Annotated in this window: 56 protein-coding genes and 1 tRNA gene (2 of these 57 cut by a window edge); 20 read left to right on the forward strand and 37 right to left on the reverse strand. The window is 57.6% G+C overall.

Translation table 11 applies throughout. The features are described 5' to 3' along the window. From purB to ACR0JG_RS13085, 4 genes are all read left to right on the forward strand, one after another. Positions 1-1,007, forward strand: partial view of an adenylosuccinate lyase gene (gene purB, locus ACR0JG_RS13070; RefSeq protein ID WP_480570273.1) — the 3' portion only. It extends 298 nt beyond the left edge of the window; only the last 1,007 of its 1,305 coding nucleotides appear in the window; its start codon lies beyond the left edge, outside the window; its stop codon occupies positions 1,005-1,007. A 380-nt stretch (positions 1,008-1,387) separates the two neighbouring features. Further along, complete coding sequence (locus ACR0JG_RS13075; protein WP_480561339.1) at positions 1,388-1,930, forward strand: hypothetical protein; 543 nt, start codon at positions 1,388-1,390, stop codon at positions 1,928-1,930. Positions 1,931-2,014: 84 nt separating this feature from the next. Next, positions 2,015-3,091 (forward strand): flagellar motor switch protein FliG, encoded by a 1,077-nt coding sequence (locus ACR0JG_RS13080; protein ID WP_480571122.1) that lies wholly within the window; start codon positions 2,015-2,017, stop codon positions 3,089-3,091. A gap of 85 nt (positions 3,092-3,176) precedes the next feature. After that, the gene (locus ACR0JG_RS13085) at positions 3,177-4,100 is read left to right on the forward strand and encodes a lysophospholipid acyltransferase family protein (protein WP_480571125.1); all 924 of its coding nucleotides are present in this window, start codon (positions 3,177-3,179) and stop codon (positions 4,098-4,100) included. Here the strand turns inward: ACR0JG_RS13085 and ACR0JG_RS13090 are convergent, their stop codons facing one another. Next, positions 4,101-4,802 (reverse strand): DUF1223 domain-containing protein, encoded by a 702-nt coding sequence (locus ACR0JG_RS13090; RefSeq protein WP_480570276.1) that lies wholly within the window; start codon positions 4,800-4,802, stop codon positions 4,101-4,103. 226 nt (positions 4,803-5,028) lie between these two features. Between ACR0JG_RS13090 and acnA the strand changes: the two genes are divergently transcribed. The 3 genes from acnA to ACR0JG_RS13105 all read left to right on the forward strand — a co-directional run bounded on the left by acnA (position 5,029) and on the right by ACR0JG_RS13105 (position 10,156). After that, positions 5,029-7,719 carry an aconitate hydratase AcnA gene (acnA, locus tag ACR0JG_RS13095; RefSeq protein ID WP_170512889.1) on the forward strand — a complete coding sequence of 897 codons (2,691 nt, stop codon included), beginning with the start codon at positions 5,029-5,031 and terminating at the stop codon, positions 7,717-7,719. 117 nt (positions 7,720-7,836) lie between these two features. Further along, complete coding sequence (locus ACR0JG_RS13100) at positions 7,837-9,339, forward strand: BCCT family transporter (RefSeq protein WP_480570279.1); 1,503 nt, start codon at positions 7,837-7,839, stop codon at positions 9,337-9,339. 115 nt (positions 9,340-9,454) lie between these two features. Beyond that, positions 9,455-10,156, forward strand: a complete 702-nt coding sequence (locus tag ACR0JG_RS13105) for an SDR family NAD(P)-dependent oxidoreductase (RefSeq protein WP_480570282.1) — start codon at positions 9,455-9,457, stop codon at positions 10,154-10,156. Here the strand turns inward: ACR0JG_RS13105 and ACR0JG_RS13110 are convergent. From ACR0JG_RS13110 to yajC, 10 genes are all read right to left on the reverse strand, one after another. After that, positions 10,151-10,693, reverse strand: coding sequence for a DsbE family thiol:disulfide interchange protein (locus ACR0JG_RS13110; RefSeq protein WP_170396396.1), 543 nt, complete (start codon positions 10,691-10,693; stop codon positions 10,151-10,153). The two genes, ACR0JG_RS13105 and ACR0JG_RS13110, sit on opposite strands and share 6 nt — an antisense overlap. Further along, positions 10,686-10,844, reverse strand: a complete 159-nt coding sequence (gene ccmD / locus ACR0JG_RS13115; protein ID WP_170422269.1) for a heme exporter protein CcmD — start codon at positions 10,842-10,844, stop codon at positions 10,686-10,688. The genes ACR0JG_RS13110 and ccmD overlap by 8 nt, the downstream gene beginning before the upstream one ends. Next, positions 10,841-11,614, reverse strand: a complete 774-nt coding sequence (locus tag ACR0JG_RS13120; RefSeq protein ID WP_480570285.1) for a heme ABC transporter permease — start codon at positions 11,612-11,614, stop codon at positions 10,841-10,843. The genes ccmD and ACR0JG_RS13120 overlap by 4 nt, the downstream gene beginning before the upstream one ends. A 61-nt stretch (positions 11,615-11,675) precedes the next feature. After that, complete coding sequence (ccmB, locus tag ACR0JG_RS13125; RefSeq protein WP_170396393.1) at positions 11,676-12,332, reverse strand: heme exporter protein CcmB; 657 nt, start codon at positions 12,330-12,332, stop codon at positions 11,676-11,678. Beyond that, positions 12,329-12,943 carry a heme ABC exporter ATP-binding protein CcmA gene (ccmA, locus tag ACR0JG_RS13130; protein WP_170403218.1) on the reverse strand — a complete coding sequence of 205 codons (615 nt, stop codon included), beginning with the start codon at positions 12,941-12,943 and terminating at the stop codon, positions 12,329-12,331. The genes ccmB and ccmA overlap by 4 nt, the downstream gene beginning before the upstream one ends. Before the next feature lie 130 nt (positions 12,944-13,073). Further along, positions 13,074-13,427: an Mth938-like domain-containing protein gene (locus ACR0JG_RS13135; protein WP_480570288.1), complete on the reverse strand. Its 354-nt coding sequence runs from the start codon at positions 13,425-13,427 to the stop codon at positions 13,074-13,076. A 10-nt stretch (positions 13,428-13,437) separates the two neighbouring features. Continuing rightward, complete coding sequence (locus tag ACR0JG_RS13140; RefSeq protein WP_480570291.1) at positions 13,438-14,184, reverse strand: TSUP family transporter; 747 nt, start codon at positions 14,182-14,184, stop codon at positions 13,438-13,440. Further along, the gene (gene secF / locus ACR0JG_RS13145; protein WP_170396385.1) at positions 14,177-15,145 is read right to left on the reverse strand and encodes a protein translocase subunit SecF; all 969 of its coding nucleotides are present in this window, start codon (positions 15,143-15,145) and stop codon (positions 14,177-14,179) included. Before secF ends, ACR0JG_RS13140 begins: the two co-directional genes overlap by 8 nt. Position 15,146: 1 nt before the next feature. After that, a complete protein-coding gene (secD, locus tag ACR0JG_RS13150; RefSeq protein WP_170403231.1) occupies positions 15,147-16,808 on the reverse strand; it encodes a protein translocase subunit SecD in 1,662 nt (553 codons plus the stop codon). Positions 16,809-16,841: 33 nt separating this feature from the next. Next, positions 16,842-17,129 carry a preprotein translocase subunit YajC gene (gene yajC, locus ACR0JG_RS13155; RefSeq protein ID WP_155151194.1) on the reverse strand — a complete coding sequence of 96 codons (288 nt, stop codon included), beginning with the start codon at positions 17,127-17,129 and terminating at the stop codon, positions 16,842-16,844. A 192-nt stretch (positions 17,130-17,321) separates the two neighbouring features. On the opposite strand from yajC, the gene ACR0JG_RS13160 reads away from it, so the two are divergent. Continuing rightward, on the forward strand, positions 17,322-18,986 hold the full coding sequence (locus ACR0JG_RS13160) for a mechanosensitive ion channel family protein (protein ID WP_480570294.1): 1,665 nt from the start codon (positions 17,322-17,324) through the stop codon (positions 18,984-18,986). A 72-nt stretch (positions 18,987-19,058) separates the two neighbouring features. Continuing rightward, positions 19,059-20,351: a serine--tRNA ligase gene (gene serS / locus ACR0JG_RS13165; RefSeq protein ID WP_480570297.1), complete on the forward strand. Its 1,293-nt coding sequence runs from the start codon at positions 19,059-19,061 to the stop codon at positions 20,349-20,351. A gap of 52 nt (positions 20,352-20,403) precedes the next feature. On the opposite strand, the gene ACR0JG_RS13170 is transcribed toward serS, so the two are convergent. From ACR0JG_RS13170 to ACR0JG_RS13190, 5 genes are all read right to left on the reverse strand, one after another. Continuing rightward, positions 20,404-20,988 (reverse strand): helix-hairpin-helix domain-containing protein, encoded by a 585-nt coding sequence (locus tag ACR0JG_RS13170; RefSeq protein ID WP_480570300.1) that lies wholly within the window; start codon positions 20,986-20,988, stop codon positions 20,404-20,406. An 88-nt stretch (positions 20,989-21,076) separates the two neighbouring features. After that, entirely contained in the window at positions 21,077-22,063 is a 987-nt protein-coding gene (locus ACR0JG_RS13175; RefSeq protein ID WP_170396376.1) for a fatty acid desaturase, read from the reverse strand. A gap of 164 nt (positions 22,064-22,227) precedes the next feature. Continuing rightward, positions 22,228-23,691 (reverse strand): ribosome biogenesis GTPase Der, encoded by a 1,464-nt coding sequence (der, locus tag ACR0JG_RS13180; RefSeq protein WP_480570304.1) that lies wholly within the window; start codon positions 23,689-23,691, stop codon positions 22,228-22,230. A 49-nt stretch (positions 23,692-23,740) separates the two neighbouring features. Further along, positions 23,741-25,063, reverse strand: a complete 1,323-nt coding sequence (locus ACR0JG_RS13185; protein ID WP_480570307.1) for an outer membrane protein assembly factor BamB family protein — start codon at positions 25,061-25,063, stop codon at positions 23,741-23,743. A 40-nt stretch (positions 25,064-25,103) separates the two neighbouring features. Next, complete coding sequence (locus ACR0JG_RS13190) at positions 25,104-25,775, reverse strand: hypothetical protein (protein WP_170693679.1); 672 nt, start codon at positions 25,773-25,775, stop codon at positions 25,104-25,106. A 226-nt stretch (positions 25,776-26,001) separates the two neighbouring features. Here ACR0JG_RS13190 and ACR0JG_RS13195 point away from each other — a divergent pair, with 226 nt between their 5' ends. Next, positions 26,002-27,225 (forward strand): efflux RND transporter periplasmic adaptor subunit, encoded by a 1,224-nt coding sequence (locus ACR0JG_RS13195; protein ID WP_480570310.1) that lies wholly within the window; start codon positions 26,002-26,004, stop codon positions 27,223-27,225. Then, complete coding sequence (locus tag ACR0JG_RS13200; RefSeq protein ID WP_480570313.1) at positions 27,222-31,037, forward strand: efflux RND transporter permease subunit; 3,816 nt, start codon at positions 27,222-27,224, stop codon at positions 31,035-31,037. The genes ACR0JG_RS13195 and ACR0JG_RS13200 overlap by 4 nt, the downstream gene beginning before the upstream one ends. A 46-nt stretch (positions 31,038-31,083) precedes the next feature. On the opposite strand, the gene ACR0JG_RS13205 is transcribed toward ACR0JG_RS13200, so the two are convergent. The 3 genes from ACR0JG_RS13205 to ACR0JG_RS13215 form a co-directional block, all read right to left on the reverse strand. Further along, complete coding sequence (locus ACR0JG_RS13205; protein WP_170511927.1) at positions 31,084-31,407, reverse strand: hypothetical protein; 324 nt, start codon at positions 31,405-31,407, stop codon at positions 31,084-31,086. 136 nt (positions 31,408-31,543) lie between these two features. Continuing rightward, on the reverse strand, positions 31,544-33,355 hold the full coding sequence (locus ACR0JG_RS13210; protein WP_170403258.1) for an ABCB family ABC transporter ATP-binding protein/permease: 1,812 nt from the start codon (positions 33,353-33,355) through the stop codon (positions 31,544-31,546). Between the two features lie 59 nt (positions 33,356-33,414). Next, positions 33,415-34,755: a LysM peptidoglycan-binding domain-containing protein gene (locus ACR0JG_RS13215; protein WP_480570316.1), complete on the reverse strand. Its 1,341-nt coding sequence runs from the start codon at positions 34,753-34,755 to the stop codon at positions 33,415-33,417. Between the two features lie 126 nt (positions 34,756-34,881). On the opposite strand from ACR0JG_RS13215, the gene ACR0JG_RS13220 reads away from it, so the two are divergent. Beyond that, positions 34,882-35,433 carry a TIGR00730 family Rossman fold protein gene (locus ACR0JG_RS13220; RefSeq protein WP_170396357.1) on the forward strand — a complete coding sequence of 184 codons (552 nt, stop codon included), beginning with the start codon at positions 34,882-34,884 and terminating at the stop codon, positions 35,431-35,433. Positions 35,434-35,482: 49 nt separating this feature from the next. On the opposite strand, the gene ACR0JG_RS13225 is transcribed toward ACR0JG_RS13220, so the two are convergent. After that, positions 35,483-35,935: a baeRF12 domain-containing protein gene (locus tag ACR0JG_RS13225; RefSeq protein WP_170396355.1), complete on the reverse strand. Its 453-nt coding sequence runs from the start codon at positions 35,933-35,935 to the stop codon at positions 35,483-35,485. Between the two features lie 284 nt (positions 35,936-36,219). Then, complete coding sequence (locus ACR0JG_RS13230; protein WP_170403267.1) at positions 36,220-36,819, reverse strand: superoxide dismutase; 600 nt, start codon at positions 36,817-36,819, stop codon at positions 36,220-36,222. Between the two features lie 101 nt (positions 36,820-36,920). Here ACR0JG_RS13230 and ACR0JG_RS13235 point away from each other — a divergent pair, with 101 nt between their 5' ends. Next, positions 36,921-37,688: an FkbM family methyltransferase gene (locus tag ACR0JG_RS13235; protein ID WP_170635259.1), complete on the forward strand. Its 768-nt coding sequence runs from the start codon at positions 36,921-36,923 to the stop codon at positions 37,686-37,688. 109 nt (positions 37,689-37,797) lie between these two features. On the opposite strand, the gene ACR0JG_RS13240 is transcribed toward ACR0JG_RS13235, so the two are convergent. From ACR0JG_RS13240 to ACR0JG_RS13255, 4 genes are all read right to left on the reverse strand, one after another. Beyond that, positions 37,798-38,364, reverse strand: coding sequence for a sarcosine oxidase subunit gamma family protein (locus ACR0JG_RS13240; protein WP_170635260.1), 567 nt, complete (start codon positions 38,362-38,364; stop codon positions 37,798-37,800). Next, positions 38,357-41,371, reverse strand: a complete 3,015-nt coding sequence (locus ACR0JG_RS13245; RefSeq protein ID WP_480570320.1) for a sarcosine oxidase subunit alpha family protein — start codon at positions 41,369-41,371, stop codon at positions 38,357-38,359. The genes ACR0JG_RS13240 and ACR0JG_RS13245 overlap by 8 nt, the downstream gene beginning before the upstream one ends. Before the next feature lie 43 nt (positions 41,372-41,414). Further along, complete coding sequence (locus ACR0JG_RS13250; RefSeq protein ID WP_170396347.1) at positions 41,415-41,744, reverse strand: sarcosine oxidase subunit delta; 330 nt, start codon at positions 41,742-41,744, stop codon at positions 41,415-41,417. Between the two features lie 88 nt (positions 41,745-41,832). Beyond that, positions 41,833-43,077, reverse strand: a complete 1,245-nt coding sequence (locus ACR0JG_RS13255; RefSeq protein ID WP_170396345.1) for a sarcosine oxidase subunit beta family protein — start codon at positions 43,075-43,077, stop codon at positions 41,833-41,835. Between the two features lie 178 nt (positions 43,078-43,255). Here ACR0JG_RS13255 and ccmI point away from each other — a divergent pair, with 178 nt between their 5' ends. The 3 genes from ccmI to ACR0JG_RS13270 are packed head-to-tail and all read left to right on the forward strand — an operon-like array spanning position 43,256 to position 45,188. Beyond that, on the forward strand, positions 43,256-44,476 hold the full coding sequence (gene ccmI, locus ACR0JG_RS13260) for a c-type cytochrome biogenesis protein CcmI (RefSeq protein ID WP_480561328.1): 1,221 nt from the start codon (positions 43,256-43,258) through the stop codon (positions 44,474-44,476). Beyond that, positions 44,473-44,937, forward strand: coding sequence for a Holliday junction resolvase RuvX (gene ruvX, locus ACR0JG_RS13265; RefSeq protein ID WP_170403288.1), 465 nt, complete (start codon positions 44,473-44,475; stop codon positions 44,935-44,937). The genes ccmI and ruvX overlap by 4 nt, the downstream gene beginning before the upstream one ends. Before the next feature lie 17 nt (positions 44,938-44,954). After that, the gene (locus ACR0JG_RS13270) at positions 44,955-45,188 is read left to right on the forward strand and encodes a DUF1289 domain-containing protein (protein ID WP_170663723.1); all 234 of its coding nucleotides are present in this window, start codon (positions 44,955-44,957) and stop codon (positions 45,186-45,188) included. Between the two features lie 490 nt (positions 45,189-45,678). Here the strand turns inward: ACR0JG_RS13270 and ACR0JG_RS13275 are convergent, their stop codons facing one another. The 6 genes from ACR0JG_RS13275 to ACR0JG_RS13300 form a co-directional block, all read right to left on the reverse strand. Then, positions 45,679-46,407 carry a SpoIIAA family protein gene (locus tag ACR0JG_RS13275; RefSeq protein WP_170396335.1) on the reverse strand — a complete coding sequence of 243 codons (729 nt, stop codon included), beginning with the start codon at positions 46,405-46,407 and terminating at the stop codon, positions 45,679-45,681. A 36-nt stretch (positions 46,408-46,443) separates the two neighbouring features. Further along, positions 46,444-47,229: a hypothetical protein gene (locus ACR0JG_RS13280; RefSeq protein WP_170612435.1), complete on the reverse strand. Its 786-nt coding sequence runs from the start codon at positions 47,227-47,229 to the stop codon at positions 46,444-46,446. Beyond that, positions 47,223-48,047: a sulfite exporter TauE/SafE family protein gene (locus ACR0JG_RS13285; RefSeq protein ID WP_480570323.1), complete on the reverse strand. Its 825-nt coding sequence runs from the start codon at positions 48,045-48,047 to the stop codon at positions 47,223-47,225. Before ACR0JG_RS13285 ends, ACR0JG_RS13280 begins: the two co-directional genes overlap by 7 nt. 28 nt (positions 48,048-48,075) lie before the next feature. Beyond that, complete coding sequence (gene dusA / locus ACR0JG_RS13290; RefSeq protein ID WP_480570326.1) at positions 48,076-49,095, reverse strand: tRNA dihydrouridine(20/20a) synthase DusA; 1,020 nt, start codon at positions 49,093-49,095, stop codon at positions 48,076-48,078. Between the two features lie 92 nt (positions 49,096-49,187). Beyond that, positions 49,188-49,264, reverse strand: a tRNA-His gene (locus tag ACR0JG_RS13295). 47 nt (positions 49,265-49,311) lie between these two features. Beyond that, complete coding sequence (locus ACR0JG_RS13300; RefSeq protein WP_480570329.1) at positions 49,312-49,794, reverse strand: N-acetyltransferase family protein; 483 nt, start codon at positions 49,792-49,794, stop codon at positions 49,312-49,314. A 78-nt stretch (positions 49,795-49,872) separates the two neighbouring features. Between ACR0JG_RS13300 and ACR0JG_RS13305 the strand changes: the two genes are divergently transcribed. Further along, positions 49,873-50,061, forward strand: a complete 189-nt coding sequence (locus ACR0JG_RS13305; protein ID WP_170396325.1) for a DUF6324 family protein — start codon at positions 49,873-49,875, stop codon at positions 50,059-50,061. Here ACR0JG_RS13305 and ACR0JG_RS13310 read toward each other — a convergent pair. Then, positions 50,058-50,489 carry an MmcB family DNA repair protein gene (locus tag ACR0JG_RS13310; protein WP_170396323.1) on the reverse strand — a complete coding sequence of 144 codons (432 nt, stop codon included), beginning with the start codon at positions 50,487-50,489 and terminating at the stop codon, positions 50,058-50,060. The genes ACR0JG_RS13305 and ACR0JG_RS13310 overlap by 4 nt on opposite strands. A 105-nt stretch (positions 50,490-50,594) precedes the next feature. Between ACR0JG_RS13310 and ACR0JG_RS13315 the strand changes: the two genes are divergently transcribed. Together ACR0JG_RS13315 and ACR0JG_RS13320 are read left to right on the forward strand one after the other, a co-directional pair. Continuing rightward, positions 50,595-50,915 (forward strand): metalloregulator ArsR/SmtB family transcription factor, encoded by a 321-nt coding sequence (locus tag ACR0JG_RS13315; protein ID WP_170396321.1) that lies wholly within the window; start codon positions 50,595-50,597, stop codon positions 50,913-50,915. Beyond that, positions 50,912-51,337, forward strand: a complete 426-nt coding sequence (locus ACR0JG_RS13320; protein WP_480570332.1) for an SRPBCC family protein — start codon at positions 50,912-50,914, stop codon at positions 51,335-51,337. Before ACR0JG_RS13315 ends, ACR0JG_RS13320 begins: the two co-directional genes overlap by 4 nt. 215 nt (positions 51,338-51,552) lie before the next feature. Here ACR0JG_RS13320 and ACR0JG_RS13325 read toward each other — a convergent pair whose 3' ends face one another. Genes ACR0JG_RS13325 through ribB form a run of 4 tightly spaced genes read right to left on the reverse strand, consistent with a single transcriptional unit; the run spans position 51,553 to position 54,072 of the window. Continuing rightward, entirely contained in the window at positions 51,553-51,858 is a 306-nt protein-coding gene (locus ACR0JG_RS13325) for a hypothetical protein (RefSeq protein ID WP_480570335.1), read from the reverse strand. A 59-nt stretch (positions 51,859-51,917) separates the two neighbouring features. After that, positions 51,918-52,400: a transcription antitermination factor NusB gene (gene nusB / locus ACR0JG_RS13330; protein ID WP_170396315.1), complete on the reverse strand. Its 483-nt coding sequence runs from the start codon at positions 52,398-52,400 to the stop codon at positions 51,918-51,920. Then, positions 52,397-52,948, reverse strand: coding sequence for a 6,7-dimethyl-8-ribityllumazine synthase (locus ACR0JG_RS13335; RefSeq protein ID WP_170396313.1), 552 nt, complete (start codon positions 52,946-52,948; stop codon positions 52,397-52,399). The genes nusB and ACR0JG_RS13335 overlap by 4 nt, the downstream gene beginning before the upstream one ends. A 2-nt stretch (positions 52,949-52,950) precedes the next feature. Continuing rightward, positions 52,951-54,072 (reverse strand): 3,4-dihydroxy-2-butanone-4-phosphate synthase, encoded by a 1,122-nt coding sequence (ribB, locus tag ACR0JG_RS13340; protein ID WP_480570338.1) that lies wholly within the window; start codon positions 54,070-54,072, stop codon positions 52,951-52,953. Between the two features lie 413 nt (positions 54,073-54,485). Here ribB and ACR0JG_RS13345 point away from each other — a divergent pair, with 413 nt between their 5' ends. After that, the gene (locus tag ACR0JG_RS13345) at positions 54,486-55,460 is read left to right on the forward strand and encodes a phosphatase PAP2 family protein (protein WP_480570342.1); all 975 of its coding nucleotides are present in this window, start codon (positions 54,486-54,488) and stop codon (positions 55,458-55,460) included. A gap of 3 nt (positions 55,461-55,463) precedes the next feature. Here the strand turns inward: ACR0JG_RS13345 and ACR0JG_RS13350 are convergent, their stop codons facing one another. Continuing rightward, positions 55,464-55,764, reverse strand: partial view of a riboflavin synthase gene (locus ACR0JG_RS13350; protein WP_480570345.1) — the 3' portion only. The gene runs 287 nt beyond the window's last position; only the last 301 of its 588 coding nucleotides appear in the window; the start codon falls outside the window, past its right edge — the gene reads right to left on this strand; it ends in the stop codon at positions 55,464-55,466.

The raw sequence follows: 55,764 nt of genomic DNA on the forward strand, positions 1-55,764 counted from the left end.
TGCTGGACACTTGCTTCAATGTGCAACTGACCCGCGCCGCCGACCTGCTGATTGCAGACCTCGAAGGTCTGTTGGCTGCCCTGAAACGCCGCGCGATCGAGCACAAAGACACCGTTCGCATCGGTCGCAGCCACGGTATCCATGCCGAACCCACCACGATGGGCCTGACCTTTGCCCGCTTCTATGCCGAGATGGACCGCAACTTGTCCCGGATGCGCGATGCCCGCGCGGAAATCGCCACCGGAGCGATCAGCGGCGCGGTCGGGACGTTTGCGAATATCGACCCGCAGGTTGAAGAGCATGTCTGCGACAAGCTGGGTCTGGTGCCTGAACCGATCAGCACACAGGTCATTCCCCGCGACCGTCACGCAGCATTCTTCGCCACACTGGGTGTTATCGCCAGCAGCATCGAAAACATCGCTATCGAAATCCGCCACATGCAGCGTACCGAAGTGCTGGAGGGGGCCGAGTTCTTCTCGATGGGGCAGAAAGGCTCATCCGCGATGCCGCACAAGAAGAACCCGGTGCTGACCGAGAACCTGACCGGTCTTGCGCGCATGGTGCGTGCTGCCGTGATCCCGGCGATGGAGAACGTGGCGCTGTGGCACGAGCGCGATATCTCGCATTCCTCGGTCGAACGCATGATCGGGCCGGATGCCACTATCACGCTGGACTTTGCACTCGCGCGATTGACCGGTGTAATCGACAAGATGCTGATCTTCCCCGAGAACATGATCGAGAACATGAACAAGTTCCCTGGTCTTGTCATGAGCCAACGAGTGCTGTTGGCGTTGACCCAAGCCGGTGTAAGCCGCGAGGATGCCTATGCCATGGTTCAGCGCAACGCGCTGAAAGTCTGGGAGCATCGCACCGACTTCAAAGAGGAACTGTTGGCCGACGCCGATGTCACCGCCGCGCTGAGCCCGAAAGAAATCGAAGAGAAATTCGATCTCGGCTACCATACCAAACATGTAGATACGATTTTCGCCCGCGTATTCGGCGAATAATTCAAACTCAAACAGTGCTAAAAACTTGGCCCGGCTTGCTCAATGCAGCCGGGCCTTGTGTCTTTGCCAGATTGGCAAAAATCGGTTAATCTGTTGGCACAGTTTCCGCGAAAGGAAAACTCGATGCTACGAACTGCTCTATGCGCAATTGCTCTTATCTGTGCGGGCACCGCCGGATTTGCCTGTAACGGTAACACCAAGCAAACCCAGTCCTGTGCTGAAGGCACAAGTTGGGACAGCGAAAGCCAAAGCTGCATGAAAATCGTCAATAGCTGACATTTTTATTTCCTGCTTGTGAATAAAAGCGATCAGTCAATCGTTAGCTTTTTTGAAGATCAAGCTATGATTGTAACAAGTCTCTTTGACAACGGAGTAGGAAAATGCGTCTTGTACTAGCCTCGGCCATCGCTCTTCAGGCCTTTACCTTCGCGCCCATGGCCATTGCTGCGGGTGGTGGGGACAGCAGCCCGCCCAAGCCCACCAACACCACAAAGAAATGCCTGTTTGGCCGCGTCTATGACGAGGCAGCCGGGCGCTGCGTCAAACCCAACAAGACAAATTTCACCGAAGACCAACTGTATGATGCCTTGCGCGAGTTGGCTTACGACGGGCAGTACGAAAATGCTCAGGGCATTCTGCGTATCATGGATCAAGATGATGATCGGGTGCAGACCTATTGGGGGTTCACCTATCGCAAGATGGGTGAGCTGAAACTGGCTGACGCGTTTTACCAGAAAGCAATTGAATCCAACCCCGACAACATCCTCGCCCGCAGCTACATGGGTCAGGGATTTGTTACCCAGGGCAAGACCGAGTTGGCCATCGCACAATGGCGCGAGATCAAGGCGCGTGGTGGCGAAGGCACATGGGCTGAGACATCGCTGCGCGAAGCGATCAGAACAGGGCTGACATATAGCTACTGAGTTTCAGGGTTTCTTTACCCGACTCTCTATATTCTGCCTGCAACGCGAATGAGGCATTGCAGGCAGATGCAGGACACGAACCTAATGGTGCAGATGACGCCGGGCACGCAAACCCCGGTCGTTGAACAAGACGATGATGCGCCACGTGTTGTGCCGCGCGCCCTCAGCAACCGAGAGAAAGCCGCGGTTGTGGTTCGGCTGCTGCTGAACGAGGGGGCGGATATCCCGTTGGAAGAGCTTCCCGATTCACTGCAGGAACAACTTACCCACCAACTTGGACAGATGGGGTTGGTTGACCGGGTAACGCTGGCCGCCGTCGCGCAGGAATTTGCCGATGCGCTGGATGGCGTAGGGCTTGCATTTCCCCATGGGCTTGCCGGTGCTTTGGACGCGGTGAACGGCAAGATCGCCCCCGCCACCGCCGCCCGGCTGCGCAAGGTAGCTGGCGTGAGGCAGATCGGTGACCCATGGCAGCGTTTGCGCGAAGTACCCTCAGAAGATCTGGCCGAAATGGCCAAAGCTGAAAGCACCGAAGTCGCCGCCGTCATGCTGTCGAAACTCGAAACCGCAAAGGCCGCCCAGTTGTTGGGCCACCTGCCTGGCCCCACAGCGCGACGGATAACCTATGCTGTATCGAAAACCGCCAACGTGACGCCCGAGGCGGTTGAGCGGATCGGATGGTCCTTGGCCGCTCAGCTGGATCAACGCCCCGAGCCCGCCTTTCGGGATGGGCCGGGTGAGCGTGTGGGCGCAATCCTCAACCAGTCGGCTGCTACGACGCGTGATGGCTTACTGACCGCGCTGGATGAGGAAGACGCCGATTTTGCCAATACAGTCCGGCAATCGATCTTTATCTTTTCGCACGTGCCCTCCCGCATCCAGCCCCGCGATATTCCTGCGATCCTGCGTGGCCTGGACCAGCCTGTTCTTGTCACCGCACTTGCCGGGGCCAGTACCGACGAAGACCTCGCTACGGTCGAGTTCTTTTTGGCAAACATGTCCTCTCGCATGGCAGACAATTTGCGTGAAGAAATGACCGAACGAGGCAAGGTCAAACAATCCGATACCGAGGATGCGATGTCACAGATCGTCGCCGCCATTCGCGCCCTTCTGGACGAAGGCGCGATTACACTTGTTGAAACGGATGAGGCTGAAGACTAATCTGACCCGGCGCGCCTACTTGTGATCGCACGATGAGGACTGTATGTCTGAGCGCGCAATTCACAACACTCAGGTGTCCTTCCCCATGCCCGTCGAAAAGTCGGAACTGAGCCGATTTGAGCTTGGAAAATACTACGTCGCCAACCTGTTTCTGACCGGCGTAATCCGCGGCATGCGCCTGCTGCCATATGAGCGCCGCATCGGAGCGATGGGCGCGATTGTGCGCTGGCTTGCCCCCATTGTCGGGTTTCGAACCCGCGTGCGCCGCAACCTGAAACTCACCTGCCCAGATCTGCCCGAGGCCGAGGTCAAACGCATCTGCCGCGCCGTGCCTGACAATGCCGGGCGCGCGATCATGGAGCATTTTTCAGCCGACGGTTTCATCGAGCGACAAAGCAAGGCCAAGGTATCAGGTTCTGGGGTCGAAGCATTTGATGACGCCGTGGCGGAAGGGCGTCCAGTGATGATGATCACTGCGCATTTCGGGCACTATCTGGCCGCGCGGGTCGCGCTGCAGGCGCGCAGCGGTAAACCCATCGGCAGCCTCTATCGCCGCATGGCAAATCCATATTTCAACGACATGTATGTCGAGGCATTCTATCAGACCGGGTCGCCCATGTTCGAACAGGGCCGCCGAGGTATGGTCGAAATGGTCCGTTCACTGAAAAGCGGAGGCATCATTGCCATTGTATCCGACCTGCATGCGCATGGTGGTGAGGAGCTGACCTTTTTCGGCAAACCCGCCGTCACCTCGGTGCTGAACGCGGAACTTGCGATCAAATACAAGGCTGTGCTGATCCCCTGCTATGCAGTGCGCCAACCCAACGGGATCGATTTTGAGATCGTCCTGCACGACCCGGTCCCGCATACTGATGCCAAAACCATGACCCAGTTCACCAATGACGACCTGGAAGTGATGGTGCGTCAGCACATGGGACAATGGTTCTGGATTCATCGGCGCTGGAAGTCCTGGAGGGGACTGGGGGTCCAGCCAAAGGATATGCCCTGATCACTTAACCCGCGCTGCGGCCACGATCGGACCATGGCCACTGCGCTGGATCAGTACAACGGCAGGCAATTCCGATGACAATGTTGCGGTGAAACCCTGCGGTGTTTGGCCATCCCAGCGACCGGCAATCTGCCAATTCTCGACCACGTTTGCATAATCCAGATCATGTCCGGCCAATTCGCCACGCCGGATCGAGGTGCGACGCATCGGCGAATACTGCACAATCCGAACATCATAGGTTTCGTCGTCTGGTAACTCGATCGGAACGACATTCATGGATACTTCGTTCGCGATACGCGTGGCACTGACCTCGGCCTCCGGCGGCGCAGTCAGGTGTGCATCGATTAGCCGGTTCAGTTCAATTGACTTGGCCCCAACCACATCCTGCTGCCCATTCACAACCATCTGCGGCGTATAGATCATCGTCCGCCCGCCTTCACGTGCATAGGCGCGCTGTCGATCGGTATGGTCGGGATTGGCGTATTCATCTTTCCAGCCAATGTAGTCCCAATAATCCACATGCAACGCCAGACCGATTACATCATACCGCTTGGCCAATTCATGCATGATCCGGTCTGCTGGCGGGCAGGACGAGCACCCCTGCGAGGTGAACAGTTCGACCACCACCGGGTCATCCTGCGCCTGAGCCGGGGCAGCAAGAAAGAGTGAAACAAACGCGGTCGCAGCGACTGATCTGAGCATGTTTTCTCTCGATAGAGGAAGATTGCCTGAAAGGTTTAAGTCGGAACCGAATAAACTGCCAATCAAGGTTTCTTGAGACCTCAGACACAAGCTTTCGACAAAATGTGTGCAATGGTATACAAAAAACCACCCAAACTGCCCGTTGCACCTTGAAACAACTGGTGCGGTAATGCAGATAACCCTTAGCGAAGCCCGTATTCCAAGTCATTTGAGAGGGAGGCCACAGATGCCCATCAAGGTCGGACAGGACACCGCCAAGACACGCCGCAGCCTGAACGTGAATGGCAAATCCATTTCCTATTATTCGATTCCAGCCGCGCAAGAAGCAGGCTTAGGCGATTTTTCGAATCTGCCTGCCGCGCTGAAAGTGGTTCTGGAAAACATGCTGCGGTTCGAAGATGACGGGTTCTCGGTTTCCGTCGATGACATCAAAGCCTTTGCCGAATGGGGTGCCAACGGTGGCAAGAACCCACGTGAGATTGCCTATCGCCCTGCCCGGGTTCTGATGCAAGACTTTACCGGAGTTCCGGCCGTGGTGGATCTGGCAGCGATGCGCGACGGCATCAAGGGCCTTGGTGGGGACGCGCAAAAGATCAACCCGCTGAACCCGGTCGATCTGGTCATCGACCACTCGGTCATGATTGATGAGTTCGGCAACCCACGCGCGTTTCAGATGAACGTGGACCGCGAATATGAGCGCAACATGGAACGCTATCAGTTCCTGAAATGGGGTCAGAACGCGTTCAACAATTTCCGCGTCGTGCCTCCCGGCACCGGTATCTGCCACCAAGTAAACCTGGAATATCTGGCGCAGACCGTCTGGACGGACACGGACCAAAGCGGCGAAGAAGTCGCTTATCCCGATACACTTGTTGGTACTGACAGCCACACCACCATGGTCAACGGCATGGCCGTTCTGGGCTGGGGCGTTGGCGGGATCGAGGCCGAGGCAGCGATGCTGGGTCAACCGATCTCGATGCTGATCCCCGAGGTTGTGGGCTTTGAACTGACCGGTTCGATGGTCGAAGGCACAACGGGAACTGACCTTGTCCTGAAAGTCGTCGAGATGCTGCGCGAGAAAGGCGTGGTTGGTAAATTCGTTGAATTCTACGGCGAAGGTCTGGACCGCTTGCCCTTGGCCGATCGCGCAACCATCGCCAACATGGCCCCCGAATACGGCGCGACCTGTGGTTTCTTCCCGATTGACGGCGAGACCTTGCGCTATATGCGCAATACTGGACGCGACGAAGACCGCATCGCATTGGTCGAGGCCTACGCCAAGGAAAACGGCTTCTGGCGCGATGCCGATTACGCGCCGATCTACACCGACACTCTGTCGCTGGATATGGGCACAATTGTTCCTGCGATCTCGGGCCCGAAACGGCCGCAGGATTATGTCGCACTAACCGACGCCAAGGCCGCATTCACCAAGGAAATGGCCGAGACCTTCAAACGCCCGATGGGCAAACAAATAGAGGTCAAAGGCGAAAACTACGGCATGGAATCGGGCAAAGTCGTGATCGCCTCGATCACCTCCTGCACCAACACGTCGAACCCGTATGTAATGATCGGCGCGGGCCTCGTCGCACGCAAAGCCGCCGCGCTGGGATTGGATCGCAAACCGTGGGTAAAGACCTCATTGGCGCCCGGCTCGCAGGTTGTGTCCGCCTACTTGGAGGCTGCGGGTCTGCAGGAAGATCTGGACAAGATCGGCTTCAACCTTGTTGGCTATGGCTGCACCACCTGTATTGGCAACTCGGGTCCGATCCAAAGGGAAATCAGCGAAGCGATTGCCGAAGGCGATCTTGTTGCCACTTCGGTTCTTTCAGGCAACCGCAACTTCGAAGGCCGCATCTCGCCCGACGTGCGCGCCAACTATCTGGCTTCACCGCCGCTGGTAGTGGTTTATGCCTTGGCTGGTACGTTGGACATCGACCTGACCTCGGAACCGATTGGACAGGATCAGGCTGGCAACGATGTCTACATGAAAGACATCTGGCCGACCCAAAGCGAAATCGCCGAATTGGTTGAGGCAACCGTGACCCGCGAGGCGTTCCAGTCGAAATATGCCGATGTCTTCAAAGGCGACGAGAAATGGCAGGAGGTCGAGGTTCCGCAACAGGAAACCTATGATTGGCCACCGACGTCAACCTACATTCAAAACCCTCCCTATTTCCAAGGCATGGGGCCTGAGCCGGGCACGATCTCGAATATCGATGGTGCAAAGGTTCTGCTGATCCTGGGTGACATGATCACCACCGACCATATCTCGCCCGCCGGTTCGTTTGCGACAACGACACCTGCCGGGAAGTATCTGACCGATCGTCAGGTTCAGCCGCGCGAATTCAACTCGTATGGCTCACGCCGTGGCAACCACGAGATCATGATGCGCGGCACCTTCGCTAATATCCGCGTCAAGAACGAGATGCTGGATGGCGTCGAAGGCGGTTATACAAAAGGCCCGGATGGTGAACAAACCTCGGTCTACGAAGCATCGATGGCCTATCAGGAGCAAGGCACCCCGCTGGTCGTCTTTGGCGGCGAACAGTACGGTGCAGGTTCGTCACGCGACTGGGCGGCCAAGGGTACAGCTCTGCTTGGCGTCAAGGCAGTGATCGCCGAGAGTTTTGAGCGCATCCACCGTTCAAACCTGGTAGGCATGGGCGTCATACCGTTCGAATTCACCGATGGTGATACCCGCAAGACACTGGGTCTGAAGGGTGATGAGACCGTATCGATCCACGGGTTGGATTCGGTTGAGCCCCTGCAGGAAGTGCCCTGCACCATCATTTACGGAGATGGTACCGAAAAGACGATCACCCTGAAGTGCCGCATCGATACCGCGCCCGAGATCGAATACATTGAAAACGGCGGTGTGCTGCAATACGTGCTGCGCAATCTCGCAAAAGCGTCATAAATCAGCAGGTTGATATCCAACCTCAGCCCCCGGCCCTGCGCCGGGGGTTTTGTTTTCTGGCCATTTATTCAAAAATCTGAAACTGTTGAGCAAGACAGTCTTCGGAATTTCATCACCATGAAAAAGCCCAACGCCCTATTGGTTTGCTCGCTTAGCGTCATCGCCGTGATCGGGATCTGGGGCGTCGTCGATATCGAAAGCTTGGTGACTTGGGCCAATAGCATCGTGCAACAAACCTTCCACAGTCGCGGTTGGTTCGTGATGCTCGCGGCCTCAGGCATGTTGATCGGGTGTTTGGTTCTGGCCTTTTCGCCATATGGCAAAATCCGTCTGGGCCGAGATGATGAAGAGCCCGAGTTCTCGACCGCCACCTGGATCTCAATGCTGTTCTCCGCAGGAATGGGCGTTGGACTGCTGTTCTGGGCGGTCGCCGAGCCCCTTACCCATTTCAACTTCATCTCGGGCATGGCACCCGACTATGTCGCCGCGCAGCAGGCCATGCTGGCAACAAACTTCCATTGGGGCCTGCACGCATGGGCGATTTACGGTTCGACCGCGCTGACCATTGCTTATTTCAGCTTTCGGCGCGGGACAGGCATGATGGTCAGTGCACCGATCAAAAGCCTGTTCCCAGGAGAACGCTGGGCCGAGCGGGTCGGGTGGCTGTCGGATTTCATGGCCATTGTTGCAATCTCTATCGGTGTTGGCGGTTCAATGGCCATGGGCGTGTTCCAGGTTGCGGACGGGATTGCGGTTCTGGGTGGCCGGGAAACGGTTGGTGCCCTTCTGATCGGCGTTGTTTTCCTGGCGATGGTCGCAGCCTACATCCCTGCTCTGTTAATCGACCTTGGCCAAGGCATGGCGCGCTTGTCGAATGCGGCAATGCTGATCGCGATCTGCCTTGTGGCCTACACAGTGGTCCTCGGGCCTACAGAGTATCTGTTGAACACTGTGGTTCAAGGGTTCGGCGATTACGTCACCAATGTCATCCCTCGGGGCTTTCAGACCTTCACCTTCTTCGGCGATGACGTCACCAAATGGTTCAGCGACTGGACCCTCACCTATATGGTCTGGTGGATCGCCTGGGGACCTTTTGTTGGTGTGTTTGTCGCGCGTATCTCTCGCGGTCGCACGATCCGGGTATTCGTGATCGGAGTACTCTTTGCGCCCACGCTGTTCTCGATCCTTTGGTTCGGTGCCTTCGGCGGCATCGGTCTGTTCGAGGCGCTCAACGGAGCCGGAGAACTGCTGGCCTATACGCAAACAAACATCGAGCGTGTGACCTTCGCCCTGCTCGACCGTTTGCCCTTATCGCAGATCACAATACTTGCAACCGTAGCAGCGGCGTTTCTGTTCATCGTAACCAGCGTTGTAAGCGCGGCCTTTGTGCTGGGTACATTCTCGTCCCAGGGGGACGAAAACCCGCCCCCGCGCGTGCGGCTGATCTGGGGTGCATTGCTGGGCTTGTTGAGTGTCGCGATGATCCTGTCGGGCTCGGTGGAATCGGTCAAAGTCCTGATCTCACTCGGGGCGCTGCCCTTTGTGTTCATCTCGGTTCTGCTGATGGTCTGCCTGTTCCGAGGGCTACGAGAAGAGGGGCTGAGCCATGCTGATCGGTGATCTGACGGATACGCTTATGAATCTGACCACCTTTGCATTCGTCGGCGCGATGATCTGGATTTTGGTCCGTAAGTAACGGCTTGAATCCCGGCCATTTTACCGATTTCCTACGATTATGGACAAAGTCGCATTGATAACCGGCGGTGCACGCGGAATTGGGCGTGCAATCGTCGAAGACCTCAGCCGTGATCACCGCGTCGCGTTTACTTGGTTGTCGAGCAAACCCACGCCCGAGCTACTGGGTGGGGATGTTCTGGCCATACGTTCCGATCTATCTGCGCCCGACCAGCCGGCTAGCGTGATTTCGCAGGTGATCGAGAGGTTTGGAAGGCTGGATGTGATCGTCAACAATGCCGGCCTTGTGAAATCTACCCCCAAAGAGGAATTTCGGGCCGAGGACCACCGCGCCATTCTGGATTTGAACCTGCTGGCCCCCGCCGCATTGTTGGCTGCTGCGCTACCACATCTGAAACGCGACGCCTCAATCGTCAATATCTCATCCATGAACGCGGTCTTGCCGCCTCGGGATGCGGTGACCTATGGGGCAAGCAAGGCCGCCCTGAATCTATGGACCCACGCCATGGCAAAGGAGCTTGGGCCAAAGGGGATACGCGTTAATGCAGTCGCGCCGGGTGCGATCAACATCCCCGAAGCGCCCCGGTCTGAGGAGTTGACCGCGCTGTTTGTCAAAGAAACCGCTTTAGGTCGCGCGGGAAAGCCCGAGGATATCGCCAAAGTCGTCAGGTTTCTGGCGTCCGATGCCGCATCCTTCATCACTGGTGAGGTTCTGGGCGTCACCGGTGGCTATCGCTTATGAGCCACCTGCGGCTTTCTCAAGTGCTGGGCGGATCGTGCTTTCGATCACCCGCTGAGTGACCGGACCAGCCCAGCGCAGGATGATCGTGCCCTCACCGTCGATCACATAGGTTTCGGGCACACCGTAGACGCCCCAGTCCAGCCCCATGCGGCCCTGTTCATCCCGACCGATACCGGCATAGGGATCGCCCAGTTCGGCAAGAAATCCTTCGGCGTTGTCCAGTTGATCTTTGTAGTTGATACCATAGACCGGGATACCCTCGTCAGACAGAGCCTGCAGATTGGGGTGTTCGACGCGGCATGGTGCACACCAACTGGCCCAGTAGTTGACCAGCTTGACCTCGCCATCACGCAGTGTGGCATCATCGAAGCCCGGTTTGCCCGCGAACTCGGTCAGTACAACCGGCGGTGCTGGCTGACCCTCGCGCGCCGAGGGCAAGGCGTTGGGATCGTCGCGGAACATACCGATGCCCGCGAGTACAGCGAAGGCGCCGAAAATCAGCGGAGGCGCGATCATCAGGGGCGAAATCTTAGCCATTGCGTGACATTCTTTGTTCAACCTTCTCCATCTCGGCCCGTACCTTACGGCCCCGGATCACGCTGAAACCCACCAATGCGATCAGAAGTCCGATTGATACGACATAGGACCACAAGACGGTATCGGCATATTTTCCAAGATCAGGCATCATCCGCTCACCCTTTCACGCGCCATAAGCGCCTTGGTCCGGCGGGCGCGAATTTCTGTGACCGTACGATAGAAGACCAGCGCAATGAACAGCAGTACAAAGCCGATGATGCAAAGCAGCAGTGGATAGAAGTAGATATTGCTTACCTTCTCCTCAGTATCCGTGCCTGTGATCGCCCCGGCGCGCATCACCGAAGCCCCCTGATGCAGCCCCTGATTCCAGAAATTCACGGCATACCGGCTGAGGAACGCAAAGACCGAGCCCACGAGGCAAAGGACCGAGGTCAGGTCCGCCGCTGTATCCGGATCTTCGATCGCTTCCCAAAGCGCGACATAACCTAGATAGAACAGGAACAGGATCAGGAACGATGTAAGGCGTGGGTCCCAGGCCCACCATGTCCCCCACATGGGCTGCCCCCAGATCGCTCCGGTGGCCAATGCGATCAGCGTCATCACGATGCCAATGGGCGCAGCGGCGCGGGCAGCCAGCGCACTGACATGGTGGCGACGCACCAACCAGACCAGCGAAGTTGCCAGCATCATCAGCCAGCAATTGATCGCCATCAACGCGGCAGGTACATGCAGGTAGATGATCTTTACGGTCGAGCCTTGCTTGTAGTCATCCGGGGTGAAGAAAAAGCCCCAGATCAATCCGGCGACCAGACAAAGACCTGAGCTGATCCAGAAGAACGGAAGGACCCGTTCGCTGGTCGCGAGGAACTTACGCGGGTTGGCGTATTCCCAAAGGGCATTGGCTTTGGCTGCGATTGTCATGGGCTCTATCTAGTCCGAGTCGGCGTGGTTCTCAATTGACCTCAGTCAAGCTTTGTGGCCATCACCTAAGATTGATGCGCAGTACCGCTGCGCTGGCAAAGGGTAAAAGTGCGACCGTTGCGGCGGTAATCCCTGCCAGCATTAGCAGGGGCGTTTGCGTCTCCATGCCTGTCGCACCGCGTCGGGCGACCTCGGCTCCGAAGATCAAAGTCGGCACGTAGAGCGGCAAAACCAGAAGCGACAGTAGCAGACCGCCCCGTTTTAGACCAACAGTAAGGGCCGCGCCAAAGGTGCCGATAACGCTCATCGCCGGAGTACCGAGGAGCAGTGAGATCACTAGCCACGAAAACCCGGGTACAGGCAGGTTTAGCAACACGCCTAGGAACGGCGCGGCCAGAACCAGCGGCAATCCGGTGGTTAGCCAATGGGCTAGCGCTTTGACGGTAACAACTGATTCCAACGGAAGTGGCGCGGTCGCGAGCAGATCAAGCGAGCCGTCTTCCCAATCCAGCGCCAGAAGGCGATCAAGTGACAGCAGACACGCCAAAAGCGCGCCCAGCCAAAGAACGCCCGGTGCGATGGTCGAAAGCAGCGAAGATTGCGGGCCAACCGAGAATGGCACCAGAACGGTGACGATCAGGAAGAAAGCAAGACCGAGACCAAAGCCACCCCCCGCACGGAAGGCCAATTTCAGATCACGCAGCAATAAGGCGATCACAAGAAACCTCCGTCGAAATCGTCGATGGGCTTGGGCTTGGCCTTGTTGGGGCCAACGTCCAGAACCTCTCCGTCCAAGCCAAGATCAATATGGGTCGCGATCAGGGCCGAACCACCCTGCCCCAGATGCGCGCGCACCGCATCCGCAAACATCTGCACGGCGTGACGATCCAGCGAGACCGTCGGCTCGTCCAGCATCCAGATCGGGCGGCCAGTAACCAACATACGCGCCAATCCCAGACGCCGTTTCTGCCCCGCCGAAAGGTTGCCCGCATGGCGGTCAGCCAACTCGTTCAGCTCAAACGCATCAAGGGCGTGCTGGATATCACGGGTGCCAAAGACCGACGCCCAGAAGTTGAGGTTTTCGACAACGGTCAGGGTCGGTTTTAACCCGTCGGAATGGGACGCGTATGCGATCTGGTCTTCCGCCCCGACGATTTGCCCTGCCAGCGGCGGTTGCAGGCCCGCAAGCGTACGCAGTAATGTTGTCTTTCCGATTCCATTCGGCCCCCGCAGGATCAGCGCCCTTCCTGCCTCAAGCGAGAAGCTCAGCCCTTCGAGCACGGGAACTCCGCCGCGTGCGATGGCCAGATCGGTTACCTTTAAAGTCATGAAGCCCGCTTAGCGGATTGTGCGTGTGGGCAAAAGGTCGGAATTGCCGCAGAGCGGCTGGTCGGGTCGCAGTGAGGGGCCAGCCCCTCACACTCCCCAGGATATTTTTAGCCAGAGCAAGAACAGATCCTCAGACCGGGATCAGCGCAAGCGCAACGCGGCGGCCTTCGGAAAGCAGCACGTTGTAGGTGCGGCAGGCCGCCGGAGAGTTCATGATTTCGACACCTAGACCTGCCTCTTCCAATGTGGTGCGCAAGTCGGCTGGGATGTGGGTCAGTTCTTTGCCCGTACCGATGAACAGAACATCGACATGTTCGGACAAGGCCAGCAGGGTCTGGGCGTCGGAGTAACCCGCCCAAGCCGATTTACCGGTGGGGCCGATCAGGACTGCCCCATCATGAACTTCCCCGCCTATCCGAAAGAACCCGGGGCCATAGCCATCAACCGGCTGAGCGTTTGTATATGTGATCTCGTTCAGGCGCATGTGCAGGGTTCTAGCCCCAAAGCGGCAGGCCGGACAAGGCCGCCGTTGCAATCACCAGATAGGCTGCGGCGCGGTAGAGGTTCTCGTACTCGGGTCGGAACATCCAGCCCCCCAGCCAGTTGCCCGCGATGTTGGGAACCGCAAGCGCAAGGCCCAATCCGATGCTCGCGATCGAAAGACGCCCCATCCCGCCAAGATATCCAAGGATCAGCAAATCGAAAGCAAATAGGAACAGCAGGATCGTCGCGCGGATGATCGCAACCGGTAACGGCCTTGACATGTAAAACAGGATGACGGCAGGCCCCGGTATCCCGGCTACCCCGCCAAGTAGCCCTGCAGCCCCGCCGATCGCAGCAACCATGCCACGCGATACCGCTCCCCGGTAGCGCAGACCAAAAACCAGAACGGCCAGCATCGACAATGAAATCAGGCTGACGACATAGCGAAACACTTCGGGATCGGTCCGGGTCAGCAGCCATAAGCCAACCGGTAGAAGTAGCGCGCACCCGACCAAAAGGCGCATCAGATCTGCCTTGTCAACAACCGTCCATGCGCGGCGCAGGTTCGGGATCGGGCCAAATATGTCCATGACCGTCAGCGCGATGATGGCACCGAAGGGGCCAAGATACGGGCTGGCGATGGGCAGGAAGATCAGGGCCGTCCCAAAGCCGGAGAACCCGCGCACGATGCCCCCAACGAAGGCGGCGAAAATAATAACGGCCAGACCGGTTGGAGTCTGGCCGAAATACTCAGGCATCAATGTTGGCAAACTGGTTGCCCGCCGTATTCGACGGCTTCGACCAGTCGCGCTTGACCCCCAGCCACAGCAGGATGGTCGAGGCCACGAAGACCGACGAATAGGTCCCGACGATCACGCCCCAGATCATCGCGAAGACAAAGCCTCGGATCACGTCTCCGCCCAGTACATAGAGCGAGATCAGCGCCAGCAGCGTGGTCACAGAGGTCATCACCGTCCGGCTGAGCGTTTCGTTGATCGAGATGTTCAGCACCTCTTTGAGGTCTTTCTTCTTGTACTTCCGCAGGTTTTCGCGAACCCGGTCGAAGACGACCACGGTGTCGTTCAGCGAATAGCCGACGATAGTCAGTAGAGCGGCGATGATCGCCAGGTCAAAACGGATTTGTAGTTCCGAGAAGATGCCGATGGTCAGGATCACGTCATGCACCAACGCGGCGACCGCCCCGAGTGCGAACTGCCATTCGAACCTAAGCCAGATATAGACAAGCACTGCGCCAATCGCCAAGGCGACCGCAATGACCGCGGTCTGGATCAACTCACCCGAAACCTTGGGGCCAACCGATTCTACCGAGACGAACTGGATATCCGGCGCGGCAACGGTCAGCGCTTCTTCGACGGCTGTGACGGTTGCGGCCGCCACAGCTTCGGCCCCGTCCTGTGCCTGAATGCGGATCATCGCGACGTTTTCATCCTCGCCAAAGGTGGGATCAAAAATCTCGGTGATAGTCACATCGCCAAGCTCAAGCGGCGCGATGGCGTCGCGATAGGCGCCGACGTCGATCTCTTGCGCGCTTTGGGTCCGGATCGTGGTGCCGCCGCGAAAGTCGATGCCGAAGTTCAGCCCTTGCAGCAGGAATGACGTGAATGCGATCACCATCATCAAACCCGAGATGCCCAGCCAGACCTTCCAACGGCTAAAGAAATCGAACGAGGTGTTTTGGGGTACGAGTTTCAGTCTCATGTCAAACCTCGATCGTTTTCGGACGGCGGCGTTCGAACCACATCACGATCATCAGACGCGTCACAAAGATCGCGGTGAAGACCGAGGTCAGAATACCCAGACCAAGCGTAATGGAGAAGCCGCGCACGGGACCACTGCCCATGGCAAAAAGGATGGTTGCGGTAATGAATGTGGTCACGTTAGCGTCCAGAATGGCCGAAAGCGCTTTTTCGTATCCCAGCTCGATGGCACGCGCCGGACCTTTGGCAGATTTCAGTTCCTCGCGGATACGCTCGAAGATCAGCACGTTGGCGTCAACTGCCATGCCCACCGTCAGCACGATACCCGCGATCCCGGGCAAGGTCAGCGTGGCGCCGATCAGTGAGAGCAGGCCAAACAAAAGCCCCACGTTCAGGATCAGCGCAATATTGGCGAAGATGCCGAACAGGCCGTAGCTGAGAGCCATGAATACCAACACGGCGACAAAGGCCACGATTGTCGCGACTTTACCTGCGTCGATACTGTCCTGACCCAGCTCAGGGCCGATGGTGCGCTCTTCCAGGAAATCCAGACCTGCAGGCAAGGCACCTGCGCGCAGCAGAACGGCCAAATTGGTGCTTTCTTCAACTGTGAAGTTGCCAGTGATGATGCCCGAACCACCTGGGATATGGCTTTGGATTACAGGGGCCGAGATCACCTCGTCATCCAGGACGATAGCAAAGGGTGCGCCAATGTTTTCCAGCGTGTAGTCGCCGAATTTGCGCGCACCAGAGGTGTTGAACCGGAAGCTGACCGCAGGGCGGCCGTTCTGGTCGAAGGATGGCTGCGCGTCGACCAATTCTTCACCGGTCACGACGGGTGCGGCGTCCAGAGTGTAATACACACCATCTTCATCGATCGATGGCACAAGCTTCTCGCCAACTCCCGGAATGGCATCCGGGTCAGTCCCGCGTCCAACGACAGGATTGAACGTCAACTGTGCCGTCGTGCCGATAATCTCTTTGAGCTCCCCGGCGCTGCCGATGCCGGGCACCTGAATCAGGATACGATCAGCGCCCTGACGCTGGATCGTTGGTTCGCGTGTGCCAACCTCGTCGATCCGACGGCGGATGATCTCAAGGGACTGGCGCACGGTGCGGTCATCCGAAGCAAGCTTTTCGGCCTCGGACAGTTGGACAACGATAGTGTCCCCCTCGGCGCGAGCCTCTATATCTGTTGCCCCTGCCCCGGTCAGCGTCTGTACCTGTCGGGCCAGACCGCGCACAACCTCTAATGCGCGGGACATGCCCTCGGGTTGGCTGATGCGCACACGAATCTCGTCAGGCGCCGAATCCTGACGACGGATCGTGCCGACCGTCGCGCGTTCATCACGCAGCGCGTCGCGGATTTCGGGCCACATCGCCTCCATCCGGGATTCGTAGACATCATCAACCTTGACCTCGGCCAGCAAATGCGCGCCGCCGCGCAAGTCGAGCCCGAGATTGACCAGAGACGACGGCAGCCAATTCGGCCATTGCGCGGCCTCGGCCTGCATTTCAGGTGTATCAATGCCAAGCTCAATCGCAGCCTTGGCATCGTTAGATTGTTCGACGCGCGTATAAAACGCATTCGGCAGGGCAAGGAACAGACCGATCACACAGACCGACCAGATCAGAACCCGCTTCCAGGAATCAATTTGCAGCATTACCCTGCCTTTTCAAGGAATTGTCGCGCGAAGTTACTTCGCAGGTTCGGTCTTGTTCAGAACCTGAGCGATGGTCGATTTGACCACGCGAACCTTAACGCCCTCGGCGATCTCGACTTCGATCTCGTTGTCGCCTTCCTTGACCTTCGACACCTTGCCGATCAGCCCGCCTTGGGTGACAACCTGATCGCCCCGGCGCACGGCTTCGACCATGGCCTGATGTTCCTTCATCTTTTTCTGCTGCGGACGGATCAGCAGAAAATACATAATCGCGAAGATCAGGATCAGCGGGAGAAACTGGGCGATTGCGCCACCTTCCATGGGATATTCCTTTGTTCTGATGATGCAGAGAGCTCTCTGCAAAGTTTGCGGGAACCTATGCTTTGAAACATGGGTTTGCAAGCAAACCTGGCCCCATTTCGACCATCGGGTTCAAAGGTTTGCTGCCGGACGTTGCAGATATGTTCTAGGCAGACCCTTCCAGTCAGATATAGTCCTGTGGCAGGAGGCCTAATGATTCAATCAATCCAGACCCTTGGCGCGTTTGTTCGCCTGATGCTCGTGACAACCTGTATAGGTCTTCTGGCGTCGCCCGTATGGGCACAGAACGCCACTAGCGAAGAGCCTGCGATAGAAGACACTGAATCAGAGATTTTTCAGGCTCCGGTTATCGTTGACGGCGACACCTTGTTTCACCTGCGCGGCTCCAGCGCGCTGCCCGCTCCGGAACGGGCCGCGAGTGTACAGAACAAGATCATCGAAATCGCCGAGGCCTCAGACGCCGAGCAGGTCTCCATAACCTTCGAGGACTCAGAGTTCGGCATTCGAATCTTTGCCGATGGTGTTCAAGTTTCGATCGTGACCGATGCCGATTCCGAGCTTGAGCAGATGGACTTGAACGTTCTCAGTTTGTTGCACGGCGACGCTATTAAACAATCCATTGAAAGCTATCGCGCAAACCGCACCGAACAGGCGCGTGTTTCGGGTGCCATCGAAGCCTTAGCATGGACAGCTGGATTCGCGCTTTTTGTCGTCGTTATCCTGTGGCTGCACCGGCGCATTCGCCGCCGTACGCTGAAACTGGTCAAGCGTTACCTCAAGGATGTCGAAACCGCGACCGCCAAAAGTGTTCAGGCCGAGGCCCTCGCCGCGTTGATCCGGTATGCTCTGAATTTTGTCCTGCTGGTGATCTTTTTCCTCGGCTTCTACTACTACCTCTCCTTCGTTCTGCTTGCCTTTGCCGAGACGCGCTATTTCGCGCAACTCCTGCTGACCTACTTGACCGAGCCGGTCCTGCTGATCTTCAAAGGCATCCTCAGCTACATCCCAAACCTGATCATGTTGATACTGATCGCATGGATAACGCTGTATATTATCCGGGGCATGCGTGTGTTCTTTGACGCCGTCGAGGCGGGAACCTTTGACATGGGCGATTTTGAAAGCCACTGGGTGAACCCGACCTTCAACATCGCCCGCGTCGTCGTTATCCTGATCGCTCTGGTCTTTGCTGTCCCTTACATCCCCGGATCAGATTCGGCGGCGTTTCAGGGGCTGACGATTCTGGTTGGTGCCATGCTGTCGCTGGGCGCAAACTCGGTCGTCTCGAACATGCTGGCGGGGCTCTTCGTGATCTATCGCCGCTCGACCTCTATCGGGGATCGGATCCAGATCGGGGACCATATCGGCGATGTGGTACAGATCAAGTTGATGGAGACGCATCTGAAGTCCATCAAGAATGAACTGATCTCGATCCCGAACGCCCAATTGATGAATTCGGACGTGGTGAATTTCTCGAAGAGAACCGACGGTAGCGGGTTGCTGCTGCACACGACCGTAGGCATCGGGTACGAAGAGCCACCCGAGAAAGTTGAGGCAATGCTGATAGAAGCCGCCCATCGCACCAGGGGGATCAAGGCAAAGCCCGAACCCTTTGTTTTATGGACCGCATTGGCCGATTACGCGATAAACTATCAGATCAACGGTTATACCACGCGGGGCAGTATCATCCCGAAAATCCGCTCGGACCTGCATCGCAACATCGTGGCCGTGTTCAATGAGAATAACGTGCAGATCATGACACCTTCGTACATGGCCGACCCGCCCGAGCCGAAAATCCCAACCGAAGAGTGGGATGGCCATCTAGCGCATGAATCCCACGAGGAATCGGATAAGTCGTAACCGGTGCTACACCCTGCCATTCAGATGGTGCATAAGCGGATTCAGTGATTCACGCAGTTAAGGATCTGAACCATGCACGACATCCGCGCCATACGCGAAAACCCAGCCGCCTTCGACGCCGCCCTTGCGCGCCGTGGGGACGCGCCGGTGTCGTCAGACCTGCTGAGGCTGGACGAAAGCCGCCGCGCCAAGATTCTGGCTGCTGAGACAGCTCAGGCCGAGCAGAACAAGGCCTCCAAAGAGGTTGGCGCTGCCAAAGGGCGCGGGGATGAAGCTGAATTCGAACGCCTGCGCGCTCTGGTCGCCGAGAAAAAGGCCGAAGTGGCCCGGATGCAGACCGAGGCCAAGGATCTGGACGCTCTGCTGGCCGACCAGCTGATCCGCATCGCGAACCTGCCCGCCGAGGATGTGCCCGAAGGCGCGGATGAGAACGACAATGTCGAAATCAACCGCTGGGGCACACCACGCGAATTGGATTTCGCGCCGAAAGAGCATTTTGAAATCGATGCCGTTCAGAATGGCATGGATTTTGAGACGGCTGCCAAACTCTCCGGCTCGCGCTTTGTGCTGCTGTCGGGCGGCGTCGCGCGTATCCACCGCGCTTTGGCGCAGTTCATGCTGGACACCCATATCAACGAGAATGATCTGACCGAGGTCAACGGCCCGGTTCTGGTTCTCTCGGAAATGATGCAGGGCACCGGCCAGTTGCCGAAGTTTGGAGAAGACAGCTATCAGACCCGCGAAGGCTGGTGGTTGATTCCAACCTCCGAAGTGTCGCTGACCAACATCGTCAACGACACGATGATCGAGGAGAGTTACCTGCCTCGCCGCTATACCGCGCATTCGCTGTGCTTCCGGTCCGAGGCTGGTAGTGCGGGCAAGGACACACGCGGGATGCTGCGGCAGCACCAGTTCGAAAAGGTCGAGATGGTCTCGGTCACCCATCCGGACAAGTCGGATGATGAACAGAAACGTATGCTGCGCTGCGCCGAAGGCATTCTTGAAAAGCTGGGCATTCCCTATCGCACCGTGATCTTGTGCACCGGTGACATGGGCTTTGGTGCACGACGCACTTACGACATCGAGGCGTGGCTGCCGGGCCAAAATACTTTTCGCGAGATCAGCTCGGTCTCGACATGCGGGGATTTTCAGGCGCGCCGCATGAATGCGCGCTTCCGGCCAGAGGCCGGGGGCAAGCCAGAATATGTCCATACCCTGAATGGTTCGGGCTTGGCCGTAGGGCGCTGCCTGATAGCTGTTTTGGAAAATGGTCAGAATGCGGATGGGACGGTCACCCTGCCCGAGGTTCTGGCACCCTATCTGGGCGGCAAGCTAACCCTTCAGACCAACGGCACGCTGACATAAAAAAACCGGCGCATTTAGGCGCCGGTTTCCGATCAGACAAGGCGGAGAAGTATCACTTCTTCGCCTTTTTCTTATCTTTCTTCTTTCCGGGCTTCTTGTCGGACTTCTTCTTATCGTCCTTCTTTTTGGCGTCCTTTTTCTTAACGTCTTTTTTGGGCTTCTTGTTTTTCTTACCCTTCTTGGTCTTTTCCTTGACCTTTTCCTTGGCTTTGGAAAACACCGCCTCCATTTCAGACTTCTTCTTGGCCGCCTTTTCAGCCTTGGCCTTGGCTTTCGCCTTTTTCTTTGCCTTGGCCTCGGCAGCGGCCTGTTCTGCCGCCGCGCGCTCGTTTGCCGCCTTACGCTCGGCCTCGGCCTTGTTCGCAGCCGCATTGCTTTTGGCTGTCGCGCGCTGCACAGCCGATTTCCGCTCGGCAGGCTTACGGGTGGCAGCGCGGGGCGCGGGCTTGGGCTTGGCACCAACGACTTCTTTCGCAGCCGCGATCAGCTTAGCTGCGCGAGTGGAACCGACCCGCGGGGTGCCGGACAGATCTTCCGGTTTGGCCTTGGCAATGGCTTCTGCTGTTTTGTAGCCCTTTGCATTAAAGGCCTTTGCCAGCGCTGGCCCTACGCCACGCACCTCAGTAACTGCGGTCATTTCGTTTCCTTTCGTTAACTCCCCCAGATTGTAAACGCACAGCACATACGTTCCTGAGAGAGCGCCAATTCAAGAATTAGATAGGAGGTTACCCGCTTTCGGCCAGGCGATGGCCTGCAGTTCGGCTGGGAAATGGGACAAGTCTTTTGGCGTCTTCATCCCATAGTTTCAGATTCAGCGCCGCCACTGCCTCGGGAAACTTGATCCGTCGCGGTGTGTATTCTGGCGGCAGGTTATAGTGGCACGCGCGCAGCCGGTAAGATGGGATGCGCGCATTGAAATGGTGGATGTCATGCAATGTGATGCAGGCCACCGCATTATCGAACCACCAGCCGAAATCCAGCGCCGAGGACCCCTCCAACGCAGCCAGCTTCGGATCCAGTTCGGGGCGGCGATCCCAGTAGGTGTCTTCGAAATTGTGCTGCAAATACACCAGGAACACCCCAAGCATCCCGCCCAGCAGCGAAAACACCAGCCAGACCAGAATGCCGGTGGCACCGGCGATCAAATACAGCAGCCCCAAAAACACAACAATCGAGAGGTTGTGCAGCACCACGCCCATCACGCCGAACCGCACAGTGTTCTTGGGCCAGCGATAGCGGATGAAGTATGTGAATAGCGCGCCAACCGGCACCAGAATGAAGGGATTCCGATACAGTCGGTAAAACAAACGCTTTTTCCAATCCGCCTCGTTCCATTCACGCAGCGTCATGGTGTGGATTTCACCGGTCTCGCGATGCTCGAGGTTGCCGATTCCGGCGTGATGCAGATTGTGGTTCTGCTTCATCACCTCGAACGGGGCAAATGTGAAGGGCGATAACCCATGGCCAGCCCATTCGTTCTGCTCGCGCGTTTCAAACAACGAATGGTGCCCGCAATCATGCTGCAGGACATAGAGACGCACGGCAGAGAAGGCAAAAACGATCCCGGCCGGGATCATGATGTACCAGCGGTCGACATAGGTGATCGCCAATGTAAGCGATGCGAAATACACCGCGAATGTTCCGAAATAACTTAGCGCGGCAAGCTTGTTGTCCTGTACCGCGTATTGTCTTGTATATTCTCTCAGATCCATCACGCCCGCTCCCCACGGAGGTCCGACCAATCACAAATTCAAAATTAAGTGCGGAGATCCCGCAAACAAGCAGCACGTGCAAAACAAATGCACGTGCTTGAATGCTAACGCGCAGAAACGGGGCTGTCACGCCCCCTCTCTGAAAATGCTTGAAATTAGCGCAGTTACGCTCGTCCCTTGAGATGCTTGGCCAGTGCGCCTGCGTTTTTCTTGCGCCGCCCTTTGTAGGGGTTCTTGTCCCCTTGCCCGCGCAAAGTCAGGCGGATCGGAGTGCCCGGCATATCAAAATCCTCGCGCAGGCCATTGACCAGATAACGCGAATAGCTGTCAGGCATCTTGTCAGGGTGCGAGCACATGACCACAAACCCCGGCGGACGGGTCTTGGTCTGCGTCATGTAACGCAGCTTGATCCGGCGCCCCTGCGGCGCGGGCGGCGGGTGCTGTTCCAGCATGGCGGTCAGCCAACGGTTCAGCGCTGCGGTCGGCACCCGGCGGTTCCAAACATCATGGGCACGCAGGATCGCGGCGCGCAGACGTTCCAGACCGCGGCCTGTTTTTGCCGACACGGTGATCAAAGGAGCACCACGCAACTGCGGCAGCAGACGTTCGAAGGATTCTTTTAGGTCGCGCAGCTTTTCCTGTTTGTCTTCTTCGATGTCCCATTTGTTGACGGCGACGACCACAGCACGACCCTCACGTTCGGCCAGATCGGCAATGCGCAGGTCCTGTTGCTCGAATGGGATAGCCGCATCCAGCAACACGACGACGACCTCGGCAAACTTGACTGCGCGCAGCCCGTCAGAAACCGAGAGTTTCTCAAGCTTCTCCTGCACCTTGGCCTTCTTCCGCATCCCGGCGGTATCAAAAATCCGCATCGGGGTGCTGTCCCCATCAGGGTCGGCCCAGTCGATCCGCAAGCTGATCGCGTCGCGCGTGATCCCGGCCTCGGGGCCGGTCAGCAGTCGATCCTCGCCGATGATCTTGTTGATCAGGGTGGATTTACCGGCATTCGGACGACCAACTACAGCGACTTGCAGGGGTTTGTCAGCGGTGATCAGCGGGGCTTCGCCTTCCCCGTCTTCGTCCAGCTCGATATCGGTTTGCGGCGTCTCTTCTATGCGCGCCTCTTCAGCCGCGTCAGCCAGTGGCATCAATTGCGCATAGAGGTCCGTCATCCCCTCGCCATGTTCGCCCGACAGACGCACCGGCTCGCCAAGGCCTAGGTTGTATGCTTCAAGCACGCCCGCATCAGCCGCGTTCCCTTCGGCCTTGTTCGCTGCCAGGATCACGTGTTTGGAGCGCTTACGCAGAATCTCGGCGAACATTTCGTCCGTGGGCGTCAAGCCCACCCGCGCGTCAATCATGAACAGGCAGACATCGGCCATGTCCACTGCACGCTCGGTAAGGCGGCGCATCCGACCTTGCAAGCTGTCATCGGTTGCGTCCTCAAGACCCGCCGTGTCGATCACGGTAAAACGCAGATCGCCCAGCCGCCCTTCACCTTCGCGCAGGTCACGCGTCACGCCGGGCTGGTCGTCGACCAAAGCCAGGCGTTTGCCCACAAGGCGATTGAACAGAGTGGATTTGCCCACATTCGGGCGCCCCACGATGGCGAGGGTCAGCGACATGATACTCAACTTTCAAGACTCAAGATGCGCCCTTTAACGCATCTTGTCGTCAACGGAAAGCGTGCAGTTCGCCCTTGGTCGACACAACATACAGCGTCTGACCCGCCACAACCGGTGCCGTGGTCGCGCCACCCGGCACTTCGACCTGATGCACCAGCGCTCCGTCGACGGGATTGAAGAAGCGCAGATAGCCGTCGTTCGAAGCCACGACAAGGCGTCCACCGGCCATGATCGGGCCGTAATGCGCAAAGATCGGCCCCCGGCGGCCCGGCTTGTTCTTGACGAAGCCCGGCAGATCGATGGCCCAGACGGTCGAGCCATCGGCTGCATCCAACCGCACCAACTGGCTGCGATCACTGATCAGGAAAACACTGTTCCCCGCTGGCCAGACCGTATCAACGGCGCCTTCCGGTGCGGTCCAGTTCCGCTCACCCGAATTCCCGTCGAATGAAACGGTGCGCCCCGAGTGGTTGCCGATGATTACCGAGCTACCCGACACCATGGGCCCGGCGGTGACGTCCACGATCTGAGCCGCCGCACGGCCCCGACGCCCGCCTGCAACGGAGGCATTCCAGCGCAGAATGCCGCCCCGGCGGAACGTGGCCGCGATATCCCCCGAACCAAAGGCAAAGACTGACAGGTCCGAGGCAATCACGGGTGCAGGTGCACCCAGAACGTTGCCGACACTCGGCGTGCCTTCGATCTGCCAGATGATCCGGCCATCCTTGGTATTCACAGCCCAACCGGTTTCATCCCCGGCCACCAGATAGAGTATGCCGCCGCTGACCAAAGGCGCACCGCTGCCGGTCGCGTTCAGACGTTTCTGCCACCTTTGGGTCCCGGATTTCGCATCCAGTGCGGTCAACCTGCCGAAACCCGACGAGACATAGAGCACGCCATCGGCATAGGCGAGCCCGCCACCTGTGGCATCCCCGTCCTTTTCATTCGGCGGGATCAGATTTGTGCTCCAAGCGACCTGGCCTTGGGGCGTAACAGCCGAGACAATTGCCCCGGAATCGAGCGTATATATCAGGCCACCAGCAACAACAGGGTCTGCGGTGATCCGCTGTTTTCGGCTATCGCCGGACCCAATGTTAGCAGACCAAATACGCTGCGGTGTGGCACTCAGCGCTGCGTTTGTAGTGCGGAAGGCGGGTGTTCCCGCGCTTTGCGACCAGTTGGCGTTGCGGCTTTGAGCCGGAATGCTGATCGGTTTGGCGCCACGGGTTTCCACGGCCTCGTTGTCGATGGCGGCGCGAATATCCTCACGCTCACCCGGCAGAATAACCTCGGGCTCCTGACAGGCACTGAGAGCGGTGAGCGCAGCTGCCGCAACGGGCAATCCAAAGCCTGAGAAATAACGTGATAGCATAATCGACAAACTCGCCTGTGATGTTCCGTTTCGCTGCCGGTTAACCCTGCTGGGTCGCCACGGGCTCGGGTTCGCCCCCAAGTGCCACGATCAGTTGCGCCGCGCGCTGTTGCAGATCAACGCTGGCCTCAGCGTCCTGACGCAACGCCTGCAGCCGGTCCAAAGCGGCTTGCGTGTTGCCTTCGGCCACATCAATCAGGGCCAATTGTTCTTCGGCGAGCAGACGCAGCGGAGCACCGGGTATGGCCAGCGCTTCGAATTGCTGACGACGATCCGCAACCGGCATCGTGTCAGTTTGCAGCAACAGCGCCTTGAAACTTGCAATCGCACGGTAGATCTCGGGCAGATCGCCCTGCGTGGCGATGGCGTTCAGGCTGTTCACGGCATCCTGCGCGGATCCGGCCTCGGCCTGAGAGGCGGACAGCAACATGTTCAGAACCGCGTCTCCGCCGGCAGACGCAGCATCGACTGATTGCAGGCTTTCTGCCCGCTCGGCCGATCCGTTTTCGGCCAGCGCTGACAGAATCGCATCACCCAAAGCTTCGGCCTGATTGGTGTCGCGCGCCTTGCGGTATTCGTTGAACGCAGCACCGCCAACAATCGCGACAACGGCAACTACACCCACCCAGCCCCAACGGCGCAAAAGCAGATACATGCGATCACGGCGCACCTCTTCGGTGACCTCATCAATAAAACTGTCGGCGTCGCTCATCCCTGCCCCCAGGCTTAAGTGTCCGGTTTTCTAGCGCCATGTCATACCCCGGCGATCAGGCCAAGCCAAGTGCCCGATTTCACACATTTGCCTGCGTCCGCCTGACCCTTGCGTAAAAAACTAAACCGAACTATTCAGTTCAGTATGGAAAAGCCGTGCCAATTGCCCCATTTCTAAGGGTATGAGCTAAAGCCAACCGCGCGAACAGATCTGGAGATTCTACCGCATGCGATTGATTTCATTCGTTAACGCCGTTTTGGTAATTGTTGCATTGTATTTTCTTGTGTTCGAGCGCGACGCGCTGTTTGCGTTTGCCGGTCGCGGTGATGAGCCGTCCGAGACCGCAACCGAAGCCTCGGAATCAGTGCAATCGCCGGATTCGATCGGCGTTGTCGTATTGCGCTCGACCGCGCGCGAGATCGGCAGTGCTGTTCAATTGCGGGGTCAGACCAAGGCAAACCGCCAAGTCGAAGTCCTTGCCGAGACCATTTCTACCGTCGTGTCCGAGCCCAAGCGCAAGGGTGCTTTTGTCGAGGCGGGTGATCTGCTGTGCGAGCTTGATCCCGGAACCCGGCCCGCAAGCCTGGCCGAAGCCATGGCAGCAAAACTTGAGGCCGAAAGCCGCGTTCCCGAAGCCGAAGCGCGCTTGGAAGAAGCCCACGCCCGCCTGGCCGAGGCTGAGATCAACCTTAAAGCCGCCCGCAAGCTGTCGGAAACCGGATTCGGATCGGAAACGCGCCGTATCTCAAGCGAAGCCGAGATGAGCACCGCCGAGGCCGGAATCAAATCTGCCGAGGCCGGTCTGGAAGCAACGCAAGCCGGGATCGAGGCCGCCACCGCAGCAGTTGCAGCCGCACAACGCGAGATCGATCGCTTGACCATCGAAGCCCCATTCAAGGGCCTGCTTGAAAGCGATACCGCGGAATTGGGCAGCCTGATGCAGCCCGGTTCGCTGTGTGCAACCGTTATCCAGCTCGACCCAATCAAGCTGGTTGCCTTTGTGCCTGAGACCGAAGTGAACCGGATTATCGTCGGTTCGATGGCGTCTGCACAACTGGTCACCGGTTTACAGGTCGAAGGGCGCGTCACCTTCCTGAGCCGCTCGGCCGATGAAACCACACGGACGTTCGAAGTAGAAATCACCGTTCCCAACCCGGAACTTCTGATCCGTGATGGCCAGACCGCCAACATTCAGATCGCTGCCGAGGGCGTCAAAGCACATCTGCTGCCGCAATCCGCGTTGACCCTGAACAACGAAGGCGAACTTGGTGTACGCACCGTTGTCGCTGACAACGTGGTCGATTTCGTCCCGATCCGCCTGCTGCGCGACAGCGCCGAAGGCGTTTGGATTGGCGGCCTTCCGGAAACTGCTGATATTATCGTGATCGGTCAGGAATTCGTCACGCGTGGTGTGACGGTTGCGCCGACCTACAGGGAAGCATCGCAATGACGGGTATCGTCAGTTGGGCCGCAAGCCGCGCCAGAATGGTTCTGGCTTTCATCGCGATATCGCTGGTTATCGGCGGCTATGCTTATGTCGGGCTCCCGAAAGAGGGTGAGCCGGATATCGATATCCCGATGCTGTTCGTTTCGGTCCAGTTTCCGGGCATCTCGGCGGAGGATAGTGAGAGCCTCCTGATCAAGCCGATGGAAACCGAGATGGCCGATCTCGACGGGCTGGATTCGATGACCGCCACCGCTGCTGAAAGCTACGCAGGCGTTCTGCTAGAGTTCGAGTTTGGTTGGGACAAATCCGCCACCATTGCCGATGTGCGCGACGCCATGAATAGTGCGCAGGCCGATTTCCCCGATGGGGCCGAGCAATATACGATCACCGAGGTCAACTTCTCTGAGTTTCCCATCGTCATTGTCAACCTAACCGGTCCGGTCCCTGAACGCACGATGGCGCGCGTTGCCAAGGACCTGCAGGACGAGCTTGAGGCGTTGGATGCGGTGCTTGAGGCCGGTATAGCAGGAAACCGCGATGAAATGCTTGAGGTCGTGATCGACCCGCTGCGGCTTGAGGCCTACAACGTCACGGCCGCTGAACTAATCAATGTTGTGCAGAACAACAACCAGTTGATCGCGGCGGGCGAGGTAGAGACCGAACAGGGCACGTTCTCGGTCAAGATCCCTTCGTCATTCAAGACCGCACAAGACGTCTATGGCCTGCCCGTCAAAGTCAATGGCGACCGCGTGGTCACCTTGGGCGAGCTGGCCGAGATTAACTATACCTTTGAAGACCGCGCAGGCACGGCCCGGTTTAACGGAGAATCCACCGTCGCGCTGCAGGTCGTCAAGCGCAAGGGCTTCAATCTGATCGACACCGTGGCGCTGATCAAATCCACAGTGGCCGAAGAACAGATCAAGTGGCCAGCCGAGCTGCAGGCCGCTGTTGATGTGGGCACCTCGAACGACCAAAGCCGCATCGTCGATTCAATGGTGCGCCAGCTTGAAGGATCGGTTCTGACCGCCGTCGCGCTCGTGATGATCGTGGTGCTGGCTTCGTTGGGAACACGCGCCGCGTTGTTGGTGGGTTTTGCCATTCCAACCTCGTTTCTGTTGTGCTTCGCCTTCCTCGCGATGATCGGGGTCACCATCTCGAATATGGTGATGTTTGGCCTGATCCTTGCCGTGGGCATGCTGGTCGATGGCGCCATCGTTGTTGTGGAATATGCCGACAAGCGCATTAAAGAAGGCGTTGGTCCGATGCACGCCTATGTCGAGGCGGCGCAACGGATGTTCTGGCCGATTGTTTCATCGACGGCCACTACACTGTGTGCATTTCTTCCGATGTTGTTCTGGCCCGGTATCCCCGGCGAGTTCATGAAGATGCTGCCCATCACGCTGATCTTCGTTCTGTCGGCCTCGCTGATTGTGGCACTGATCTACCTGCCGGTCGTGGGCGGTGTCTCGGGCCGTATGAGCCGCAGTTTCGAGCGCAGCTCGAACTGGCTGCGAGCCCGCACGCCTTGGTGGCTGCGAGTGCTTCTGGTACCGCCTTCACTATATATGATCTTCCTCGGCGCGATGCAGGTTTTGAACCCCAACTATCTGCTGCCCGGCGGTTCAATTGCTGGCGTGCTGCTGTTTCTGTTCGGCGCCTTTGCTGGGTCGGTCACGCTGAGTGCTGCCAAGATCGAACGCGCCCCGGATGAACATGTTCATACCGCTAAAGAGCACACGCCCTTCGGTTATGTGATCAAGTTCTTGGTCGGCAATCCGGTCATGCCGGTGGTGTCCATCGCAGTCGTCTTTGCGGCGGTGTTCTGGGTCGCATTCATCATATTCCCGCAAAACTCTCGCGGTGTTGAATTCTTCGTGGAAAGCGAACCGGAACAGGCCACGGCCTATGTCCGGGCACGCGGCAACCTGTCTCTGGCTGAAAAGGACGAAATGGTTCTTGAGGCCGAGCGCGTAATCAGCGAACACCCGGCGGTGATCAACGTATTTGCCTTTGCGGGCGAAGGTGGGCTCAATCAGAACAATGGCGGTGCAGAAGCCCCCGCCGACACAATTGGTCGCGTCCAGTTCGAGCTCATTCCTTGGGAAGATCGACCAATCAGCTCTGAACAGATTACCGGTTGGTTCTGGGGACCGATTGCAGGTCTACTTGGCTTTGCAAAGGAAGAAGTCGCGGCGGAATATGACGGCAATTTTGTTCTGGACGAACTAACCGCAGAGCTGGCAACCCTTCCTGGCTTTATCGTTGATCTTCAGGCGCTGGAACAAGGTCCCGCTTCCGCCAAGCCCGTTCATCTGCGCATCAAAGGCGATAGCTGGGAGGATCTGACGGCCGCGACCCTCACAGCACGAGAAGCCTTTGACACCACACCCGGCCTGATCAAGATCGAGGACACCCTGCCCCTGCCCGGCATCGACTGGCAGATCGACGTGGACGTGGCCAAGGCGGGTCGATTCGGCGCGGACGTCGCAACCGTTGGCGCGATGGTACAGCTTGTGACGCGTGGCATCTTGCTGGGTGAAATGCGACCGGATTCAACCGATGAAGAGGTAGAAATCCGCGTCCGCCTACCTGATCAGGATCGCGTCCTGTCGACGCTGGATACGCTGAAAGTTCGCACACCGGACGGGTTGGTCCCCCTGTCGAACTTCGTCACCCGCAAACCCGTGGCTAAGCTCGCCGAGATCAATCGCGCGGATCAACAGCGCTACTATGACGTTAAAGCGGATGTCGAGCCTGGGCTGAGCAAGATCGTGACCACCGGTCCTGACGGTGCAGAGCTGCGTTTGGCAACCGTGCGCGCGATTGGCGAAGGTGCCACACCAACTGGCACCACGATTACCAGCGCGGACGGAGCAGAGTTCGAACTCGTTCAACTAACGGGTGCCGAGAACGTGGGTGAAGTGCGGTCCGCCATCGAAAGCGGTGACGCTCGGTTTGCCCTGATCAATCCGAACGAACGGATTGCCGTGCTGACCGAGTGGCTGGAAACCGACCCTTTTGGTCGCACCATCACTTGGGAATGGACCGGCGATCAGGAGGATCAGGCTGAAAGCCAGGCGTTCCTGTCCAGCGCATTCCTGGCAGCACTGGGTCTAATGTTCGTGATCCTGCTGGCGCAGTTCAACTCGTTCTACAACTCGGTGCTGGTGCTGCTGGCTGTGGTTCTGTCTACGACCGGCGTGTTGCTGGGCATGATGGTAATGCAACAACCGTTCTCGATCATCATGACCGGGACCGGGATCGTGGCGTTGGCCGGGATCGTGGTGAACAACAACATTGTTCTGATCGACACCTATCAGGAATATAGCGGCTACATGTCTCGCATTGATGCAATTGTCCGCACGGCTGAGGCGCGCATCCGTCCGGTTCTGCTGACTACGCTGACAACAATGGCGGGTCTGACCCCGATGATGTTCGGCCTGTCGCTGGATTTTATCGGCGGAGGGTATTCGATCGACAGCCCCACGGCACTGTGGTGGAAACAGTTGGCCACGGCGGTGGTCTTTGGCTTGGGTACGGCCACGGTGTTGACACTGATCGTGACGCCGTCATTCCTGGCGCTGCGAGTGTGGGTCACAACCTACGCGGTATGGCTGGGTAAGGCGCTGGCACGCGCCACGGCGGGTCGATCCAGCCAAATCGCGCAGGACATGGCAATCGGCCAAAGCGCGCGAGATGTGCAAGCAGCCGAAATGATCTGGACCGATGAACAGGACAAAGCTGCCCCTGATCAGAGCGTTCAGGACGACCGCCCCGATCATCCCCCGACAACACCGCTGAAGGCGGCGGAATAAAAAAAGGCGAGCCTTCGGGCTCGCCTTTTCAATTCTGGCAGACGCGTTACTCGACGAACGCGTATTCGCCCAGATCACACAGGTTCAGACCATAGTCTTCAATCGATTCTCCGTCGCTGAAAACACCGCGGATGTCATAGACACACGTGGTCAGCCCGTCCGCGATGAGGACGCCCACTTCGTAATCCGCGCCCAAATATCCACCCTCAAGAAGGTTGCCTTCCCAGCTGCCGGATGAGGCCGGAGACACGTTGAACTCGACCAGATCATAGCTGGTTTCATTGATAATCAAGAATTCCAGATCCTCGGCTGCCGCCGAAGTCGCCATCAACAGTGTTGCAGTCAACGCTGCTGCTGCTCGCATTTTCATGAAGTTTCTTCCTTGTCTGTGTTTCGGCCCGCACAGTGTCGCGGTGGCGGGTCCGCGTCAAACGGAAAACCGTATCGCAGCGGCCGATTTTTATCGAACCGATCCACGCAATCATCAGTTGTAAGGACCGTTGGGCTCACGCCGCTTCACTGTCGGCCTGTTGACGGTTCCACAGCTGGGCATATCGCCCTTCGCGGCGGAGCAGCTCATCATGCGTGCCCTGCTCAATGATCTCACCACGTTCCAGCACGACGATCCGGTCGGCCTCGGCAATGGTGCTAAGGCGGTGTGCGATGGTGATCACCGTCCGCCCCTCACCCGCTCGGGCCAAAGCATCTTTGATGTCCTGCTCGGTATCCGTATCCAAGGCTGACGTCGCTTCGTCCAACAACAGGATCGGCGGGTTTTTTAGCAAGGTTCGGGCGATGCCGACGCGTTGCTTTTCACCGCCTGATAGTTTCAGGCCGCGTTCGCCGACCTTGGTATCGTACCCTTCTGGCAGGCTGACGATGAAATCATGAATCTGCGCGGATTTGGCGGCGGTCTCTACATCCTGCTGGGTCGCGCCTTCACGCCCATAAGCGATATTGTATCGGATCGTGTCATTGAACAGGACCGTATCCTGCGGAACGACACCGATCGAGGCATGCAGGCTTGACTGGCTAACATCGCGCACATCCTGCCCGTCGATTTTCAGCGACCCGCCGGTGACATCGTAAAACCTAAATAGCAGCCGCCCGATTGTGGACTTCCCAGACCCGGTGGCGCCGACAATCGCAACGGTCTGACCGGCTGGTACGGTCAAAGAAACGCCCTTGAGGATTTCGCGATCAGGCTCGTACCCAAAGCGGACATCTTCAAGCGTGACCTCCCCACCATTTACCTTCAGGTTCGGGGCGCAGGGTTTGTCCATCACTTCTGCTGGCTGTTCCAACAGATCAAACATCTGCCCCATATCCACCAGTGATTGACGAATTTCGCGGTACACCGTGCCAAGAAAATTCAGCGGAACGGTTATCTGGATCATGTAAGCATTAACCATCACGAAATCGCCGACGGTCAGCGCCCCCTTCTGCACGCCCATTGCAGCCAGAACCATCACGCCAATCAGGCCACATGTGATCAGGAACGACTGACCAAAATTCAGGAATGCCAGCGAATAGGCCGTCTTCAGCGCAGCCTTCGCGTAACCTTTCATCGAAACATCATACCGTTCGGCTTCGCGGGTTTCGGCATTGAAATACTTGACTGTTTCGAAGTTCAGCAGGCTGTCGATGGCGCGCTGGTTGGCCTCGGTATCCTGATCGTTCATCTCGCGCCGCAGCTTCACGCGCCACTCGGTCACCGCAAAGGTGAACCATATGTAAAGCGCAATTGTCACCGCAACGACGACCAGATACCAGACGTCGAATAACCATAGCAGGATGATCGACACCAGAAGCAATTCCAGGATCAGCGGCCCGATTGAAAACAGCAGAAACCGCAACAGAAACTCTACGCCTTTCACGCCCCGCTCGATTATCCGGCTGAGACCACCCGTGCGCCGGGTCACGTGATAGCGCATCGAGAGCTGGTGAATGTGCTGGAACGTCTCAAGCGCCAGCGCTCGCAGCGCGCGTTGCCCAACCGGTGCAAAGAACGCATCCCGCAATTGCTGGAAGCCAACAGTCATCATGCGGGCCACACCATAGGCAACGGTCAATCCAATCGCACCCAACGCAAGCGGCGGTACACCTTCGCCCGCCAAACCATCCACGGCACCTTTGTACAGGATGGGAGTATACACAGCGATCAGCTTGGCCAGCACCAGCATCGCCATCGCCAAAATGACACGCCGTTTCACCCATGGCTCGTCCTCGGGCCAAAGATAGGGCGAAACCTTGCGGATGGTTCGCCAGCCCGAACGATGCTCGTCCGTGTCGGTTTTGATCGCGGATGGTTGTCTCATCACGTACCTTAACTGCGGTCAGAGAAAAGCCCTGGCCCGGGTTGGGCCAGTGGTCATGTTTATTCAGGAATGGTGAAAATCTGCCCTGGATAGATCAGGTCAGGATCACGGATCGAATCTTTGTTAGCCTCGAAAAGTTTGACATACAGCACACCGTCACCAAACCGGTCGCGCGAGATCGCCCAAAGCGTATCACCCTTTTGAACCGTGACCGAGCGGATCGCCGGAGCGTCGGTTGAGGCCTCACCCGGATTGGTGGTTTCGGTCGCGCGCAGGACCTCGACGGGTTCGCGTTTGAACGGCGTCTCAAGCCTGCTGACCACAGTGCCATCTGGGGCAACCTCATCCACCCTCAGAGTGTAAACTCCGGGGTCAATGCCCTCGACCTCGCCGCGCCATTGCCCGTCAGTCGCTGGTGCAATGTCGGCCACAAGCTGGTTGTCCAGATACAAGCGTACGGCCGATCCATCCTGTGCCCGCCCGGTCAATTCCACATCACCCGCGTCCGAATAGCCAATCGTGTCCAGGGCAATCTGCTCTGGCGGCGTATCCTGAACAGTGGGTGCTTGCAAAAGTTCAACCCCTTCTTCGCCCGAGCGCAGGATCGCAACCTGCTGGTCAGGCGCGTCGCCTGATTCCGGCTGAGTTTCAGTCGCGGGCGCGGTCTCATTCACAGGTGGCGTTGCGGCACCTGCAACTTCTGGTTCATTCTCTTCGGTTTCAGCTTGGTTGGCTGCTTGCTGATCGGTTGTTTCCGTATCCGTCGTCTGTGCCTCGGCAACCTCTTCGACCGGATCATCGGCAGCGGGCTCCGACACGGCCGGTGGGGCCGGTTCGGGCAGCGCCGCGATCAGATAATCATCTGAACGGCTGGTGTCTTCGCCTTTCCGGGTCTCAAGAACAAGCCCGCGAGCGTCGTCTGCAAACGGGATCGATACAAATTCGGCGAACTGGCCGCTGTCATCGACGGTAAAGCTGTGAACGGTCTCACCGTCCAGCAGAACACTGACCTCGGACCCCGGTTCGGCATTGCCGGACAGTACCGCGTTTCCATCGGACTCAACGAATATCTGATCCAGAACCGGCGCGGCCAAAACCGGAACATCCGCTTCTTCGCTATCCGGAGTTTGATCGGAAATCTCGGGCGGTGTGTCTTCAGCAACAGATTCGCCGGCTTCCGCCGCCTGGCTTTCGGGCTGCGCCTCCGCTGGCTGGGTTTCCGGCTCAGCGACCTCCGCAATCGGCTCGGATGTTTCGGTTGCTTCCTGCTCAGCCTGCTGTTCCGGCCCGCCGAACAGACCGGACAGGTACAACCCGCCCGCAACGAGCACCACAACGATCCCGGCAACCAGCCCCCATATGAAGGTACCAGAACCTCCGCTTCCCGATTTGGCGTTCATTCTTTTCCTTTCACTCCGCCCGGGAAATGCCCAGTTTGGCGCGCATTTCATGGAGCGGTTGAGCCAACCTATCAATCCCGCTATCAGGGGTCAAAACCCCTAACACAAGAGCAGAGAGCCCTACCTATGTCCCAGAAATCCGTCTGTGTGTATTGCGGGTCACGCAATGGTGTGAATCCTGCCTACTCCGCCGCTGCCCACAGCTTTGGAACCTTGTTGGCCAACGAAGGCTGGCGGCTGGTCTACGGGGCCGGAGATGTGGGTCTTATGGGCGAGGTCGCGCGTGCAGCGCAATCGTCGGGCGGCGATACATTTGGGGTGATCCCGGTGCACTTACTTCAGCGCGAGGTCGGCAAGACCGACCTTACCCGGTTCATCGTGACCGAGACGATGCACGAGCGTAAAAAAGTGATGATCATGAACGCGGATGCCGTAGTTGTCCTGCCCGGCGGCCCCGGATCATTGGACGAACTTTTCGAAGCACTGACATGGCGGCAACTGGGGCTTCATGACAAACCCATTCTGGTGATGAATGTTGACGGGTACTGGGACACGCTGCACACGCTGCTGAATCAACTGATCGGTCAGGGGTTTGCAGATGGTTCTCTGGCAGAATTCATCACCTGGGTCGACACACCGGATGCGACCATGTCCGCGCTTCGCAAATTACTGAACTAAGAAAAACTGGCAATCGGGCGGCGCAAACCGCCCGAGTCTCAGTATTCGTTTAGGCAGGTTTCGCCAACCGAGTCTTCAGTATCCGTTCGACCTTGTGCAACGGGTGGTTTGTGAGTGTTTTGTCGACTTCGGCCACAACCTTTGCCAGCACTTCACTATGCAGCCGACGGCGCAACAGGCCCAGAACATGCGGACTGGCAACCAACACCAATCGTTTATAGGCCCCTTTCAGCCCCTTGCGATTCAGAAGGTTCGCCACATCCTGAACGAACAGAGATTTTGCGTGGGACTTCCATGTCTCCTCTTCAACTGCAGATTTCTGGTTCGGTCCCGTATCGGGTCGCCGCCCTGCCCTGTCACTTGGCTTGGTCGGTGCTGCGTCCTGTTCTTCGACCGACACAACGACCAAGTTGGGGTCCTGTGCGTCCGTGATATTCTCCATCACCAGCGCTTTTTCCCCATCGGCGATGATAACCCATGTTCCCTGTTCAAGTGCAGCCATTCGTGATCTCCTGTATCGCTTAGGTTGGCCTTCGCCTGTCCCTTAGACACACCTGTTTAACGATGCGGCGTTGGTGTTTCGCTCGCATTTTGATAGGTTTTTGGTTGATTGGCGGTTCTCTCCCTCCGCCTACTTTACGTAGGTGCAGAAAGGCCGTGCACAATAGGTGGGATAATGAAAGTTGACGTACCGGCAGGTTTTTACCGGCCACCCATCAATTCATAACAAAAAGCCCGCCAGCATCACTGCCAGCGGGCCATTCATTAAGTTCTACCAAGTGGAAATCACATCCGCGAGGCTACGTTTTCCCAGTTCACCAGGTTGTCGAGGAAGTTCGACAGGTAGGCCGGACGCTTGTTGCGGAAATCGATGTAATACGAGTGCTCCCACACATCACAACCAAGCAGTGCGGTTTGACCGAAGCACAGCGGGTTCACGCCGTTTTCAGTTTTCGTCACTGCCAACGAACCGTCGGCATTCTTGACCAGCCACGCCCAGCCGGAACCAAACTGACCGGCACCGGCAGCGCTGAACTGCGACTTGAATTCGTCAACCGAACCAAAGCTCTCGGTCAGAGCCTTCTCCAGCTCACCGGGCATCGCGTTGCCACCGGGGCCCATCATCTCCCAGAACTGGTTGTGGTTCCACAGCTGGCTGATGTTGTTGAAGATACCGTTCTGCGCGACAGCATTTGCGTCGTATGTGCCAACGATGATCTCTTCCAGTGACTTGCCGTCCCACTCGGTGCTGGCGATCAGCTTGTTGCCGTTGTCGACATAGGCCTTGTGGTGCAGGTCATGGTGATATTCCAGCGTTTCCGCGGACATACCCTTGGCTGCCAGCGCGTCATGTGCATAAGGAAGATCAGGAAGTTCAAAAGCCATCTCGGCCCCCTGTTGAAAATGAATGTTGCGGTTCCAAAGGTTAAATGCTTTGACAGCCGCCGCAGGTCAAGGGCCGCAACACAAAAACCCGGAGGTCCGCGATGCTGACACAGGCGCGCAAAATGTTCTATCGCGCCCGCGGATACTATGCGGGCAACTTGAACGGTGAACCCTTTCGCCTGGACCCCTATCACTCGAAATTCTGGCGCAAGGCATCAGCCGGGGAGTGGGAACCCGAGACATTTTCGGTGCTGGACCACTATCTGTCGCCCGAAAAGGACTATCTTGATATCGGTGCATGGATCGGCCCCACGGTCCTCTATGCCGCGCGCCGCGCTCGCCATGTGTGGTGTTTTGAGCCTGACCCAGTGGCTTACCGCCATTTGGTCTGGAACCTAGAGCTGAACGACATCCGAAACGTATCAGCCTTCAGCATCGCCTTGTCAGATGGGTTTGGAGTGACACGAATGGCTTCAGCGCACGGAGAGGCAGGCGATTCAACGTCATCATTGCTCCACGAAGGAAGCCATGGCACCGACGCACTTACCATCGGTTGGGATCAATTTTCTGAATCCGTCGACCTGACTGATGTCTCTTTGGTCAAAATGGATATCGAAGGCGCTGAATTTTCGGTCCTGCCTTCTATGCTGCCTTGGTTAGAAAAAGATAACCCTGCGCTGTTTCTCTCAACGCACGCACCTTATCTGAGCGCAGACAACCGCAGCGCGGCCATGAAAAAACTATCAGAAGACCTGGCTTTCTATAGCCATTGCCACGACCCACACACAGGCGAAACCGGCAAGTCAGCCCTCACGGGCAAGCGTGCACTCACTCAATTCCCGACATTCCTGTTCAGCGCGAACCCCTGACACCCGAACCAGAGATTCGGCCTTCATCTCGACAGAAATACCTTGGGAGTGAGGCCGCAGGCCGAGGGGGCAAAGCCCCCTCACCCACATATCATCAGGCGATCAGGGCTTAATAAACCCCGACCTCGCTGCCGGGCTGCGCCGCAACCTTCAGCAATTTGAACGCATAGTCCGCCGCAGAGCGGAAGCAGACGATGCGGAAAGTCTCAGCGTCGTCCATCCAGAAGGCACCTGCCACCTGCGCCAAACGCGAACGGCGGATCTGGCCGGGTTGGAATGCCTCGGCCGACAGCTCAACCGGAGCCAGCTTGCCCAATACCTCGCGCGCGTTCGCGCCCGAAACGCGGAATACGGCCCGCGCGTCGGAGACGTTGACCGCCAGCGCGTGCGTACCACTTAGCGCGTTGGTCATCGCGGCCAGTTTGGCCTCGACCTCGGCATAAGGCACAAGCACCAGCAATTCGTCGGTGGACATCCAGCAAACACCGGTGTCGCCATTCACAAACGCTTCACGCTGACCGGGCACTTTCTGCCCGGTGGCGTCTTTGACAGCCTTAGCCAGTACCTTATCCGACAGATCACCGCGCAGTGTGATCATGCCCTGTAGGCCGCATTCCTCGATCTTGGCGATGCCATTATATGAGGCGTGGTTCAGTGCGCTGATGGGTTCAGACATTCTGCTTCTCCCCGTCCTTGTCATAGAAGATCGGGTCCACGATCTTGGCCTTGTAGGTTTTGCCGTCAGTGCCCGGGAACTCGACCACTTCGCCCATCCGGTCGGGGCCGTGTTTGATCAGGCCCATGGCGATGCCTTTGCCCAGATTGGCCGAGTAGTAGGTCGAAGTTACGCGACCGATCATGTTGCGCTGACCGTTCGCATTCACGCCCTCGCCCACCGCATAGGCACCGTCCGGCAGAACCGATCCATCCACAGTCTCAAGACCAACCAGTTTCCAACGCTCAGGATCGGCCATATGGGTCCGCGAATGTGCGCGTTTTCCGAGGTAATCCTCTTTCTTTTTGGACAGCGCCCAGTGCAGCCCCAGATCCTGCGGGATCACGGTGCCGTCGGTCTCATCGCCGATCATGATAAAGCCTTTCTCGGCACGCAGAATATGCAGACATTCGGTGCCGTATGGCATCACTCCGAACTCCTGCCCTGCCTCGATCAGAGCGTCCCAGAACGCCTGACCTTGGCTTGCAGGGACCGCGATCTCATAGGACAGCTCACCCGAGAACGAGATACGGTAGGCCCGCGCGTCGAACGCACCGATCTTACCGTCACGCCATTCCATGAAGGGCAGCGCCTCTTTCGACAGGTCCATGCCGCCGAGCTTCTCCAGCACCTTGCGGGCGTTCGGGCCCACAACGGCAACCTGAGCATATTGCTCGGTCACGTTCGCGACGTAGACTTTCCAGTCCCACCACTCCGTCTGCAGCCATTCTTCCATGTGGCCATGGATACGCTCGGCCCCGCCTGTGGTGGTGTGGCACAGCCATGTGTCCTCATCGATGCGGGCAACAACGCCGTCGTCGATCAGGAAGCCATTCTCGGAACACATCAGGCCATAGCGGCATTTGCCGACCTTCAGCGTGGACATCATGTTGGTGTACATCATGTCCAGGAACTTGCCTGCGTCGGGGCCTTTGACGATCAGCTTGCCGAGTGTCGAAGCATCCAACAGCCCGAGGTTTTCGCGGGTGTTTTTCACCTCTCGGTTAACCGCGTCATGCACGGATTCACCGGGACGGACATAGGCATAGGTCCGGCGCCAGTGGCCGACCGGCTCCCAATCGGCTCCGTTCTTATCGTGCCAGTTATGAATCGGCGTTTGACGGATCGGCTGGAACACCTCACCACGCGCTTCACCACCAATCGAAGCCATCGAGATGGGAGTATAGGGCGGGCGGAAGGTGGTGGTGCCGACCTTCGGGATCTCTGAATCCAGCGCATCAGCAAGGATTGCCAGACCGTTGATATTACTCAACTTACCCTGATCCGTTGCCATGCCCAGCGTGGTGTAGCGCTTGGTATGCTCGACACTTTCATAGCCCTCGCGCGCAGCCAGTTGCACGTCCGAGACCTTGACGTCGTTCTGGAAGTCCAGCCACGATTTCATGCGCAGATCAATCTCGGCATTAGAAGGCATCAGCCAGACAGCGGCCATTGGGGCCTCGGCCGTAGTCTCACCAACTGGCGCTTTGGTGCGCTTCGCAGCGAACCCGGCCGCCTTCGCTGCCGCTTTGCCGGCAGTATCTGCATCCTTCAGGACATCTCCCAAGGCCAGCGGGCCGTTCGAAGCCCCTGCCGCCAGAACAAAACCTGCACCGTCGGCCCCCAGCGGAGGACGCGAAGGATCGGGGCGGAAATGCGCGTTCGCCTCATCCCAGATCAGCTTGCCGCCGCAATGCGACCACATATGCACGACCGGAGACCAGCCACCTGACATGGCAATCGCATCGCATTCGACCTCTTCCCGGGCGCCTCCGATACCCTCTTGATTGCAGATCGCAACTTTCTTGACCCGCTTGCCGCCTTTGACCTTTGCGATCGCCTTGCCCGGATCGACGCGGATACCCAGCTGACGCGCCTCTTCGGCCAGAGGTCCGGCGGTGTCGCGCGCATCAACCACGCGCAGGACATCGACACCGGCCTGCTTCAAGATAATTGCAGTCCGGTAGGCGTCATCATTGTTGGTGGCGATGATGACACGGTCACCCGGCGTCACGCCCCAGTTGACCACATAGTCGCGCATGGCAGAGGCCAGCATGACGCCAGGCACATCATTGCCTGCGAATGACAGCGGACGCTCAATCGCACCAGTCGCGGTCACGACCTGCTTCGCACGAATGCGCCACAGGCGGTGACGCGGGCCCTGAACACCCGGCTTGTGGTCTGTCAGGCGCTCATAACCCAGCACATAACCGTGGTCATAGACACCAGCGCCCATGCAGCGATTGCGCATGGTGACGTTGTCCATTGTTTCGAGTTCGGAAACCAATTGTTCCACGAACTTATCCACAGGCTCACCATTGATGGTACCGCCATCAACCGGAGCGCGACCGCCCCAATGTGCGGTTTGTTCAATCAACATTACCCTGGCACCGGACTGGGCTGCCGTTTTGGCGGCCTGCAGACCTGCAACGCCACCGCCAATCACCAAGACATCGGTGAAGGCGTAAAAGTGCTCGTATGTGTCCGCGTCACGGTTGTCCTTGTCGGGCGCTTTGCCCAAACCCGCCGACTGGCGAATAAACGGCTCGTAAACATGTTTCCAGAACGGTTTCGGATGGATGAACATCTTGTAATAGAAACCGGCGGGCAGAAACCGCGACAGATGCGTATTGATCGCGCCGATGTCGAACTCGAGGTTCGGCCAGTGGTTCTGTGATGCGGATGTCAGACCATTGAACAGCTCTGTCGTGGTGGCGCGCTGGTTCGGCTCAAACCGGTTGCCCTCACCCAGACCGACCAGAGCGTTTGGCTCTTCCGCGCCACTAGCGACCACGCCGCGCGGGCGGTGATACTTGAACGACCGGCCCATCATCATCTGATCATTGGCCAGCAAGGCAGACGCGAGCGTATCGCCCTCGTAGCCCTGCATCGAGGTGCCGTTGAAGGTGAAGTTGACCTTTTTCGACCGATCAATCAAACGGCCATGTTTTGCGAGACGGGTGCTCATGATGCGGACCTTTCGCAGGCGGTATTTCGGATGGCTGTACGGATCATTTGTACTCTCTCCACGTCCAGCCGGGACGCTTGGCGGTGATGGCATCCTTGATCTCTTGCGGCGGCTCTGTTGTCTGCGCCGGATAGGTGCCAAAGACCTCAAGCGTGTTCGTACAGCGCGCGGCGTGGAACCACTTGCCGCACCCATTGGCATGGCGCCAGCGTTCGAAATGAACGCCCTTGGGGTTTTCGCGCATGAACAGGTAGTCGTGGAACTCATCATCTGACGAGCCCGGGCCATAACGCTTCAAATGCGCCTCGCCACCTGCAGCCAGTTCAGTTTCTTCGGCTTCGACGCCGCAATAGGGGCATTTCAAGATCAGCATGTGATCATCCTCTTGGCAGCAGGCGAGACGTATCTGCCTGCAGATTCTGCGTGACGGGCGTGCGAGATTTTTCGACGAAAAATCTTCATCAGTGCGCCACCCCGGCCGCGACGCTTTCGTCGATGAAGCGGCCTTCTTTGAAACGATCCAGCGAGAAGGCTTCGGTCAGTGGTGAATGCCCCGTGGCCATCAGCTGTGCCATGCCCCAGCCCGATCCCGGAATGGCCTTGAAGCCGCCGGTGCCCCAGCCTGCGTTGATAAAGCAGCCATTAAGCGGTGTTTTCGACAGGATGGGTGAACGGTCGCCGGTCATATCCACAATACCGCCCCACTGGCGCAGCATTTTCAGGCGCGAGATCATCGGGAAAGTTTCGACCAATGCGCGTACCGTTTCCTCGATATGATGGAAGCTGCCGCGCTGGGTATAGTTGTTGAACCCGTCCGTGCCACCACCAATCACCATCTCGCCCTTGTCGGACTGAGACATGTAGCCGTGTACGGTGTTCGCCATCACAACGACATCCATGCAGGGTTTGATCGGCTCGGATACCAGCGCCTGCAGCGCGACGGCCTCAAGCGGCAGACGGAAGCCCGCCATCTCAGCCAACTGGCCGGAATGCCCCGCAACCACGATGCCCAGCTTGTCACAATCGATGGCACCTTTTGTGGTATCGACCCCGACAACACGACCGTTTTCGGACCGGACGCCGGTGACTTCGCATCTCTGGATAATGTCCATACCCATGGCCGAGCATGCACGGGCATAGCCCCATGCTACCGCATCATGGCGCGCGGTCCCACCACGTTCCTGCCAAAGCCCGCCCAGAACCGGATAGCGCGGACCTTCCAGATTAATGATCGGCACCAGTTCTTTCACACGCTCGGGCCCAATCCATTCGGTCTGAACACCCTGCAGCGCATTCGCATGCGCAGTACGCTGATAGCCGCGAATCTCGTGCTGGGTCTGCGCCAGCATGATTACGCCACGCGGGCTGAACATGATGTTATAGTTCAGCTCCTGGCTCAGATCTTCGTAGAGACCGCGCGCCTTTTCGTAAATCGCCGCTGACGGATCCTGCAGATAGTTCGATCGGATGATGGTCGTGTTCCGACCGGTGTTGCCACCGCCCAACCAGCCTTTTTCTATTACGGCAACGTTCTGGATGCCGTAGTTCTTGCCAAGATAGTAAGCTGTTGCCAGGCCGTGACCGCCGGCCCCGACGATAATGACGTCATAGCGCTTCTTAGGCTCCGGCGAACGCCATGCGCGCTCCCATCCGGTGTGATAGCGCAGCGCTTCGCGCGCTACAGCAAAGGCTGAGTAGTGTTTCATGTGCGAATCCGTCCGGTCTTCGATGATTGGGCGCAGGTATGCCGTGCCCGTACATTTTAACCCTGCCGCGCAACGCCGCAATAATGCACTATTGCGACATGAGCGCCCTTCGCGGCTATTTGTCCCTTTTTTCCATGCGCCGACAGGTCTAAGTCAGGGCAACCATTTTGGAGGGACCATGCCGTTCTGGGTTCTCATCTTCTTGATCGCGCTGCTGATCGCGATTTTCCTGGGTTACACGATGCTGCGCGGTCGTCGCGGCACCGGCCCGACAGCTGCTTATGATCTGCGGGTCTATCGTGAACAGCTAGCAGGCGTTGACAAAGACTTGGCGCGCGGCGTGATCGCGAAAGCTGATGCCGAGCGTGTACGCACGGAAATCTCGCGCCGTATCCTGGCCGCAGACGCGCAGATGCGCAATGAAGACAAAGGCACCGGGCCATCACGCTTGGTTACCATAATTGCGTTCCTCGCCATGGCCGCCGTTCTGGTTGGTGGCGGGTTGGCGATGTATCGCCAGTTGGGTGCTGCCGGTTTCCCTGACATGCCCCTTTCAATTCGTCTGGAAATGGCAGAAGACCTGCGCGAAAATCGACCCAGCCAGGCTGAGGCCGAGGGCATTGCCACACCGGTCCAGACGCCTCCGCTGGACGAAAGCTATGCAACTTTGCTGAACCGGCTGCGCGAAACAGTGGCCGAACGCCCCGATGATCTGCAAGGCCATACCCTGCTGGCACAGCATGAAACCAACGCGGGGAACTTCAAAGCAGGGTATGAGGCACAAACCCGTGTGATCGAACTGTCGGGTGACAACGCGTCGGCTCAGGCCTATTCGGATCAGGCAGAGATGATGATTTTGGCCGCTGGCGGCTACGTCTCACCGGAAGCGGAAGCCGCCTTGCGACAGGCGCTTGAGCGCAATCAGCGCTTGGGTCCTGCCCGGTATTATTGGGGGCAGATGCTGGCACAGACCGGGCGGCCTGATATGGCCTATCGCGTTTGGGTCGAAACCCTTAACGACGCCCCGGCTGGCGCCCCATGGGCGAATGCCATCCGGTCACAGATCGATGAATTGGCATTCCGCGCAGGCGTGTTTAACACACCCGACTTTTCTGCTGCATCCGGCCCTAGCCAGGACGATGTAAATGCCGCTGCCGAGATGTCGCCAGAAGAACGACAAGAAATGATCCGCGGCATGGTCGATGGCCTTTCGGACCGCCTTGCGACCGAGGGCGGGACACCCGAGGAGTGGGCACGCCTGATTGCCGCCCTGGGCGTGCTGGGCGAAGGCCAACGCGCCATCAAAATCAGGAACGAAGCCAAGGAAGTATTTGCGGGTAACGCTGAAGCGTTGGAGATGATCGACGCTGCCGCGCTGCAGGCCGGAATCGCTCAATGATCCACGACGCGTTCGAAGACTTCGCAGCATCCCTGCCCCCAATGTCAGCCCTGATGGGGCTGGATCTGGGAGAAAAGACCATCGGCGTTTCCGTCTCGGACCGGATGCGCGGCGTGGCCACCCCGCTTGAGACGGTACGACGCAAGAAATTCACACTGGATTCCGCGCGTTTGATCGAGATTGTGACCGAGCGTGAGATCGGCGGCATTATCCTCGGACTGCCGCGCAACATGGATGGCAGCGAAGGGCCGCGCTGCCAGTCAACCCGCGCCTTCGCACGAAACATGACCCGCTTGACCGATCTGCCCATCGGTTTCTGGGACGAACGACTAAGCACCGTTGCGGCAGAAAAAGCACTGCTTGAGGCGGATACGACACGAAAACGTCGCGGACAGGTTATTGATCACGTAGCGGCAGGTTATATTCTGCAAGGCGCGCTGGACAGACTGCGCTTTCTTTGACGGATCGGAAAACGCCCATGACGAATATGGTTTGGAAACGGGACGAGGTCGAAAGCCCTTGCATCCAAATCTGCGTCGTTCATCCGACCGAACGTATCTGCACCGGCTGCTACCGCACCATTGACGAGATCACGCGCTGGTCAAAGATGGACAGCACCGAACGGGCCGAAATCATGCAGGATCTGCCGGAACGCAAACCCCGTCTGGCAAAGCGCCGTGGTGGCCGTGCCGCCCGGCTGCATGGGTCCTGATCCGCAAGCCTAGTATTTTGGTCTCCGCGTAGGCTTAAGATCACTCAGAGATTCGTGATCCCTCAATTCAGAACCGAACAGTTTAACCAGCTCGTTCTGGGTTGTCGTCTTGGCAGGTCGCGGGCGCAACTCAGCTTCCAACTCATGGCTTTCAGCCTGTTCGGGAGTGTCCTTCGAAAGAATGCGCTTTAGTACTGAGCGAAAAATCATTGCTCTTCCAATATGTAATAAACGACGCGCCACTGCGGGACCGTTCCGAACACCGAGGGGGAAGAGTCCGGAAGCTGTGTTTGAGTGAGTGGTGGCCCACAGCGACGCGAAACAGCTTGTTGCCTCTCCCTCTAAATCCGGGACAGGTAAGGACTTTTTAAGTTATTTGACCGACCAGTCAATAATAGCGCTAACTTAAAGTTGCATTCCGTAACGTCAACGCAAAAAAGAACAATGCCTATGATTACAAGGCATTGTTTCTGAACCATTTTTAGAGCATTTAGCCAGTCGCAAGCCAGGTTTTTGCATTCTCGTATTCCTCAGCCGGGAAATACTGGGTCCGCGTTCCCAGAACATGGCTGGCCATGCGTTGCGCCATTTTTTGCCATGTCTTGTCACCGACAATCGCTGCACGATCCAGCATCCCAATATGACCAGCCGCCAGTCTGAAATGGGCTGCCATTGCAGTCAGACCCTGCCAACCATCGAACTCGCGCAGATCGATCAACAAGCGAAACCCGTCACGTTCGCGCAACAGCGCATCAAGATCGGTTTGAGCCTGACCGTATTCCTGCGAATCCAGTTTGCCCATCAGGCTGATCTGCACGCAAGGTCCGCCCAGATCCGTCACGTGGATCGCCCCGAGAGATTCGCGCATCCAGCGACGCGCTTCCTCCACCTCATCCATTCCAAAAACGTGCACCGGGCAAGGCAGGATCGGGGCAGCCAGGCGGACGCTTGTTTGCACCCATCCCTGGTCCGCCACAACGCCAATCCGGTCGAATCCGCGCCAATGGCTGAGCCCCAACTTGGTATCAGACCATGCGGCACCCAGATCATATCCCTTGAACTCGGACCCAACGATCGCCAGCAGTCGTATTGCGTCGTGCTCTTCCAATGCGGCCTCAATAGCGGGAACAAGCGTGCTCGCGTAATCTGCGCTAGTGACCTCGCCCGAAAGCTCGACCTCAATAAGGGCACCATCTGCATTCGTGTGAACCGTAATCATCGAACCAACTCTCCAAAGCCAAACAATGGCAGGAGGTTACGGGGATTCGAGCCATTGCGCTACACCACCAGGCAACTGAGGGCGGAAATAGGCGATCATCCGTCCATCCGGTCCAGCGCTGGCATTCGGACCCCATGGTGCAACACCATGCAGACAGTGGCGGTGCAACAGATAGGCTTCGCCCGGGCGCGCCGGTAGCTCGAGGCGCGGACAGGTCTCGAACACTTCGCGACGCGCAGCCTGATAGACATCTGTGATATCGGCCTCGCTCAATTCATGCCGCGGCACCTTCTTCATCGCGGCCCGAAAAGCATCGCCGAGGATTTTGTGGCTTCCCTCCCACAGCACCATTGGTGCTGCGTCCACACTGGCCTCGGTAAGTGGGATACCCAATATCCAGGCATGAGGTTCATCCACCCGCCGTCGTCGATCAGGGCCAGCTGGCTTGAGCCCGTCCACATGCGCCGCATCTCGCCGCGCACGATACCGCGCCGCAGCCTCGCTTTCGCCACGCCGGGGTTGAGGGTAGCCCGGATATATTACCGACACCTGCCCTTTGTGCAGATCAATCGATCCAAACTGCTGGTGTGCCAGTTCGATGGCCGCGCCCGCCAGTGCAGGCGAACCCGCGACCCTGCCCTGCGCATCATTGTCCAGTGCATCAACGCCAATGAACCACGTGCCATCGCAATCGTGCCAAGCTGCATGAGCCGGATCGCTGACGGACGCACGCGCAGTGGGAAGAGCGTGCGCCACCCAATCCGCCAACGCTCCATCATAAGGAAACTTTACCCAACCTAGCTCGTAAAACGACGCTACCACCCCAACGCCTTTCTCAGCATATTCAGAGCAACCAGGGTAAGGAATACCGCGAAGACCCGCCTGAGCGGCTTCGGATCTATCGCATGCGCCAGCTTAACGCCCCACGGGGCGGTGATCATAGTCATCGCAACGACGATACCGAAAGCCACCAGATTGACCGCGCCAATGGTCAGCGGCGGGCGATGCTCCGGAGCGATGTTGAGAAACAAAAAACCAAGCACCGACGGTACAGCGATGATCACGCCAAAGCCCGCTGCGGTCGCAACCGCCCGGTGGATCGGAGTGTTATAAAGGCTCATCAATGGAACGCCGAAACTGCCCCCGCCAATTCCCATCAGTACCGACAGAAACCCTACCGAAGGGGAAAGCGCGGCGCGGCGCAATCCTTTGGGCATCGCATCCCCCAACCGCCACTCGGATTTACCCAATCCAAGATAGATGCCGATAACCATACCAAGCATGCCGAACAGCGCCTGCAAAAACTCTGTCCTCAGAGCTGAAGCCACCAGAACACCGATCACCGCACCCACCGCTATGCCTGGCCCCCAGCCGCGCAGGATGCCCCAATCCACCGCGCCTTTCTTGTTATGGCTAAGAACCGATCGGATCGACGTTACAATGATCGTCGCCAGCGAAGTTGCGAGGCATAGCTGCATCAGCTGAGGCCCGCCATATCCAAGTGTCTGAAACGCATAGAAAAACGCGGGCACCAGAACGATTCCACCGCCAACGCCCAAAAGTCCAGCCAACACCCCGGCCAAAGCGCCGATCACAAGCAAAAGGCCCAGCATCTGGGCCAGCAACATCGTCTCGGGCATCATTCCCCCATAGCGGCTCGAAGCCGTCTTAGCCTACCTGTTCCACCTGCGATAGCGCAGCAACAGAGTCCAGAGCCTGCAGGATCACTTCTGGGCCGGCATTCTCGCGCACAGCACCTTCGGAGAGCATCCGCCGCCATCCCCGCGCACCCGGACGCCCCGCGAACAGGCCCAGCATATGCCGCGTGATCTGGTGCAATCGACCACCGTCGACAAGATGCGCCTCGACATAGGGCAGCATATTTTGCACCACTTCAATGGGATCCGCGACGCTGCCCGTTCCAAAGATCAACGGGTCCGCAGCCGCCAAAATATCTGTCGGTTGGTGATAGGCGGCACGACCGATCATGACACCATCAAGCCCATCCTCCAGATGCTGTTGCGCCTGAGCAAGCGACGTAATGCCACCATTGATCGAGATGTGCATGTCCGAAAAATCAGCCTTCACCCGGTGCACAAGACCATAGTCCAACGGTGGAATATCCCTGTTTTCTTTGGGGCTTAACCCCTGCAACCAAGCTTTGCGCGCATGGATCGTCACCCGCTGACAACCGGCCTTGCGAATCTGGTCGAGGAAAGCAGGTAGCACTTCTGAAGGTTCCTGTTCGTCAACACCGATACGGCATTTCACCGTGACTTCGAGCTTCACCGCCTCGCGCATCGCCGCAACGCATTCCGCGACCTTTTCTGGTGCGCGCATCAATACCGCACCGAATGTCCCTGATTGCACACGGTCAGACGGACACCCACAATTCAAGTTGATCTCGTCATATCCGGCTTCCGCGCCCAGCTTGGCCGCCTGCGCCAATTCCTGCGGGTCAGAACCCCCTAGCTGCAACGCAACCGGGTGCTCCTGAGGATTAAAGTCCAGCAGATGCAGTGCGCCGCCGCGCACCAAAGCAGGCGCTGTGACCATTTCAGTATAAAGCAAGGTCTCAGAACTCAGCAAACGATGCAGAAACCGGCAATTCTTGTCGGTCCAATCCATCATCGGTGCAACAGACAGTCTCGCACTTCTACGGATGTCTACAGGTTTCTTATCCGGCATATCTTGCTCATGTCATCGGAACGCAGCTTTCGCCAAGTACCGGGTATACAGAAAGACCTGCAACCGGCAAACCGTTCTTGGGTTTTGGGAGATGGTACCGCCTCCCTGGCTTGAACAGGGGACCTCTGGATCCACAATCCAGCGCTCTAACCAACTGAGCTAAGGCGGCACTTGTGAGGGGCGATTTAGCGAAGGCGTACGGGGATTGCAAGGGGATTAAAGCTGAATTCGCCAGCTTTGTTCGACCAGATCGACACCGAAGGAATGCACCGGCTTGCTGTCGACAAGCTCCCACCCAAACGCACGATACAGCCCGCAAGCGGCGGCGTGACTCTCATGGGTCCACAGCACCATCTGGCGATATCCTGCGTCGCGGGCGAAACCCATGCAGGCGGTCAGTAGCCGCTTGCCCAGCCCCTGTCCACGAGCCTCGGGCAGCAGCAGAAACAACCGCAGCTTGGCGGTTTGATCATCCAGCCTGACACAGAAAATACTACCCAAACGATCCCCGTCGCACTCGGCGATCCAGCCTTGTTCGCAAGTTGGATCATGATCCGCGATGAATCCCGTCAGAATGCGGGCAACCAGTGGGCCGAAACTGTCATCAAACCCTTCGTCACGGGAATAGAGCACGTCATGCTGTTCTACCAGCCACGGCGCATCCTCGGCGCGGAAAGGTCTGAGCGTTGCCGTCTCCATGCCCTATCTGAACCCATAGTCGGCTTGATTCTCAACCCATCGCGCGTTAGCACCAAAGCGCATTTCCCGGAGGCGAACATGAGCATCAATACCGAACGCGATATCGAAGCGAACCTGCAGATCGGCCCCACCGATCATGGTATGGTGCGGCTGTTCATTGAAGGTGCCGGTATTGAGATTCCAATGGATTTCGACCCCGAAGAGGCCGAAGAAATCGCCGAGGAAATCCGCGCCGCAGCCCAAGCCGCGCGCGCCATCAAAAGCTAAACCCTGGGGTCGCGCAAGGCCTGCAACCGACGTGCAGAGTCCATCGCGAATTTCTGAACCATCTTCTTACGCCGCGCCGGGGCCAGCTTGCTTTCTGGCCCCATACGGATGATTTCGGCATCATAGGCATCAGCGATGATCAAGCCTGTTTCCGCAGGTAGAAGCTCGGTCGGGAAATCCGTATCAACCGCCCAAAAGAATCGGTCACACCAGTCAAGATAGCCCTGCCATTTGGAATCCGACTGATAATCGGCGCGGCTGGATTTACACTCGACGACCCATATCTCACCCTTAGGGCCCAGCCCCATCACATCGACACGCAACCCTCGGGTGGGGACAAATTCTTCAATCGAAACATAGCCGTGGGTCAACAAGTGACGCGAAACACCACGGGCCAGCTTCTGTCCAGGCTGCATAATTAGTGTCATTCCGAGAATGTGAACAATTCATGAACAAAAATCAAGCAGCTTGACATAGTACCATTTGGTATCGCAACAATATGAAACCAAATGGTATCTAATAAGAGGTGCCCGATGAATACACAGACCCAAAACGCATTTCGCGCCCTGGCGGACCCGACCCGCCGCGACATCGTTCAGATGCTGGCAGCGCAGGATATGACGATCGCTCAACTAACCGAGCGTTTCGACATGACCCGTGCCGCCGTCAAAAAGCATCTGACCGTTTTGTCCGACGGAGGATTGATCACGGTCGAAGCTCGTGGACGCGAACGCATCAATCGCCTTGAACCCAAAGGAATGGCTCCGGTTCTGGACTGGCTCAGCTACTTCGACCGGTTCTGGGATGATCGCCTCGCAAATCTGAAGAAAGCTATCGAAGGGAATAAGAAATGACAGACGCAGTTTTGCAGAAAACAATCTTTCTCCGCGCTACACCAGAAATCGTTTGGGACTATTTGACTGATCCCGACCGGCTGGCCGAGTGGTTTCACAAACCCGAACGTCCCCTTGCTGCTGGACAAAAGCTTGAGATGTTCGGGACGACCAGTGGCGACCTTCTGATTTGGGGTGAAGTGCGTGTAGCGAGACGTCCAGAGTATCTTGAATATACATTCACCATTAAACCGATGGGCGGCGCCGAAAGTGTGGTTAAGTGGACGCTGGAACCCGTCACCGGCGGCACACGCCTTGGACTGCTGCACGAGGGCTTACCTCAAGGGGCCGACGCCTTTGGCCTGATCCTTTCGCTGGATGACGGATGGGATGAACATTTCGGCAAGATGCGCACCGCATTGCACGAAACTGTTGATGCTTAACCCCTTGTGCGAACCTGCTTCAGGCCCTACTTAGGCCCGTGGCGGGTTCTGCCCTTCTTGTGACAGGTAGCATTCTGGTGGCCTTAAGCAATTCCGAGGGGGCTGGCTCTGTTCAGGTCCTGGCCTGATTACCTGGCGCCCACCTGTACATACAGGTCCTCGGGAATCAAACCGCACGGTTGACTGGTGGTCCCGCCACATATTTACCTAATAAATCAGCGCCCTGCGCGCACTTCCTGTTTGATCGGCGCAGGCTTCAAACCATGAGCAATCGGTGTTCCACCACGTGGTTTGTTCGGCTTCTCAGCCATGCTCATGATCGCATAGGCGAACTGCACACCCGCAAAGACGATCCCGTTCATGAACCAGATCATCACCAAGGCGATCAGACCAATTTCCGAACTGGTGATTAGATGCCGTAGATTGGCCACGTTGAGCGCCAGCAGCACCCCGACAAAGACGGCCGAGATCACAAAGCCCCAGATGACTTGCGTAATGTAGAGACGGACCAGTTTGGGCATGGCGAACCTCCTTGCGCTGTGATGGTGAGTCTAGCGCATGCTGGGTCGCGGTAAAGGCGTCAGAACGCCTCGGGCTGGGCTTCGCGCGCCATGTGATCCAGCACAGCGTTCACGAATTTGGGCTCTTTGCCTTCCGGGAAGAACGCACGTGCGACATCGACGAATTCGGTGATCACGACCTTTGGCGGCGTGTCGCTCTGGGTCAACTCAGCCCCGGCCGCGCGAAACACAGCGCGCAGGGTCGGATCGATGCGCGCAATGGGCCATTTGGCGACCAATGCACGATCGGTCATCTGGTCGATGGTGGCCTGATAGTTCACGGCGTCATCCACCAACTTACGGAAGACACTGATATCGCCATCCAGCATCTCATCCCCCTCGTAGACCGCGCCAAACCGATGATCCAGAAACTCATTCACAACCTGTTCAGTCGTCTGGCCCGACTGCTCCATCTGGAACAGCGCCTGCACGGCATAAAGCCGGGCGGCGGATTTCATCAGGCGTTTCTGGTTGGCCGGTTTCGGCGCGTCTGTCTGGGTCATGCTGTCGTGGGTCCGTTGCTGTCGCCCGCCACAAGGATGGACTCGGACGGTGGCTTGAAGCCCACGCCCTTTTTGGAAGAGCCCCACTTACGGCTGAGCGCGATCAGATGCAAGGCCGCAGCCGCCGCTCCACCGCCTTTATTCATCTTTTCGGGGTTTGCACGTACCTCGGCCTGTTCGTCGTTTTCGACAGTCAAGATGCCATTGCCGATCAGCAGGCCCTGCAGGCCCATCAACTGGATTGCACGGCTAGAATCGTTGCAGACGGTTTCATAATGCGTCGTCTCGCCCCGAATGACACAGCCCAACGCGACATAGCCGTCGTAGTTGCACTGACGGTCGGCCATGGCGATTGTGGTCGGGATTTCCAGCGCACCGGGCACTTCGACCACGTCGCAGGTTCCGCCTGCGGCCTCGATCTCGGCCTTGGCACCAGCGACCATGTTGTCAGCGATGGCACGGTAGAACGGAGCCACCACCAGCAGCAGTTTCACCGGCTTGTCGAAGCTGGGAGTCGGCAGAATGCCATGTTTGTCTTTTTCAGCCATTATCAATCTTCCTTGAGGATCGAGCGGGTGCCGACGATTGACAGTCCAAACGCGTCGAGCCCCAGATATACGGTTTCAGGCGAGTCTGTCAGCAACACCAGTTCCTGAATACCCATCTTGGACAGGATCTGCGCACCCAGACCGGTTTGCTTGATCGTGCGCGGGCCTTCGTCGTCTGCGGCATACAGCGAATTTCGCGGCTGACGGAAAAGGCAAACGACGCCGCGCCCCTCTTCGGCGATCTTTTCCATCGCGCGGGGCAGCTCTCGTGACGATTTCGGGCCGAGACCCAGAATATCGGGCGCTTCATGCAGGGCGTGGGTCCGCGTCAGGACTGGTTCGGGTGTAGTGATGTCGCCCTTGATCATGACAACGTGTTCAATACCGTGGGTCTGGTCGGTGAAAATCCGCATCTCCCATTCGCCACCGTATTCGGAATTCACTATCTCGCGCGAAGTTTCGACCACCAGATTGTCGTTACGCGAGCGATAGGCGATCAGATCACTGATCGTGCCGATCTTCATTTCATGCTCTTTGGCGAAGGCGACCAGATCAGGCAGGCGCGCCATTGTGCCATCGGGCTTCATGATCTCGCAGATCACGCCCGAGGGGTTCAGCCCGGCCAGACGCGAGATATCAACGGCGGCCTCGGTGTGCCCTGCACGCACCAATACACCGCCCCTTTTGGCGCGCAGGGGGAAGACATGGCCTGGGGTCGCTATGTGAGCCATAGTGTTTTGCTCATTGATTGCCGTCGCCACAGTCAGCGCGCGATCAGCGGCCGATATTCCCGTCGAAACTCCCTCGCGGGCTTCTATCGACACGGTGAAGGCTGTCTCATGACGCGACGAGTTGTTCACCGCCATCATCGGCAGGCCCAGACTGTCGATCCGTTCCGCCGTCATCGGCAGGCAGATCAACCCGCGCCCATGGGTCGCCATGAAATTGATCGCCTCCGCGTCAGCGAACTCGGCCGCGATCACCAGATCACCCTCATTCTCGCGGTCCTCATGATCCACAAGAATGTACATCCGGCCCTTTCGGGCCTCGTCGATGATTTCCTCGATCGGACTGATCGCCTCGCGCAATTGGGCCTCTACCGGTCCGGGGGTTTCAAAACTCATAGGGCAGCCTCTCGCACAACGGGTTTGAATGGCGGGATAGACCAGAGTGGACGCAAAGACCAGACCTCTGAGCCAACTGAGCGTGGGGCGATCTGATATTATTGCAAGTCTTGTTGTGTTGAAATGTTGCGATGGATTGGCTCATGATGTGACCCAAAGTTTTGCTCCAAAACTCAGCGCGTGTGCATCTCTTTTATTGTCTGCAATTCTCGAACGTTCGGATCATTTCTGGGCACTTTGTCTATAAATTGCCTCATTCAGGCCTCGGGATCGCCCAAGCTTTATCTCAGTGAGAATGCAGCATTGCATTGAACGCATGAGATACAATGGCCTTGTTATACTCGACTGATTTACCCCAACAAACTTCCTTTTTTACAGGTGTCCTGCGACGGAATAGGCTGCTTCTTTCTATCGTGGCACTACACGTCGCTGCTGGGTTCGCCGTAAGCTTCTACACTGGAAATTCTTTCTGGGCTTCCACAGCACCAAGAATCCTAAGTGTGTTCACCACGTTGTCGGCATTTATTGCGGCAAACTACTTTTTGTGGCGATTGTCCGTGGCAATTTTCAAGGTCAAGCCCGATAAGCCAATTCACTGGATGCTTTCAGACATGCGCTCGACACTTTCAGATCGGATCAAAACCTCTGATGCGATCATTGGTTTTCTTAGCATCATGCCCCTGATTGTCACATTTACATATCTTAAAGGCGAGATACCGAACGTTGCCTCCTACTCGTGGGATCCGATTTTTGTCGAGTTAGACAGAGCGCTCCATGGCGGCCAAGATGTATGGACGCTGCTCTGGCCAGTATTGGGATCGCCCTATGTCACCACTGCAATCAATGCGGCATACAATGCATGGTTTGTCTTTATCTATATGGCAGTTTGCCTTGCCTGTATCGACCGCCGAGACCCGGTTCGCAGCACCGTTTTTTTGGTAGCCTTCGCGCTATGCTGGGCAATTGGCGGCAATCTCCTTGCGATGGCATTCGCTTCGGTAGGGCCAGTCTATTACGAAGTTTTCGGATTCGGGGACACATTTACCGAGCAGGTCGCGCTGCTTAATCAATCACATCAAATTAGTCCTGTCTGGGCGCTGGAATGGCATCAACTCTTGCTCGACGGTCATTTCAATAATGGACCCGTTCGTGGTATATCGGCGATGCCCAGCATGCATGTCGGCACCAGCGTATTGCTGGCGTTGTATGGTTTCACTTACTCACGCTGGCTGGGTTGGGCCATGACGGCCTTTACCGCGATCATCATGCTTGGGTCGATCCATCTTGCCTGGCATTATGCGGTCGACGGCTATGCTTCGATCATACTTGCGCTTGCCCTGTGGTGGCTGTCCAAGAGGCTGACGGCCAAATTTGGACCTTCCACCTGAAAGTCAGGACATCTCGGCCAGTCGCGCGACGTATCGGGCCAGAGTATCGATCTCAAGGTTCACGCGATCACCATCCGAGACGTCACCCCATGTGGTGACCTCTTTGGTGTGAGGAATGAAGTTGATACCAAAGTCACACCCGTCCACATCATTAACCGTCAGCGATGTGCCGTTCAGTGCAACGGACCCTTTCGGAGCGATAAACCGGGCCAGATTGGCAGGCGCCCGCAATGTCACCCGCGTGCTGTCACCCTCGTCTATCACAGAGACCACCTCTGCCACGCCATCCACGTGGCCCGAGACG

Source organism: Ruegeria sp. AD5 (assembly GCF_056542345.1).

What these genes read in the sequence shown, in the direction of transcription:
- ACR0JG_RS13300 (WP_480570329.1), bottom strand. Translation starts at nt 49,794, where the DNA reads ATGGAGACGGCAACGCTCAGACCTTTCCGCGCCGAGGATGCGCCGTGG.
- acnA (WP_170512889.1), top strand. Translation starts at nt 5,029, where the DNA reads ATGCCCATCAAGGTCGGACAGGACACCGCCAAGACACGCCGCAGCCTG.
- ACR0JG_RS13085 (WP_480571125.1), top strand. Translation starts at nt 3,177, where the DNA reads ATGCCCGTCGAAAAGTCGGAACTGAGCCGATTTGAGCTTGGAAAATAC.
- ccmI (WP_480561328.1), top strand. Translation starts at nt 43,256, where the DNA reads ATGCCGTTCTGGGTTCTCATCTTCTTGATCGCGCTGCTGATCGCGATT.
- ACR0JG_RS13090 (WP_480570276.1), bottom strand. Translation starts at nt 4,802, where the DNA reads ATGCTCAGATCAGTCGCTGCGACCGCGTTTGTTTCACTCTTTCTTGCT.
- ACR0JG_RS13230 (WP_170403267.1), bottom strand. Translation starts at nt 36,819, where the DNA reads ATGGCTTTTGAACTTCCTGATCTTCCTTATGCACATGACGCGCTGGCA.
- ACR0JG_RS13285 (WP_480570323.1), bottom strand. Translation starts at nt 48,047, where the DNA reads ATGCCCGAGACGATGTTGCTGGCCCAGATGCTGGGCCTTTTGCTTGTG.
- serS (WP_480570297.1), top strand. Translation starts at nt 19,059, where the DNA reads ATGCACGACATCCGCGCCATACGCGAAAACCCAGCCGCCTTCGACGCC.
- yajC (WP_155151194.1), bottom strand. Translation starts at nt 17,129, where the DNA reads ATGGAAGGTGGCGCAATCGCCCAGTTTCTCCCGCTGATCCTGATCTTC.
- ribB (WP_480570338.1), bottom strand. Translation starts at nt 54,072, where the DNA reads ATGAGTTTTGAAACCCCCGGACCGGTAGAGGCCCAATTGCGCGAGGCG.
- ACR0JG_RS13075 (WP_480561339.1), top strand. Translation starts at nt 1,388, where the DNA reads ATGCGTCTTGTACTAGCCTCGGCCATCGCTCTTCAGGCCTTTACCTTC.
- ACR0JG_RS13250 (WP_170396347.1), bottom strand. Translation starts at nt 41,744, where the DNA reads ATGCTGATCTTGAAATGCCCCTATTGCGGCGTCGAAGCCGAAGAAACT.
- ACR0JG_RS13210 (WP_170403258.1), bottom strand. Translation starts at nt 33,355, where the DNA reads ATGAGACAACCATCCGCGATCAAAACCGACACGGACGAGCATCGTTCG.
- ACR0JG_RS13080 (WP_480571122.1), top strand. Translation starts at nt 2,015, where the DNA reads ATGGTGCAGATGACGCCGGGCACGCAAACCCCGGTCGTTGAACAAGAC.
- ACR0JG_RS13325 (WP_480570335.1), bottom strand. Translation starts at nt 51,858, where the DNA reads ATGCCCAAACTGGTCCGTCTCTACATTACGCAAGTCATCTGGGGCTTT.
- ACR0JG_RS13160 (WP_480570294.1), top strand. Translation starts at nt 17,322, where the DNA reads ATGATTCAATCAATCCAGACCCTTGGCGCGTTTGTTCGCCTGATGCTC.
- ACR0JG_RS13195 (WP_480570310.1), top strand. Translation starts at nt 26,002, where the DNA reads ATGCGATTGATTTCATTCGTTAACGCCGTTTTGGTAATTGTTGCATTG.
- ACR0JG_RS13200 (WP_480570313.1), top strand. Translation starts at nt 27,222, where the DNA reads ATGACGGGTATCGTCAGTTGGGCCGCAAGCCGCGCCAGAATGGTTCTG.
- ACR0JG_RS13240 (WP_170635260.1), bottom strand. Translation starts at nt 38,364, where the DNA reads ATGTCTGAACCCATCAGCGCACTGAACCACGCCTCATATAATGGCATC.
- ACR0JG_RS13305 (WP_170396325.1), top strand. Translation starts at nt 49,873, where the DNA reads ATGAGCATCAATACCGAACGCGATATCGAAGCGAACCTGCAGATCGGC.
- ACR0JG_RS13315 (WP_170396321.1), top strand. Translation starts at nt 50,595, where the DNA reads ATGAATACACAGACCCAAAACGCATTTCGCGCCCTGGCGGACCCGACC.
- ACR0JG_RS13185 (WP_480570307.1), bottom strand. Translation starts at nt 25,063, where the DNA reads ATGCTATCACGTTATTTCTCAGGCTTTGGATTGCCCGTTGCGGCAGCT.
- secD (WP_170403231.1), bottom strand. Translation starts at nt 16,808, where the DNA reads ATGCTGCAAATTGATTCCTGGAAGCGGGTTCTGATCTGGTCGGTCTGT.
- ruvX (WP_170403288.1), top strand. Translation starts at nt 44,473, where the DNA reads ATGATCCACGACGCGTTCGAAGACTTCGCAGCATCCCTGCCCCCAATG.
- ACR0JG_RS13275 (WP_170396335.1), bottom strand. Translation starts at nt 46,407, where the DNA reads ATGATTACGGTTCACACGAATGCAGATGGTGCCCTTATTGAGGTCGAG.
- ACR0JG_RS13310 (WP_170396323.1), bottom strand. Translation starts at nt 50,489, where the DNA reads ATGACACTAATTATGCAGCCTGGACAGAAGCTGGCCCGTGGTGTTTCG.
- ACR0JG_RS13170 (WP_480570300.1), bottom strand. Translation starts at nt 20,988, where the DNA reads ATGACCGCAGTTACTGAGGTGCGTGGCGTAGGGCCAGCGCTGGCAAAG.
- ACR0JG_RS13105 (WP_480570282.1), top strand. Translation starts at nt 9,455, where the DNA reads ATGGACAAAGTCGCATTGATAACCGGCGGTGCACGCGGAATTGGGCGT.
- ACR0JG_RS13140 (WP_480570291.1), bottom strand. Translation starts at nt 14,184, where the DNA reads ATGCCTGAGTATTTCGGCCAGACTCCAACCGGTCTGGCCGTTATTATT.
- ACR0JG_RS13245 (WP_480570320.1), bottom strand. Translation starts at nt 41,371, where the DNA reads ATGAGCACCCGTCTCGCAAAACATGGCCGTTTGATTGATCGGTCGAAA.
- ACR0JG_RS13100 (WP_480570279.1), top strand. Translation starts at nt 7,837, where the DNA reads ATGAAAAAGCCCAACGCCCTATTGGTTTGCTCGCTTAGCGTCATCGCC.
- ACR0JG_RS13235 (WP_170635259.1), top strand. Translation starts at nt 36,921, where the DNA reads ATGCTGACACAGGCGCGCAAAATGTTCTATCGCGCCCGCGGATACTAT.
- ACR0JG_RS13120 (WP_480570285.1), bottom strand. Translation starts at nt 11,614, where the DNA reads ATGACAATCGCAGCCAAAGCCAATGCCCTTTGGGAATACGCCAACCCG.
- ACR0JG_RS13225 (WP_170396355.1), bottom strand. Translation starts at nt 35,935, where the DNA reads ATGGCTGCACTTGAACAGGGAACATGGGTTATCATCGCCGATGGGGAA.
- ACR0JG_RS13270 (WP_170663723.1), top strand. Translation starts at nt 44,955, where the DNA reads ATGACGAATATGGTTTGGAAACGGGACGAGGTCGAAAGCCCTTGCATC.
- ACR0JG_RS13320 (WP_480570332.1), top strand. Translation starts at nt 50,912, where the DNA reads ATGACAGACGCAGTTTTGCAGAAAACAATCTTTCTCCGCGCTACACCA.
- ACR0JG_RS13135 (WP_480570288.1), bottom strand. Translation starts at nt 13,427, where the DNA reads ATGCGCCTGAACGAGATCACATATACAAACGCTCAGCCGGTTGATGGC.
- ccmA (WP_170403218.1), bottom strand. Translation starts at nt 12,943, where the DNA reads ATGACTTTAAAGGTAACCGATCTGGCCATCGCACGCGGCGGAGTTCCC.
- ACR0JG_RS13255 (WP_170396345.1), bottom strand. Translation starts at nt 43,077, where the DNA reads ATGAAACACTACTCAGCCTTTGCTGTAGCGCGCGAAGCGCTGCGCTAT.
- ACR0JG_RS13110 (WP_170396396.1), bottom strand. Translation starts at nt 10,693, where the DNA reads ATGGCTAAGATTTCGCCCCTGATGATCGCGCCTCCGCTGATTTTCGGC.
- ACR0JG_RS13215 (WP_480570316.1), bottom strand. Translation starts at nt 34,755, where the DNA reads ATGAACGCCAAATCGGGAAGCGGAGGTTCTGGTACCTTCATATGGGGG.
- ACR0JG_RS13220 (WP_170396357.1), top strand. Translation starts at nt 34,882, where the DNA reads ATGTCCCAGAAATCCGTCTGTGTGTATTGCGGGTCACGCAATGGTGTG.
- ccmD (WP_170422269.1), bottom strand. Translation starts at nt 10,844, where the DNA reads ATGATGCCTGATCTTGGAAAATATGCCGATACCGTCTTGTGGTCCTAT.
- ACR0JG_RS13175 (WP_170396376.1), bottom strand. Translation starts at nt 22,063, where the DNA reads ATGGATCTGAGAGAATATACAAGACAATACGCGGTACAGGACAACAAG.
- ACR0JG_RS13335 (WP_170396313.1), bottom strand. Translation starts at nt 52,948, where the DNA reads ATGGCTGAAAAAGACAAACATGGCATTCTGCCGACTCCCAGCTTCGAC.
- ACR0JG_RS13190 (WP_170693679.1), bottom strand. Translation starts at nt 25,775, where the DNA reads ATGAGCGACGCCGACAGTTTTATTGATGAGGTCACCGAAGAGGTGCGC.
- der (WP_480570304.1), bottom strand. Translation starts at nt 23,691, where the DNA reads ATGTCGCTGACCCTCGCCATCGTGGGGCGCCCGAATGTGGGCAAATCC.
- ACR0JG_RS13205 (WP_170511927.1), bottom strand. Translation starts at nt 31,407, where the DNA reads ATGAAAATGCGAGCAGCAGCAGCGTTGACTGCAACACTGTTGATGGCG.
- nusB (WP_170396315.1), bottom strand. Translation starts at nt 52,400, where the DNA reads ATGACCCAGACAGACGCGCCGAAACCGGCCAACCAGAAACGCCTGATG.
- dusA (WP_480570326.1), bottom strand. Translation starts at nt 49,095, where the DNA reads ATGCCGGATAAGAAACCTGTAGACATCCGTAGAAGTGCGAGACTGTCT.
- secF (WP_170396385.1), bottom strand. Translation starts at nt 15,145, where the DNA reads ATGAGACTGAAACTCGTACCCCAAAACACCTCGTTCGATTTCTTTAGC.